Annotated in this window: 53 protein-coding genes (2 of these 53 cut by a window edge); 29 read left to right on the forward strand and 24 right to left on the reverse strand. The window is 68.3% G+C overall.

Annotated elements, in window-relative coordinates; genetic code table 11:
• The 6 genes from AC3FMM_RS03800 to AC3FMM_RS03825 form a co-directional block, all read right to left on the reverse strand.
• Window positions 1-2,574, reverse strand: partial view of a hybrid sensor histidine kinase/response regulator gene (locus AC3FMM_RS03800; RefSeq protein ID WP_488686127.1) — the start only. The gene continues 3,345 nt to the left of window position 1, outside the view; 2,574 of the gene's 5,919 nt are visible here — the first part of the coding sequence; its start codon is at window positions 2,572-2,574; the stop codon falls past the left edge of the window.
• A 127-nt stretch (window positions 2,575-2,701) separates the two neighbouring features.
• Entirely contained in the window at window positions 2,702-4,924 is a 2,223-nt protein-coding gene (locus AC3FMM_RS03805; protein WP_488686128.1) for a methyl-accepting chemotaxis protein, read from the reverse strand.
• Between the two features lie 111 nt (window positions 4,925-5,035).
• Window positions 5,036-5,599 carry a chemotaxis protein CheW gene (locus AC3FMM_RS03810; RefSeq protein ID WP_115706250.1) on the reverse strand — a complete coding sequence of 188 codons (564 nt, stop codon included), beginning with the start codon at window positions 5,597-5,599 and terminating at the stop codon, window positions 5,036-5,038.
• A gap of 54 nt (window positions 5,600-5,653) precedes the next feature.
• Window positions 5,654-6,025: a response regulator gene (locus AC3FMM_RS03815; RefSeq protein ID WP_488686129.1), complete on the reverse strand. Its 372-nt coding sequence runs from the start codon at window positions 6,023-6,025 to the stop codon at window positions 5,654-5,656.
• A gap of 38 nt (window positions 6,026-6,063) precedes the next feature.
• Complete coding sequence (locus tag AC3FMM_RS03820) at window positions 6,064-6,591, reverse strand: response regulator (protein ID WP_115708519.1); 528 nt, start codon at window positions 6,589-6,591, stop codon at window positions 6,064-6,066.
• Between the two features lie 339 nt (window positions 6,592-6,930).
• Complete coding sequence (locus AC3FMM_RS03825) at window positions 6,931-7,101, reverse strand: rubredoxin (RefSeq protein WP_010813017.1); 171 nt, start codon at window positions 7,099-7,101, stop codon at window positions 6,931-6,933.
• A 242-nt stretch (window positions 7,102-7,343) separates the two neighbouring features.
• On the opposite strand from AC3FMM_RS03825, the gene hemL reads away from it, so the two are divergent.
• The 4 genes from hemL (at window position 7,344) to AC3FMM_RS03845 (ending at window position 10,768) form a co-directional block, all read left to right on the forward strand.
• Window positions 7,344-8,636, forward strand: a complete 1,293-nt coding sequence (gene hemL, locus AC3FMM_RS03830) for a glutamate-1-semialdehyde 2,1-aminomutase (protein ID WP_115679661.1) — start codon at window positions 7,344-7,346, stop codon at window positions 8,634-8,636.
• 101 nt (window positions 8,637-8,737) lie between these two features.
• On the forward strand, window positions 8,738-9,364 hold the full coding sequence (locus AC3FMM_RS03835) for a LemA family protein (RefSeq protein WP_025582727.1): 627 nt from the start codon (window positions 8,738-8,740) through the stop codon (window positions 9,362-9,364).
• A 13-nt stretch (window positions 9,365-9,377) separates the two neighbouring features.
• Window positions 9,378-10,244, forward strand: coding sequence for a TPM domain-containing protein (locus AC3FMM_RS03840; protein WP_116312251.1), 867 nt, complete (start codon window positions 9,378-9,380; stop codon window positions 10,242-10,244).
• Between the two features lie 20 nt (window positions 10,245-10,264).
• Window positions 10,265-10,768, forward strand: coding sequence for a TPM domain-containing protein (locus tag AC3FMM_RS03845; RefSeq protein WP_062797253.1), 504 nt, complete (start codon window positions 10,265-10,267; stop codon window positions 10,766-10,768).
• Window positions 10,769-10,792: 24 nt separating this feature from the next.
• Here AC3FMM_RS03845 and AC3FMM_RS03850 read toward each other — a convergent pair whose 3' ends face one another.
• A complete protein-coding gene (locus AC3FMM_RS03850; protein ID WP_488686130.1) occupies window positions 10,793-12,088 on the reverse strand; it encodes an MFS transporter in 1,296 nt (431 codons plus the stop codon).
• An 81-nt stretch (window positions 12,089-12,169) separates the two neighbouring features.
• Here AC3FMM_RS03850 and AC3FMM_RS03855 point away from each other — a divergent pair, with 81 nt between their 5' ends.
• The 4 genes from AC3FMM_RS03855 (at window position 12,170) to AC3FMM_RS03870 (ending at window position 16,816) form a co-directional block, all read left to right on the forward strand.
• Entirely contained in the window at window positions 12,170-13,156 is a 987-nt protein-coding gene (locus tag AC3FMM_RS03855; protein WP_488686132.1) for a LysR substrate-binding domain-containing protein, read from the forward strand.
• 1,130 nt (window positions 13,157-14,286) lie between these two features.
• On the forward strand, window positions 14,287-15,663 hold the full coding sequence (locus AC3FMM_RS03860) for a sigma-54 dependent transcriptional regulator (RefSeq protein ID WP_115708505.1): 1,377 nt from the start codon (window positions 14,287-14,289) through the stop codon (window positions 15,661-15,663).
• Between the two features lie 32 nt (window positions 15,664-15,695).
• Window positions 15,696-16,430 (forward strand): class I SAM-dependent methyltransferase, encoded by a 735-nt coding sequence (locus AC3FMM_RS03865; RefSeq protein ID WP_115708503.1) that lies wholly within the window; start codon window positions 15,696-15,698, stop codon window positions 16,428-16,430.
• A complete protein-coding gene (locus AC3FMM_RS03870) occupies window positions 16,427-16,816 on the forward strand; it encodes a GtrA family protein (protein WP_116312247.1) in 390 nt (129 codons plus the stop codon). The genes AC3FMM_RS03865 and AC3FMM_RS03870 overlap by 4 nt, the downstream gene beginning before the upstream one ends.
• 29 nt (window positions 16,817-16,845) lie before the next feature.
• Here AC3FMM_RS03870 and AC3FMM_RS03875 read toward each other — a convergent pair whose 3' ends face one another.
• Complete coding sequence (locus tag AC3FMM_RS03875) at window positions 16,846-17,868, reverse strand: glycosyltransferase family 2 protein (RefSeq protein ID WP_488686134.1); 1,023 nt, start codon at window positions 17,866-17,868, stop codon at window positions 16,846-16,848.
• Window positions 17,869-18,636: 768 nt separating this feature from the next.
• Here AC3FMM_RS03875 and AC3FMM_RS03880 point away from each other — a divergent pair.
• From AC3FMM_RS03880 to AC3FMM_RS03955, 16 genes are all read left to right on the forward strand, one after another.
• Window positions 18,637-20,106, forward strand: a complete 1,470-nt coding sequence (locus tag AC3FMM_RS03880; RefSeq protein ID WP_488686135.1) for a hypothetical protein — start codon at window positions 18,637-18,639, stop codon at window positions 20,104-20,106.
• A 1,387-nt stretch (window positions 20,107-21,493) separates the two neighbouring features.
• Window positions 21,494-21,685: a Flp family type IVb pilin gene (locus tag AC3FMM_RS03885; protein ID WP_488686136.1), complete on the forward strand. Its 192-nt coding sequence runs from the start codon at window positions 21,494-21,496 to the stop codon at window positions 21,683-21,685.
• Window positions 21,686-21,778: 93 nt separating this feature from the next.
• Window positions 21,779-21,952 carry a Flp family type IVb pilin gene (locus tag AC3FMM_RS03890; protein ID WP_111518798.1) on the forward strand — a complete coding sequence of 58 codons (174 nt, stop codon included), beginning with the start codon at window positions 21,779-21,781 and terminating at the stop codon, window positions 21,950-21,952.
• 56 nt (window positions 21,953-22,008) lie between these two features.
• Entirely contained in the window at window positions 22,009-22,542 is a 534-nt protein-coding gene (locus tag AC3FMM_RS03895) for an A24 family peptidase (protein WP_488686137.1), read from the forward strand.
• A 77-nt stretch (window positions 22,543-22,619) separates the two neighbouring features.
• Entirely contained in the window at window positions 22,620-24,041 is a 1,422-nt protein-coding gene (locus tag AC3FMM_RS03900) for a DUF8689 domain-containing protein (protein WP_488686138.1), read from the forward strand.
• 44 nt (window positions 24,042-24,085) lie between these two features.
• On the forward strand, window positions 24,086-24,925 hold the full coding sequence (cpaB, locus tag AC3FMM_RS03905; protein WP_488686139.1) for a Flp pilus assembly protein CpaB: 840 nt from the start codon (window positions 24,086-24,088) through the stop codon (window positions 24,923-24,925).
• Window positions 24,926-24,991: 66 nt separating this feature from the next.
• On the forward strand, window positions 24,992-26,875 hold the full coding sequence (locus AC3FMM_RS03910; protein WP_488686140.1) for a type II and III secretion system protein family protein: 1,884 nt from the start codon (window positions 24,992-24,994) through the stop codon (window positions 26,873-26,875).
• Window positions 26,876-26,909: 34 nt separating this feature from the next.
• A complete protein-coding gene (locus AC3FMM_RS03915) occupies window positions 26,910-27,248 on the forward strand; it encodes a hypothetical protein (RefSeq protein WP_488686141.1) in 339 nt (112 codons plus the stop codon).
• Between the two features lie 24 nt (window positions 27,249-27,272).
• Complete coding sequence (locus AC3FMM_RS03920) at window positions 27,273-28,529, forward strand: pilus assembly protein TadG-related protein (RefSeq protein WP_488686142.1); 1,257 nt, start codon at window positions 27,273-27,275, stop codon at window positions 28,527-28,529.
• Between the two features lie 9 nt (window positions 28,530-28,538).
• Window positions 28,539-29,048, forward strand: coding sequence for a TadE/TadG family type IV pilus assembly protein (locus AC3FMM_RS03925; protein WP_488686143.1), 510 nt, complete (start codon window positions 28,539-28,541; stop codon window positions 29,046-29,048).
• Window positions 29,045-29,503, forward strand: coding sequence for a TadE/TadG family type IV pilus assembly protein (locus tag AC3FMM_RS03930; protein WP_488686144.1), 459 nt, complete (start codon window positions 29,045-29,047; stop codon window positions 29,501-29,503). Before AC3FMM_RS03925 ends, AC3FMM_RS03930 begins: the two co-directional genes overlap by 4 nt.
• A 23-nt stretch (window positions 29,504-29,526) precedes the next feature.
• Window positions 29,527-30,720, forward strand: coding sequence for a CpaE/TadZ family protein (locus AC3FMM_RS03935; RefSeq protein ID WP_488686145.1), 1,194 nt, complete (start codon window positions 29,527-29,529; stop codon window positions 30,718-30,720).
• Between the two features lie 59 nt (window positions 30,721-30,779).
• Window positions 30,780-32,150 (forward strand): TadA family conjugal transfer-associated ATPase, encoded by a 1,371-nt coding sequence (locus AC3FMM_RS03940; RefSeq protein WP_062797211.1) that lies wholly within the window; start codon window positions 30,780-30,782, stop codon window positions 32,148-32,150.
• Window positions 32,151-32,193: 43 nt separating this feature from the next.
• Window positions 32,194-33,171, forward strand: a complete 978-nt coding sequence (locus AC3FMM_RS03945) for a type II secretion system F family protein (protein WP_488686146.1) — start codon at window positions 32,194-32,196, stop codon at window positions 33,169-33,171.
• A 75-nt stretch (window positions 33,172-33,246) separates the two neighbouring features.
• Complete coding sequence (locus AC3FMM_RS03950; protein ID WP_488686147.1) at window positions 33,247-34,221, forward strand: type II secretion system F family protein; 975 nt, start codon at window positions 33,247-33,249, stop codon at window positions 34,219-34,221.
• Window positions 34,222-34,432: 211 nt separating this feature from the next.
• Entirely contained in the window at window positions 34,433-35,206 is a 774-nt protein-coding gene (locus AC3FMM_RS03955) for a metallophosphoesterase (protein WP_115679641.1), read from the forward strand.
• A 117-nt stretch (window positions 35,207-35,323) separates the two neighbouring features.
• On the opposite strand, the gene groL is transcribed toward AC3FMM_RS03955, so the two are convergent.
• The 6 genes from groL to leuC all read right to left on the reverse strand — a co-directional run bounded on the left by groL (window position 35,324) and on the right by leuC (window position 41,627).
• Window positions 35,324-36,967: a chaperonin GroEL gene (gene groL / locus AC3FMM_RS03960; protein ID WP_115708473.1), complete on the reverse strand. Its 1,644-nt coding sequence runs from the start codon at window positions 36,965-36,967 to the stop codon at window positions 35,324-35,326.
• 47 nt (window positions 36,968-37,014) lie between these two features.
• Complete coding sequence (gene groES / locus AC3FMM_RS03965; protein ID WP_008644494.1) at window positions 37,015-37,305, reverse strand: co-chaperone GroES; 291 nt, start codon at window positions 37,303-37,305, stop codon at window positions 37,015-37,017.
• A 411-nt stretch (window positions 37,306-37,716) separates the two neighbouring features.
• Entirely contained in the window at window positions 37,717-38,343 is a 627-nt protein-coding gene (ycaC, locus tag AC3FMM_RS03970; RefSeq protein ID WP_115706148.1) for an isochorismate family cysteine hydrolase YcaC, read from the reverse strand.
• Between the two features lie 163 nt (window positions 38,344-38,506).
• The gene (locus AC3FMM_RS03975; protein ID WP_115708471.1) at window positions 38,507-39,502 is read right to left on the reverse strand and encodes a Bug family tripartite tricarboxylate transporter substrate binding protein; all 996 of its coding nucleotides are present in this window, start codon (window positions 39,500-39,502) and stop codon (window positions 38,507-38,509) included.
• A 51-nt stretch (window positions 39,503-39,553) separates the two neighbouring features.
• Window positions 39,554-40,192 (reverse strand): 3-isopropylmalate dehydratase small subunit, encoded by a 639-nt coding sequence (gene leuD / locus AC3FMM_RS03980; RefSeq protein ID WP_115708469.1) that lies wholly within the window; start codon window positions 40,190-40,192, stop codon window positions 39,554-39,556.
• A 19-nt stretch (window positions 40,193-40,211) separates the two neighbouring features.
• On the reverse strand, window positions 40,212-41,627 hold the full coding sequence (gene leuC / locus AC3FMM_RS03985; RefSeq protein WP_326347324.1) for a 3-isopropylmalate dehydratase large subunit: 1,416 nt from the start codon (window positions 41,625-41,627) through the stop codon (window positions 40,212-40,214).
• Window positions 41,628-41,715: 88 nt separating this feature from the next.
• Between leuC and AC3FMM_RS03990 the strand changes: the two genes are divergently transcribed.
• Window positions 41,716-42,570 carry an IclR family transcriptional regulator domain-containing protein gene (locus tag AC3FMM_RS03990; protein WP_115679584.1) on the forward strand — a complete coding sequence of 285 codons (855 nt, stop codon included), beginning with the start codon at window positions 41,716-41,718 and terminating at the stop codon, window positions 42,568-42,570.
• A 12-nt stretch (window positions 42,571-42,582) separates the two neighbouring features.
• Here AC3FMM_RS03990 and AC3FMM_RS03995 read toward each other — a convergent pair whose 3' ends face one another.
• From AC3FMM_RS03995 to AC3FMM_RS04010, 4 genes are all read right to left on the reverse strand, one after another.
• Window positions 42,583-43,431, reverse strand: a complete 849-nt coding sequence (locus AC3FMM_RS03995) for a dioxygenase family protein (RefSeq protein WP_116312240.1) — start codon at window positions 43,429-43,431, stop codon at window positions 42,583-42,585.
• A gap of 21 nt (window positions 43,432-43,452) precedes the next feature.
• On the reverse strand, window positions 43,453-45,099 hold the full coding sequence (locus tag AC3FMM_RS04000; RefSeq protein ID WP_473703879.1) for a class I adenylate-forming enzyme family protein: 1,647 nt from the start codon (window positions 45,097-45,099) through the stop codon (window positions 43,453-43,455).
• Window positions 45,096-45,893, reverse strand: a complete 798-nt coding sequence (locus AC3FMM_RS04005; protein ID WP_488686148.1) for a citryl-CoA lyase — start codon at window positions 45,891-45,893, stop codon at window positions 45,096-45,098. The genes AC3FMM_RS04000 and AC3FMM_RS04005 overlap by 4 nt, the downstream gene beginning before the upstream one ends.
• Before the next feature lie 151 nt (window positions 45,894-46,044).
• A complete protein-coding gene (locus AC3FMM_RS04010; protein ID WP_115708459.1) occupies window positions 46,045-46,350 on the reverse strand; it encodes a hypothetical protein in 306 nt (101 codons plus the stop codon).
• A gap of 234 nt (window positions 46,351-46,584) precedes the next feature.
• Between AC3FMM_RS04010 and AC3FMM_RS04015 the strand changes: the two genes are divergently transcribed.
• Window positions 46,585-47,304, forward strand: coding sequence for a TetR/AcrR family transcriptional regulator (locus AC3FMM_RS04015; RefSeq protein ID WP_414249717.1), 720 nt, complete (start codon window positions 46,585-46,587; stop codon window positions 47,302-47,304).
• On the opposite strand, the gene AC3FMM_RS04020 is transcribed toward AC3FMM_RS04015, so the two are convergent.
• Complete coding sequence (locus tag AC3FMM_RS04020; RefSeq protein ID WP_442784898.1) at window positions 47,301-48,260, reverse strand: hypothetical protein; 960 nt, start codon at window positions 48,258-48,260, stop codon at window positions 47,301-47,303. The genes AC3FMM_RS04015 and AC3FMM_RS04020 overlap by 4 nt on opposite strands.
• Before the next feature lie 396 nt (window positions 48,261-48,656).
• Here AC3FMM_RS04020 and AC3FMM_RS04025 point away from each other — a divergent pair, with 396 nt between their 5' ends.
• Entirely contained in the window at window positions 48,657-49,088 is a 432-nt protein-coding gene (locus AC3FMM_RS04025; protein WP_116312236.1) for a hypothetical protein, read from the forward strand.
• Window positions 49,089-49,154: 66 nt separating this feature from the next.
• Here the strand turns inward: AC3FMM_RS04025 and AC3FMM_RS04030 are convergent, their stop codons facing one another.
• From AC3FMM_RS04030 to AC3FMM_RS04040, 3 genes are all read right to left on the reverse strand, one after another.
• On the reverse strand, window positions 49,155-49,442 hold the full coding sequence (locus tag AC3FMM_RS04030; protein WP_115708453.1) for a helix-turn-helix domain-containing protein: 288 nt from the start codon (window positions 49,440-49,442) through the stop codon (window positions 49,155-49,157).
• Window positions 49,443-49,646: 204 nt separating this feature from the next.
• Window positions 49,647-51,905 (reverse strand): xanthine dehydrogenase family protein molybdopterin-binding subunit, encoded by a 2,259-nt coding sequence (locus AC3FMM_RS04035; protein WP_488686149.1) that lies wholly within the window; start codon window positions 51,903-51,905, stop codon window positions 49,647-49,649.
• A 15-nt stretch (window positions 51,906-51,920) separates the two neighbouring features.
• Window positions 51,921-52,385, reverse strand: a complete 465-nt coding sequence (locus AC3FMM_RS04040) for a (2Fe-2S)-binding protein (RefSeq protein WP_115679577.1) — start codon at window positions 52,383-52,385, stop codon at window positions 51,921-51,923.
• 320 nt (window positions 52,386-52,705) lie between these two features.
• Here AC3FMM_RS04040 and AC3FMM_RS04045 point away from each other — a divergent pair, with 320 nt between their 5' ends.
• Entirely contained in the window at window positions 52,706-53,809 is a 1,104-nt protein-coding gene (locus tag AC3FMM_RS04045) for an acyltransferase family protein (protein ID WP_488686150.1), read from the forward strand.
• On the opposite strand, the gene AC3FMM_RS04050 is transcribed toward AC3FMM_RS04045, so the two are convergent.
• A complete protein-coding gene (locus AC3FMM_RS04050; RefSeq protein WP_115679575.1) occupies window positions 53,806-54,693 on the reverse strand; it encodes a c-type cytochrome in 888 nt (295 codons plus the stop codon). The genes AC3FMM_RS04045 and AC3FMM_RS04050 overlap by 4 nt on opposite strands.
• A gap of 98 nt (window positions 54,694-54,791) precedes the next feature.
• Window positions 54,792-55,190, reverse strand: a complete 399-nt coding sequence (locus tag AC3FMM_RS04055; protein WP_115708445.1) for a nuclear transport factor 2 family protein — start codon at window positions 55,188-55,190, stop codon at window positions 54,792-54,794.
• 375 nt (window positions 55,191-55,565) lie between these two features.
• Here AC3FMM_RS04055 and AC3FMM_RS04060 point away from each other — a divergent pair, with 375 nt between their 5' ends.
• Window positions 55,566-55,992 carry the beginning of a diguanylate cyclase gene (locus AC3FMM_RS04060; RefSeq protein ID WP_116313235.1) on the forward strand. 2,957 nt of this gene lie beyond the right edge of the window, so the window shows 427 of its 3,384 coding nt (coding positions 1-427); the start codon lies at window positions 55,566-55,568; its stop codon lies beyond the right edge, outside the window.

Raw genomic sequence — 55,992 nt, forward strand, 5'->3', positions numbered from 1 at the left:
GATGTCGTGCCACGCCGCGGCGTCGCCGTGCAGCCGCGCCACCCACGCCGACAGCTCGGCATGCGCGCGACGCAGCAGTGCCAGCAGCGCCGGCGCTGGCTCGCGCGCCTCGGCCAGCCACAGGTTCATCACCTGTTCCACCGCCCATGCGGCCTCGCCGTAGCGATGCAGGCCGACCATGCGGCTGGAGCCCTTGAGCGTATGGAAGGCGCGCCGCAGCCGGCTGAGCATGTCGGCATCGCGCAGCGCCTCGACGCCGGCGCCAAGGTCGCCGGCGATGCCGCCCAGCACCTCGTCGGCCTCGTTCAGGAAGATGTCGAGCAGCTCGGCATCGATGGCGGCATGGTCGCCGGCCGCGGGCATGGACGGCGGGGACGGCATGGCCGAGCCGGCCGGCACCGGCGCGGGCTCCGCGGGGATCGCGGCGAGCGCCATCACCATGCGCGCGCCGGCGTCGTCGCTGCCGGCCAGCCAGGCGTTGCACTGCGTGACGGCATCGGCGGCCTGGCGGCGCAGCGCGGCGTCGTCGTCGATCGCGGCCTGGTCGGCCAGCGCCTGCAGCGCGGCCCGCAGCCGCTGCACCGCCGGCGCGTCGGAAACGGCGCCGGCACGCAGAGCCTCGTCGGCGGCGGCGCGCGCCGCCTCGAGCGGATCCTGCGGCGCGTGCGCATCACCCTCGGCAGCAACATCGGGCAAGGCCTCGGCGGGGCGGGCACGGCCGAATTCGAGCGCATCGGCGAACGCGTGGACCACGCCCAGTTCCGCCGCCACCGTGCGCAACAGCGCCGCGCGCGCGCTGGCGTCGGCAAGCTCGGCCTGATCGGCAAGGCGGGTCTTGACGGCCTCCACGGCCGCGCCGGCCTGCGCGGCCTCGCCGGCCAGCGCGCCCGGCAGCGCCGACGAAGCCCGCAGCTGCGCCAGCGTTCCCGCCAGCGCGGCAAAGGCCTGGCGTGCGTCGCGCAGGTGCGCGGCGCCGTCGGGGCGCGCCGCATTGCGGTCATAGCTGTCGAGCCAGGATTCACCGCTGTCGAGTTGCGCGCGCAGTTGCGCCACGGCTTCGCTGCGCTGCGCCTGGGCGCGCGCTTCGTCGACCATGCGCGCCAGCCAGGCCGGCGCGGCAGCGGCAGGGTCCGCCAGGCAGGCGGCCAGCGCGTCGCACTGCGCGGCAAAGTGCGCCGCGGCCGGATGGGCGGACTGTCCGTGCACGCGCCACGGCAGCGCCAGCGCGCGCGACAGGAACAGCGCGATGCCGGCGGGGCCGAGCGCATCGCCCGCATCGCGCTCGCGCCCCGGCATCGCGGCCTGCGCCAGGCAACGCTGCAGCGCCGGCTGCGCCAGCGGCTGCGCGGCCTCGGCCAGCGCGGCCAGCGCGATCTCCCACGCGGCCTGGTCGGCGGCGGCGGCGCGTTCCAGCCCGGTCGCGGCTTGCTGCAGGTTGCGCGTGTCGATCGGGTCAAGCCAGCCGTAGTAGCGCAGCCGGAAATCGGCATTTGCCTGCGCATGGGCGGCATCGAGACGGAACGCCGCCAGCGTGCGCGCGATGTCGGCGCGCAGCGCCGCCGCGTCGTCGTTGCCGCCGTTGCCGCGCTCGCCCGGCCCGGTGCAGACCAGCAGGAACATCGCGTCGTTCAGCAGCGCCTGCGGCACGCGCACATGGCCCTGCTGGTACTGGCGCAGCAGCAGGTTGGCGCGCCCGGCAAAGCGCTTGGCCAGCAGGTCCGACGGCAGCAGGCCCAGCGCCAGCGCACGGCACACCAGCCCGAGCACGTGCCAGACGCCGCGGTCGGGATGGTCGGCGGCGCGGCGCGCTTCCTGCTCGTTGGCACGCAGTTCATCCAGCGCCGCGTGCAGCGGCAGCCAGGCTTCGCGCAGCAGCGCCGCGTCGGCGCATGGCGTGGGCAGGCGCAGCGCCTTGAGCAGCGCCGATTCGAACTGCTGGCGCGCGCGCGTGACCGCGGCCGGCCCCTTCGGCGGCAGCAGCATGCCCGGCAGCATCTGCAGCTCGTCGAGCCACAGGTCGGCGGGATGCACGCGTTCCTCGCCCAGCCTGGCAAGCACGGCGGCATAGGGCTGGAACAGGCGCAGCGGGGCCTCGTCGTCGCCCGCCATCAGGTCGTCGACATATTCGGCCAGCGCCTGCACGCCGGCGCGGAATACCTCCAGCGCCTCCGGGCCGGCGGCAACGGTGCCGGCGTCGATGGCATCGAGCAGGCGGCGCAGCGCCTGGCAATACGGATCGGTCCCACGCAGCCCGACGATATGCACCGCGCCGGCGGCCTGGTGCAGATGCTGGCCGGCCAGCCGCAGCGAGGTGGTATCGCGCGCGCCCAGCGCCTCGGGCGCCTGGCGCACTTCGTCGACATAGTGGCCAAGCTCCGCGGCGGCGTCTTCGAGCGCGCTGCGCAGGCTGGGCGCCAGCCACGCCAGGCCGGACAGGTCGCGCGCGGCGCCGCCGGCGGGCAACGGTTGCGCGCCGGCCGGCAACGGTGCGGGTTCGGGTTCAGGCAGGGCGTCGGGGCCGGCCGGCATACCGGATGCGGCAGCGTCGCGCGGGATGGGGGAATTCAGGGACATGACGGCTTCCAGTGCGGCGCCGGCATGGCAGCCGCGGGCCGCCCGCCGCAACGGGCGGCGGGTGCGGAGTTGGCATAAGGCGCGGGGCCGCGGTGCGCGGAAGCGGTCGCAGGCGTCATCCGGCCACTCAGTCGATCTTGAAGCGCGACACCGAGTTGCGCAGCTCCTCGCTCAGCAGCGTCAGCTGGCGCACCGACTGCGCGGTCTGGCGCGTGCCGGTGGTGGTCTGCTCGGTGACCTGCAGGATGCGTTCGATATGCCGCGCCACGGTGGTGGCCAGGTCGGCCTCGTGCGAGGTGGATTGCGAGATCTGCTCGATCAGCTCCGCCAGCTGGCGCGACACGCGGCCGATCTCGACCAGCGCCGCGCCGGCGTGGTCCGACAGCCGCGCGCCTTCGACCACGCCCTGGGTGCTGCGCTCCATCGCGTGCACCGCGTCCTGGGTATCGGTCTGGATGGTGCGGATCAGCGCGCCGATCTGCTTGGTGGCCTCGCCGGAGCGCTCGGCCAGCCGCTGCACTTCTTCCGCCACCACCGAGAAGCCGCGCCCGGCCTCGCCCGCCGATGCCGCCTGGATGGCGGCGTTGAGCGCCAGCACGTTGGTCTGCTCGGTAATATCCGAGATCAGCTCGACGATTTCGCCGATCTCCTGCGACGACTCGCCCAGCCGCTTGATCCGCTTGGAGGTTTCCTGGATCTGCTCGCGGATGTCGTTCATGCCGGCAATCGCGTTCTGCACCGCCTGCTGGCCCTGTTCCGCGGCGGACAGCGAGGCGCGCGCCACGTTGGCGGATTCGGCCGCGCCGCGCGACACCTGCGTGATGCGGTCGGCCATCTCCACCACCGACTCGCCGGTCTGGCGGATCTGGCGCGACTGCTCTTCGGTGGTCGACACCAGCTGGGTCGAGGTGGCCTGCACCTGCCCCGAGGCCTGCGTCACCTCGCCCGCGGTCTGCTGCACCCGGCCGACCAGCTCGCGCAGTTCTTCCACGGTGTAGTTGACCGAGTCGGCGATGGCGCCGGTGATGTCCTCGGTCACGGTGGCCTGGCGCGTCAGGTCGCCGTCGGCGATATCCTGCAGCTCGTTCATCAGCTGCAGAATCGCCTTCTGGGTGTTGTCGTTGTTGCGCTTTTCGTCGAGCCGGCGGGCCTCGGCCTCGCGCTCGCGCGCCTCGGCTTCGAGCGCGCGCATGCGCGAATCGCGCAGGTACAGCGCGGCCAGGCCGACCAGGCACAGCAGCGTCAGCGCCGCCGACACCACGGTCGCGCCCAGCGTCACCGGGCGGCTGCGCGCCGACTCCGCATACGCGCGCTGCAGCGCCGACAGTTCCGCGCGCAGCGCCTCGTTGTCGTTGAAGATCTGCTGCTGCGCGCGCTTGGCGGCGATCAGCCCGGGCAGGTTCTGCAGGATGGTCTGGGTGGTCTTCTGCACCGCCTCGAAGCGCTGCGACAGCTGCTGCAGGTAGCCGCGCGTCTCCTCGTCGGTGGCGGCGGACAGCCGCAGCGCCTCGCTGCCGTTGAGCAGGCCGTCCAGGGTCTCGCGGAAGGTGTTGGTGTCCTTGCCCAGCAGGAACGCGGTCTCGGGGTTGACGCCTTCGCCGGCCAGGAACTCGTTCAGGTTCTTGCCCAGGCGCTGGGTCAGCATCACCAGCTGCGCCGAGGCCGCCACCTCGCGCGCATTGGCGCCGGACTGCAGCTTGATCGCCGCCACCTGTTCGGCCGCTTCGAGCAGTTCGGGGTTGGAGGCGTTGAAGATCTGCAGGGTCTGGCCGATGGTGGTCAGCACCGGCTGCTGCGCCAGCACGTCGGCGGCGCTTTTCTCGGAGCGCTGCCAGGACTGCATGGCAGCCTGCAGCAGCGGCTCGGCCGCTCCGGTGGTGGCGCGCACGCGCTTTTCGTCGCTGCCCTGCTGCAGCGCCTTCAGGTCGCCCGACAGCGCATCCCTGGACTGGCGCAGCTGAGTGAAGGCCTGCGCATTGCCCAGCAGCGCCACCGGCACCGCCTTGCCCAGGCGCTGCGAGTGCATCAGCATGTCGCCGGCCACTTCGATCTGCGCGGCGGCATTGTTGGCGATGCGGTTATCCAGATACACCGAGCCCAGCAGCGCCACCAGCGACACCACCACGCCCACGGTCAGCAGCCGCTGCTGCGAGGCGAACGGCATGCGCCCGAGCCAGCGGCCGAGGTGCTCCAGCGGGGTCGCGCCCAACCCCGCGGCGGCGGGCGGCACGGGCGCGGGTTCGGCCCCCCCCGCATAGGCCACGTCGGACCCGTCCGGAGCACCGGCGAGGCTGGTGGCAGCGTCGGCTGCCGGCGTGCGCCGGCCCAGGCTGAATTTCTTGAAACCCATGGCACCCTCTTCCGTTTTATCGTTGTCATCCCCGGCGGCTCGTGCCGGGTGCGGCAGGCGGTAGCCTGCGCGCCGTCATTGTCTGTGCCTGGCCAGACCGGCCCGCGCGCGTCAGGCGGCGACCTTGCCCACCTGCAGGAAGGCGGGCGCGTCCAGCAGCGCGCGCACGTCCAGCACCTGCCAGTCGCGCCCGTCGCGGTCGGCATAGCGCTGCCCTTCCCACGCCGGCGCCGGCTCGGGTCCGGCGGCTGCGGCGTCGCCGTGCGGCAAACCCAGGTCGGCGGCATGGCGCAGCCCGGCCACGCGCGTGGCCAGGATCGCGCAGGCGCGCTCGGCGTCGCGCGACAGCACCACGATCTTGCTGCCCGGCTGCAGCGGCGTCGGCGCGCCGCCGCAGAACAGGCTGAAGTCGATCACCCCCAGCAGGCTGCCGCGCGCGTTGACCAGGCCGCTGTACCACGGCTGCGTCAGCGGCACCGGGCTGGGCTGGCGCATATCCAGCACCTCGCCGGCATCGGCCAGCGGCAGCAGCCAGTGGCGCGCGCCCACCTGCAGCGCCAGGTAGCTGTCGGCGGCCGGCAGGCTGCGCGCCTCGCGCAGGCGCCGGGCCAGCATGGCCTGGTAGTCCTGCAGGCGGGTGTGGCGGGCGCGGAGGTCTTGGCGTGGCGCGTTCATGGCGGTCCCCGGAACAGGTGGCATTGGCTTGCCGTGCGGGCGGCGCGGGCGGGATTAGTGCGCCAGCGCGGCAATCTTGCCCAGCAGCTCTTCGCCGTCGACGGGCTTGACGATATAGTCCGACGCGCCCTGGCGCATGCCCCAGATGCGGTCGGTATCCAGGCCCTTGCTGGTGCACATGATCACGGGGATGTCCTTGAAGCGGTCGTCGCGCTTGATCGCGCGGGTGGCCTGGTAGCCGTTCTGGCCCGGCATCACCACGTCCATCAGGATCAGGTCGAAGGCTTCGGCCTGCAGGCGGGCGAAGGCCTGCTCGCTGTTGCTGGCGACCGCGACCTTGAAGCCGCGCTTGCCGAGCAGGTCGGACATGAACAGGGCTTCGGTCGGGGAGTCGTCGACGATCAGGATCTTGTGAATGGCGTTCATGAGGTTTTCCTTCGATTCGTACACGGCGCGCCTGCCGTTCAGGCCGGCAACGCCTCGCCCGCGGGCTGGCATGGCAGGCAGGCCTGCACGGCCTGCAGCAGCGCGTCGCGGGTAAATGGCTTGGCAAGGTGGTCATGCGCGCCGACCAGGCGGCCGCGCGAGCGGTCGAACACGCCGTCGCGCGAGGACAGCATGATCACGGGGATGGCGTGGAAACGCGGACTCTTCTTGATCAGCGAACAGGTCTGGTAGCCGTCCAGCCGGGGCATCAGGATGTCGCAGAAGACCAGGTCGGGGTGCAGCTCGCCCACCTTGGCCAGCGCCTCGAAGCCGTCCTCGGCCAGCATCACCTGGTAGCCGGCCTGCGCCAGGAAGATTTCCGCGGTACGGCGGATGGTGCTGGAATCGTCGATGACCAGCACCTTGCGGCGCGGCTGCGAAGCGATCGCGGACTTGAAGTCCTGCTTGATGTCCGGCGCGGCACCCGGAACAGGAACGCCAGGCGCCACACCGTGGGCGCCGGCGGTATTGACCCGCTGGTTTTCTTCTAAATGAGCGACCCGCATGTTGTTCCCGCGACCAGCGGCTCCTGGCGGAGCGCCGGCAAGCACCAGAGAACACCCGTGCGGAGCAGCGCGACCCATGCGCGCCCCGACGGACCCCCGAAATCTTTTTATTTCCCTTCCAAGGCCGGGCTGAGCCCGGCAGTGGCGATGCGTGATCCCCGCATCTGCCCGCCGTCCTCCCCGCCGCGCGGGCGGAGGGACAGCCAGTCATTTTTGCAACAGAGTGTGACAAGACGCCGGGGGGCCGTCAATCCGGTGCGGCCAGCCCCCGGCAGCGTTCTGTCGCATCGGCGCGACGGGCGCGCCCGCTGTATTGTTGTTCTTCTAAATAGTGGCCGCTCAGATCGCGACCATCTCGAAATCTTCCTTGCGCGCGCCGCATTCCGGGCAGGTCCAGTTGATCGGCACGTCTTCCCAGCGGGTGCCGGGGGCGATGCCGTCTTCCGGCGCGCCTGCGGCTTCGTCGTAGATCCAGCCGCAGATCAGGCACATCCAAGTCTTGTATTCCATAACAGGCTCTGGCCACTCTCCATTAAAATCCAGCGCAGATGGTACCGAAACCGTGCCGCCGGCGCCAGCCGCGCGAGGGCCGGAATCGGGCCAGTTCCGCCGTGTTCGCACCCGTTAGCGCCTTGTTAGCGCACGATTGGCGGGCAATTGCAGCGAACTTCCGCTGTTTTTGCCGCATGTCAACGCCAGGCCCGGAGGCTCGGCGAGCACGATCCCTGCAGTCCTGTCTTCACCTCAACGCCATGTCCCGTAATCAGCAGCTTTTCGACCGCGCCCAGCAGACCATTCCCGGGGGTGTCAATTCGCCCGTGCGCGCCTTCCGTTCGGTAGGCGGCACGCCGCGCTTCATCACGCGCGCCGAGGGCGCGTATATGTGGGACGCGGACGGCCAGCGCTATATCGACTACATCGGCTCGTGGGGCCCGATGATCGTCGGCCATGCCCATCCGGAGGTGGTGCGCGCGGTCCAGGAAACCGCCGCGCACAGCTTCTCGTTCGGCGCCCCGACCGAGGCCGAGATCACCATGGCCGAGGAAATCTGCAAGCTGGTGCCGTCGATCGAGCAGGTGCGCCTGGTCTCCTCCGGCACCGAAGCCACCATGAGCGCGCTGCGCCTGGCCCGCGGCTTTACCGGCCGCGACCTGATCATCAAGTTCGAAGGCTGCTACCACGGCCACGCCGACAGCCTGCTGGTCAAGGCCGGTTCCGGCCTGCTGACCTTTGCCGACACCACCCGCAACGCGCCGTCGTCGGCCGGCGTGCCGGCCGACGTGACGCGCCACACCATGGTGCTGGAGTACAACAACGTCGAGCAGCTGGAACAGGCCTTCGCCAAGCATGCCGGCGAGATCGCCGCGGTGATCGTCGAGCCGGTGGCCGGCAACATGAACCTGGTGCGCGCCAGCGATGCCTTCCTGCAGGCGATGCGCGAACTGTGCAGCCGCGATGGCGCGGTGCTGATCTTCGACGAAGTCATGACCGGCTTCCGCGTGGCGCTGGGCGGCGCGCAGGCGCACTACGGCATTCGCCCCGACATGACCTGCCTGGGCAAGGTCATCGGCGGCGGCATGCCGGCGGCGGCGTTCGGCGGACGGCGCGACATCATGGCCAGCCTGGCGCCGCTGGGCGGCGTATACCAGGCCGGCACGCTGTCGGGCAACCCGCTGGCGGTCGCGGCAGGCCTGGCCACGCTCAGGCTGATCCAGGCGCCCGGCTTCTATGACCGCCTGGCCACGCAAACGCGCAAGCTGGCCGATGGCCTGGCCGAAGCCGCCCGGGCGGCCGGCGTGCCGTTCGCCGCCGATGCCGTCGGCGGCATGTTCGGGCTCTATTTCCGGGACGGCGTGCCCGGCAGCTTCGCCGAAGTCACCCAGAGCGACACCGCCCGCTTCAACCGCTTCTTCCACGCCATGCTGGACCACGGCGTCTACCTGGCGCCCTCGGCATTCGAAGCCGGCTTTGTCTCGGCACAGCACGACGACGCCATCCTTGGCGCCACCTTCGAGGCCGCGCGCAAGGCCTTCGCGGCAGCCTGAGCGCACGCGTGCCGCCCGGCGCCGGGTTGCGCCGGCGGCCCACGCGTGACGACAAAGGCGGTGCGCTACACTTGGAGTTCGTCCAATCGCCGGAGCCTCCGATGCGCGCATCCTCGTCCCCTTCGCTGTCCACCCGCTCGCCGCTGTCCGTGCTGCGCTGGCTGGTGCTGGCGGTCATGGCCAGCCTGCTGTCGGCCTGCGGCTACAACGACTTCCAGGCCAAGGACGAGGCGGTCAAGGCGGCCTGGGGCGAAGTCATCAACCAGTACCAGCGCCGCGCCGACCTGATCCCCAACCTGGTCAACACCGTCAAGGGCTACGCCTCGCACGAGCGCGAGACGCTGGAAGCGGTGACCAAGGCGCGCGCCGCCGCCACCAGCATCCAGGTCTCGCCCGAGACCCTGAACGACCCGGAAGCCTTCAAGCGCTTCCAGCAGGCGCAGGGCGAACTGTCCGGCGCGCTCTCGCGCCTGCTGGCGGTTTCCGAGAACTACCCGCAGCTCAAGGCCGATGCCTCGTTCCGCGACCTGCAATCGCAGCTCGAGGGCACCGAGAACCGCATCACCGTGGCACGCCAGCGCTATATCGCCGCGGTGCAGCAGTACAACGTGCTGGCGCGCAGCTTCCCGACCAACCTGACGGCGATGATCTTCAAGTACCCGGTCAAGCCTTCGTTCACCGTGGAAAACGAGAAGGCCATCTCGACGCCGCCCGCGGTCAAGTTCTGACGGGATGGCAGCGATGCGCCACCCCCGGCGTTGGTTCCACCTGCACGGCTGGCTCGCCGCGGCCCTGCTGTGGCTGGCGGCCCTGCTGGGCGGTCCGGCACTGGCGGCCGACGGCTTCGTCGCGGTGCCGCCGCTGACCCAGCGCGTCACCGACCTGACCGGCACGCTGACGCCGCAGCAGCGTGGCGCGCTGGAAAACGTGCTGGCCGAATACGAGCAGCAGCGCGGCAGCCAGATCTTCGTGCTGATGGTGCCCACCACCGATCCGGAGCCGATCGACGCCTACAGCATCCGCGTGGCCGATGCCTGGCGCGCCGGGCGCCAGGGCATCGACGACGGCGTGATCGTGCTGATCGCCAAGGACAACCCGCCCGGCCTGCGCAAGATGCGGCTGGAGGTGGGCCGGGGCGTGCAGGGCTCGCTGACCGATGCCATGTCCAAGCGCATCCTGCAGGACGTGATGGCGCCCCACTTCCGCCAGAACGACTTCTACGGCGGGCTGGCCGCCGGCATCTCGGCAATCCAGGCCACCATCGACAAGGAAGGCCTGGCCGCGCCGCAGCGCAAGGCGCAGCAGGCCGCGGCACTGGACCAGTGGCTGCCGGCGCTGCTGCCGCTGGCGATCATCGTGTTCTTTTTCCTGAGCGCCATCCTGCGCCGGCGCGGGCCGCAGATCGTCACCACCCGGCGCGGCCGCGACGTGATCGCCGGCGGCCTCGGCGGCCTGGGCGGCTACACCATCGGACACGACTGGGGCCGGCGCAGCGGCGGCTGGGGCGGCGGTTTCGGCGGGGGCGGTGACAGCGGCGGGGGCTTTGGTGGCTTTGGCGGCGGCGGCGGTGGCGGCTTCGACGGCGGCGGCGCGTCCGGCAACTGGTGACAGCACGAGGAACGACAACCATGCCGCATCTCAAACGCGCCCTCCACCATATCGCCACCACCGCCGGCACCGCGCGCAGGCACTTTCCGCCGGAGGCGCAGCAGCAGCTGCACCACGCCGTGCACGCCGGCGAATCCAGCCACCGCGGCGAGATCCGCGTGGTGATCGAGGCCAGCCTGCCGGTCGGCGACGCCTGGGCCGGGGTCACGCCGCGCGAGCGCGCGCGCTTCCTGTTCGGCGCGCTCGAGGTCTGGAACACCGCGGACAAGACCGGCGTACTGCTCTACATCAACCTGGCCGACCACGCCGTCGAACTGCTGGCCGACCGCGGCATCGACGCCAGCGTGGGGCCCGCCACCTGGCGCGAACTGTGCGATGAACTGGCGCAGGGCCTCAGGCAGGACCTGTCGGTGCGGCCGGTGCTGGTCACAGTGGCGCGCATCCATGGCCTGCTGGCCACGCACTTCCCGTCGGACGGCGGGCATAACCCGAACGAGCTGGACGATCGGCCGGTGTTTCTGTAGCCGCCCTGCCGTCCCTGCCCCGGCTCAGCGGGCGGCAGCCGCCTCGCGGCGCGCGCGCCGCCCGCCCAGCGCATACCAAATCGCTGCCAGCGCCTGCAGCCCCACCAGCCCCGCCCACGCCGCCAGGTGCGCCGCCTTCGGGTGATGGCCACCGGTGGCCGGCCACAGGTCGAGCACGAAGCCGACGCCCACCTGGCAGGCAAAGGTCGACAGGAACACGGTCAGTGTCAGCGCCGTGGTGGCGCGGCCGATCAGTGCATCGGGAAAGCTGCGCGCCAGCACCGCATAGGTCAGGATGCCGCTGGAGCCGAACACGCCATAGGCGGCCCACAGCAGCATCGCAGGCAATGGCACCTGCGCCATCAGCAGCAGCTGGATCACGATAAAGCCCGTCATGCCGGCGCCGGCAAAGGCATAGAGACTCACGCCCAGGCGTTCCAGGTGGCGCGCGGCCCAGCCCGAGCCGACGCAGCCGGCCATCATGGCAAAGCCGATCACCGACACCAGCTGCGCGCTGGTGCCAGCGTCGTAGCCGGACACATCGCGCAGGAAAGCGCCTACCCACAGCGTCTGCACCGCCAGAAACACGCCCTGGTTGAGCAGCGTCAGCGGCACCACGCGCCAGAAGCGCTCGCTGCCCAGGATCTGGCGCGTGCCGCGCAGCTGCTCGCGCAGGCTTTCCTTGCCGACGCGGGGCTTGTCGGGCGCACTGAACCACAGCAGCGCCGCCATCGCCAGCGACACGCCGGCCAGGCCGAGGCTGATGTTGCGCCAGTCGGTCAGCGACAGCAGCCACGACAGCGGCGTGCCGACCAGCACCGCGCCCAGCCCGCCGATGGCCATCACCACGCCGTTGAGCAAGGGCATGCGCGACAGCGGGAACCACATCGACAGCGCCTGGATGGCGGCGCCCAGGCACACCGACACGCCCACGCCGATCAGCAGCCGGCCGGCGGCCAGACCGGCCATGCCGGGCGCGAGCGCGAACACCAGCGAGCCGGCCACCGCCACCAGCAGCATCGCCGCCTCGGTGCGGCGCGGGCCGTAGCGGTCCAGCAGGATGCCCGCCGGCAGCTGGGCGCAGGCAAAGCCAAGGAAATAGAAGCTGGTGAGCAGGCCCAGGTCGCCGGCATTGAGGCCGAGCTCGCGCGTCAGGTGCGGCGCGAAGCCCAGGTTGACGCCGCGGAATACATAGGACACCAGGAAGCCCAGCGAAAACACCACCAGCACGCGCCAGCGCTCGCTGGCCGCACCGGCGGCCGGTTGCGTGGGCGAGGACTGCGAAGGCACGGAAGACAAGTTGGAAGTCGAAGTCGTCATGATGGGATGCATTGTCTTCCCCATCCCGGTGCAAAGCCAACGAAAGATACCTGCGGCAATTGTGAGTAAAATTTGACGGCCATGGCCAAAGCCCCCGCCAGACCCGCCCAACGTCCCGCCCGACACCCCGTCCACCTGCCGCCGCTGCAAGCGCTGCGTGCACTGGAGGCCGCCGCGCGCCACCGCAGCTTCTCGCGCGCGGCCGAGGAGCTGGCCCTGACCCACAGCGCCATCAGCCATCACGTCCGCGCGCTCGAAACCAGCCTGGGCACCAAGCTGTTCCAGCGCAGCGGCAGCCAGATGGCGCCCACCAGCGTGGGCGCGCGGCTGGCCGAACAGGTGCGCGGCGCGCTCGACGACATCGAAAGCGCGCTGCGCGAGGCCGGCAACCGCGCCGGGCCGCCGGTGATCCGGCTGCAGGTCAGCGTGATGGCCGACCTGGCCAATGCCTGGCTGATCCGCCGGCTGCCCAGCCTGCATGCCCAGGTGCCTGCGCTGGACCTGCACCTGCGGCTGCATGCGGAGATCACGCCCCCGGACCCGTACAGCGTTGATGTCGGCATCTGGCACCAGCGCATCGACCTGCCTGGCTTCGAGTGCCACAACCTGATCGAAGACCACGTGATCGCGGTGGCCAGCCCCGCGCTGCTGGCGCGTTACCCCGGCTTTACGCTGGCCGACGTGCCGCGCCTGCCGATGCTGCGCTTTGCCCTGCGGCCCTGGCGCGACTGGCTCGAGGCCGCCGGCCTGCCTGGCGACGAACCCGAGCGCGGTCCGATCTTCCAGGACGCCGGCCTGATGCTGCAGTCGGCCGTGGCCGGGCTGGGCGTGGCGACGGCGCGCGCGCAACTGGCGCACGACTACCTGGCCAGCGGCGAGCTGGTGCAGATCGGCCCCACGCGGATTCCGTCGAGCCTGCACTACTGGGTGACCTGGCGCGAAGGCAACCCGCGCGAGAAGGCCATCCAGCAGTTTCATGCCTGGCTGCAGGAACAGGTGCGTCTGGAAGGCGAAGGCGCGCAGGCGACCGCGGTTGCCACCGGCAATGCCGGGCAGTTTCATCCGTGAAATTGTTTGGCGCCGCGATGTTGGCAATACGAATCATTTTCGTCTGGGCCCGCTAAATCAAAGACTTGGCGCCTGCCAGGCCCCACCCGCCACATACGCGCCAGGACCGAGCCGCATCGTCGGCACGGGCTCCGAGTTTCACGGATGCAACCATTTGGGTCCACGTGCCAGCCTGCGTGGAAATCTTGCCCTGCCCATCCAAACAGATGAGAAGCGGCTGAGTCGGCCGGCCGCGATTCGTCCGAAGGCCTGTCAACGCGTCGGTTTTCTCCATCCCGTGCGCGCTGCCGGCGAGTGCGCGACACCAAAAGGCTGAGGTCGGCGCGGCCGCCCCATGTCGGCGGAAGATGTATGCCCTTCAAATCCTTGTAACGGAAATGAAACTGTTTTGCGGGGAGGTAAGGTGCAGTATCGGAGCCCTCCGCCGCGCGTGTTTCAAATTTTGCACTCCCTCGTTTAGGTGGGCTATGCGAGCAAAAAATGCCTCCTTCTGCACCCTACCCCATGATTTCGTGCCCGATACGTTGCTTTGCCGCGAATGGATTTTTTGCGTTGCAGCATGAAATGGCCGCGCGGCGTAACAAGAGCGGAACGTTTTTGATCGCACCGTGCCGGCGATGCCTTCGGCAAATTAGCGCATTACCTTTCTTTTCAATGACTTAGCTAGCTCTGGCACATTCGTCGCAGATATGTCGCCGCGAACAGAAGCCCGGAACAAAGGGGAAGTCTGAAACGAAAGCGGCAAACACACTGGCACGCGTTCGCCGAGGATCAGTTTCAGGACGACCCCGCAACCCAGGGCGGGAATTGGACTGGCGCTGTAAGCGGGGGCCACGCGGCAGGAACTGGTCCGCATCGACACCCGCCATGACATGGGGTCGACAAGATAAAGCGGAGGTCATTCAGGCGCACGGGCCGCAAGCGCAAGCAAGGGGTCCGTGCCACCTGAATCCCGCGGCAAGCCGGCATGCCGGTGCGCCCGGACAAGAACGGGGTGGAACAACAGAAATTGGGGAGCGCGCCGCGCCGCATCGCCACGATGCGCCGGCGCAAGCCTTAGAGCCAACGGAGCGAGCGGCCGGCCTTGCCGGCCGCCAGTTCCGCAAATAACAAGAATCCGGGGAAATCTCATGAGCGCGTACGCCAACCGCCCGCTGCTGTACCTGTCGCAACACCATGACGCCACGCTGTGCCGGCTGTTTGCCCAGCGCGGCTGGAAAATCAGCTTTGCGTCGAACCTGCAGGACCTGCAGGCCCTGTCTCCGACCAGCCAGCCCCTTGCCGCGCTGCTGGACCTGCAAGGCGGTTTCGGCGATGCCGAACTGGAAACCTTCGAGCCCTGGCTGGCGCAGCGGCATATCGGCTGGATCGGCATCGTCGCCGGCCAGCACGCGTTGAGCGAAACCGCGCGCCGGTTGCTCGGCCTGTATTTCGTCGACTACCACACCGCGCCGCTCGAGCACCCGCGCCTGGCCGAGGCCCTGGGCCATGCGCTCGGCATGGCCCGGCTGCGGCCCGGCGCGCAGCATGAGACCCCGCGCACGGCCCGCCCCGACGGCATGATCGGCAGCTGCCCGGCCATGCAGTCACTGTTCCGCGGCATCGAGAAGGTCTCGCGCTGGGACACGCCGGTGCTGATCTCGGGCGAGTCCGGCACCGGCAAGGAACTTGCCGCGCAGGCCATCCACCGCGCCTCGGCGCGGGCCTCGCGCCCCTTCATCGCGGTCAACTGCGCGGCGATCCCGCCCACGCTGCTGATGTCCGAACTGTTCGGCTACGAGCGCGGCGCCTTCACCGGCGCCACCAAGCGCAAGCCGGGCCGCATCGAGATGGCCCAGGGCGGCACGCTGTTCCTCGATGAAATCGGCGACATGCCGATCGAAAGCCAGACCAGCCTGTTGCGCTTCCTCGAGACCGGGCGCATCGAGCGGCTGGGTGGCACCGAGTCGGTCGAGGTGGACGTGCGCATCATCTCCGCCACCCACGTCGACCTCGAGGCCGCGATCGCCGCCGAGCGCTTCCGCGGCGACCTGTACCACCGGCTGTGCGTGCTGCGCGTGCGCCAGCCCCCGCTGCGCGAGCGCGGCAGCGACATCCTGCTGATCGCCGAACACGTGCTCGACACCGTGCGCAAGCAGTCGCCGGCGCGCATCCGCGGCTTCTCGCCGCTGGCGCTGCGCGCAATCCAGCTGCACACCTGGCCCGGCAACGTGCGCGAGCTGATCAACCGGATCCGCCACGCCGCGGCCATGTGCGAAGACGGCGTGATCCAGCCCGCAGACCTGGAACTGGCCGCGCCCGCCGACGATCGCCCGCAAACGCTGGCCGCGATCCGGGAGGCCGCCGAGCAGAACGCCATTGTCGAAGCGCTGCAGCGGCACCATGAGCGGCTGATCGACGTGGCCGCCGAGCTCGGGATCTCGCGGGTGACGCTGTTCCGGCTGATGCGCGACTACAAGCTGCAGGTGAAGAAGGGAGACCTGGGGTTGATCTGCGTGCAGGGCTAGCACCTCAACGCTCCCATTGAAGGATCGGATCCATGTCCCCTGACGCGTACCTTGAAATGGCCGACACCGAAGCCAGCCATTGGTGGTTCCGTGGCCGGCGCGAGATCGTCGCCACCATCCTCTGCGGCCTGGCCTTGCCGCGCCGGGCGTCGATCCTGGAGATCGGCGCGGGCACCGGCGGCAACCTGGCGATGCTGTCGCAGTTCGGCCAGGTCAGCGCGGTGGAAATGGACGGCACCGCGCTGCGCCTTGCGCGCGAGAAGGCTGGCGACGCCTGTGACCTGCGCCACGGCAGGTGCCCCGACCAGATGCCGTTCGCCGGGCACAGCTTCGACCTGGTCTGCCTGCTCGACTGCCTCGAGCACATCGCCGACGATGCCGGCTCGCTGGATTGCGCCGCCAGGCTGCTGAAGGCGGGCGGTGCGGTCTTGGTCACCGTGCCCGCCTACCAGTGGCTATGGAGCGCGCACGACGTCTTTCTGCATCACCAGCGCCGCTACAGCAAGCGTTCGCTGCACGCGCTGGCCAGCCGCTGTGGCCTGCACGTGGAGCGGATGTCGTATTTCAACACGATGCTGTTCCCGCTGGCCGTCGCCGCGCGCATGGGCGACCGCCTGCGTGGCAGCCGCCACGCGACCGGCGCCGGCGTCCCGGCCGCGCCGGTCAACCACGTGCTGCACCGCGTGTTCCGCGCGGAGCGCCACTGGCTTGCGCGCGGCTCGCTGCCGTTCGGCATTTCGCTGATGGCCGTGCTGCGCGCATCGTGAACGCCAGCGGCACCGCGCCCGGGCTGCGCCAATTCACGCGTTTTCTATTCTCCGGCGCCACCTCGACCGGCGTGCATGTCGCCATCACGGCCACGCTGATCAACGCGCTCGATGCCTCGCCGGTGGCGGCCAACTGCGTAGCCTTCGTATGCGCGACAGCGTGCTCGTACCTGCTCAATACCCTGTGGAGCTTTTCCTCGCGCTTGCGCCACCGTACCCTGCGACGCTTTGCCAGCGTCTCGCTGCTGGGCCTGGCGCTGACCGTGGGTATCTCGTGGACCGCGCAACGGCTCGGCGCCAGCTATTGGGCCGGGCTGGCGGGTGTGGTGCTGACCGTGCCGGTGTTCACCTACCTGCTGCACCGGGCCTGGACTTACCGCGATTGATTCGCGGCAGGGCCCGGCGGCATTGAGCTTCAGCGGCCGTTGCTGACTTGCCCGCGATCGATGCGGATCACGCGCCGTCCCGACGCCATGTTCCGGCTTTGCCCCGTCTCCTGGTAGCGGCGCCGCACCAGGTAGATCGGCCGGCCCTTGGCCTCGTCGTAGATGCGGCCGACATACTCGCCCACCACGCCGAGGCCGATCAGCTGGATGCCGCCGAGAAACAGCAGCACCGACAGCAGCGACGCATAGCCCGGCACATCGATGCCCAGCACCAGCGTGCGCGCCACGATAAAGGCGCCGTAGCCAAACGCCCCCAGCGCGATCGCCACGCCGATGTAGGTCCAGCTGCGCAGCGGCATGGTGCTGAAGCTGGTGATGCCCTCGAGCGCGAAGTTCCACAGGCGCCAGCCCGAGAACTTGGAATGCCCGGCGCTGCGCGCCTCGCGCTCGTACGGCACGATCACGGTGCGGTAGCCAACCCAGGCGAACAGGCCTTTCATGAAGCGGCGCCGCTCCGGCATCTGCTTGAGGGCATTGACCACCACGCGGTCCATCAGGCGAAAGTCGCCCACATTGACCGGCAACTTCTGGTCGGACAGCTTGTTATGGACGCGGTAGTAGGCACCTGCCGTGACGCGCTTCAGCCAGGAATCACACGCTCGGCTGCTGCGCTGCGCCAGCACCACCTCTGCCCCCTCGCGCCAGCGCCTGACCAGTTCGGGGATCAGTGAGGGCGGATCCTGCAGATCGGCGTCGATGGGAATCACCGCATCGCCCAGGGCCTCGTCGAGGCCGGCGGTCAGAGCCGCTTCCTTGCCGAAGTTGCGTGTCAGGTCCAGCACGCGCACGCGCGGGTCGCGGTGCGAATAAGCGATCAGTTGGTCCAGCGTGTCGTCGGTGCTGCCGTCGTTCACCAGCACGATCTCGAAGCGGAGGGCGTCGATCGACTCGAGCACCGGAAGCACGCTGTCGAAGAACTTGCTGATGCTTTCTGCTTCGTTGTAGCAGGGCACCACCAGCGACAGCAGCCTGACTTCGTATGGACCTGACATGATGCGCTCCCCGGACGGCGTGGCGCAGGTGGCCGCCGTCGTGCTTGCGCGGTCCTGCGCATGGTCTTGTTATCGGCCCGGCTGGCAGACGGCATTGCGATTCGTGCGCTGCTGTCCTGCCCCGGCCTGCTGTCGGTTGCGTTGCTGCTGGAAATGCAGCGGCAACGCATCGACGCACTGGCTTCATTCTGGTCAGGCCACCTGCGATATACAAGCACCGCGGAGGTCCGTGGCCAAGCGCGCAAATCTGCCTCGCGCAAGCGTTTCCCGGTTGAATCACCACCCGCTTCGGCTGCGCGCCCGCCTGGCGTTTAGCTTCCCGTGGGTCGCGAGCGAAGCCTCCCATTGCATCGCCATTTGCCCGCGTTTCTCCACTGAAACGCCGTGCGCCCGCCGACCCGAGCCTGGCGAAGCCCGATGGGCCATGGCGAAGGCGCATCTTTTCGTGGCCGGATCCACCAAAGGCACGGTGTACGGCGCGCTCCGGCTCATCCTTACGGCGCAGAGCCGGCGCCACCTCACCGTCTCCGTTCACCGGCTGTTGCACAACAGGAAATTAAGCACGATTCGAAGCGGAAACGACGCCCCCGATCCATCGCCGTCAAGCTGGGCCGGCCCTGCACGCCAGGTCTGAAAAACCCTGGAAAACCAAGGCATCTCCGGCAATGGCGCATTCCTTGCAAGCAGGCCACGCGCCCGCGGGCCGCATTGGGGAAGTGCGCGCCGGACTGAGAGACCGGGCCATCATCGAAGCCATAGCGAGATGCCATGAAAACCAATACCACATGGGTCGGGGCAACCGGCACGGACAGCCTGCTCCAGCAGTGCGCCAGGCAGCGCTGGTTCTGGCCGGTGCTGTACGGAATCAGCGTGTTCTCGATCCTCTCGTTCGCCGGTGCGCGCCTGCTGGTGGATGCCGATACGTTCTGGCACATCGCCGCCGGTAAATGGATCCTTGCCAACCGGGCCGTGCCGGCCACCGATCCGTTCTCCTTCTCGTTCCACGGCGCCAAATGGGTGCCCCATGAATGGCTGGCCGAAGTCATCCTTGCCGCCTCCCATGCCTGGCTCGGCTGGGCCGGGCCGGTGCTGGTTACCGCGCTGGCGACTGCCATTACGCTGACCGTGCTGTTGCGGTTCCTGCTGCGCTATATCGAACCCCTGCACGCGTTCTGCGCCACCCTCCTTACGTTCCTGACGCTGGCGCAGCACCTGGTCGCCCGCCCCCATGTCATGGCCTGGCCGCTGATGGTGATCTGGACCGCGCAGCTGGTGCTGGCGCGCCAGCAAAACAAGCGGCCGAGCCTGTGGCTGCTGGTCGTCATGCTGGCCTGGGCCAACCTGCATGGCAGTTTCCTGCTCGGCATCGGGCTGGCGGCAGCGCTGGCCGCCGAGGCGGTCCTCACCGAAAAGCAGCCGGTCCGCAGCGCCAGGGCGTGGGCCCCCTTCCTCGCACTGACGGTCGTGGCGGGCCTGCTCACGCCGCACGGCGTGGATGGCCTGCTCTTTCCTTTCCACGTTTCCGGCATGAGCTATACGCTCAGCGTGATCGGCGAATGGAAGCCGCCAGATTTCCGCCTGGTCCAGCCGGTCGAGCTGTGGCTTGGCATGGTGCTCTTCGGCGCGCTCTACTTCGGCTTTCGCCTGCCGCCGATGCGGATCGTGCTGTGCTTCGGGCTGGTCCACCTTACCCTGACTGCGGCCCGCTATGCCGAATTGCTCGGTCTGCTGGCCCCGCTGTTGCTGATGCCAAGTGTCGGGCCCCAGCTGCGCGCGGCGATCCGTCCGGAGATCAAGCTGCAGCTGTCGCCACCGCTGCTTCGGACCCTGACCTCGTTGTGCCTGGCACTGTTCATGACCAGCATCCTCCTGCTTGCCAAAGGCATCCAGCACGACCATCGGCGCATACAGCCTCGCGAGGCTGTCAATGCGGCTATCGCGGCAGGCGGCGGCGGACCGGTCTTCAACAGCTACAACTTCGGCGGCTACCTGATCTTCTCCGGCATTGCACCGCTTATCGACGGCCGCGCCGACCTCTACGGCGACGAATTCGTGCGCCGGTATATGAAAGCCCGTTCCGGCGATGCCAGGGCGCTGCAGGACATGTTCGAGGAATACCGGATTCGCTGGGCGGTTCTGGAACCCGGCAGTCCTGCATTGAAGTGGATCGATGCCTTGCCGGGCTGGCGGAAAGTCCACCAGGATGATGTTGCCGTCGCCTATGTCCGCGAACGATAGCGCCGCCAGCACGCTCGAGCGCGTATCCGGCTAGCCGGATACGTGCGCCGCCCAATGCGGCACGGCCGGCGCCCGCGGTGCCCGCCGCGTTACGCCCCCCCCATGCCTCGCCGCGCACGACGAGCATCTCTGCCAGCAACACGCGCACGCATGTCAGGCCCCGTGCCATCCGCGGGGTACGTGCGCCGCCATCTGCATCCTGCAATCCCGACCGTCCTCCAGCGCACCAGCTGTGCGCCGCTGCCCGCGCGCCTCTCCGCGTTCCCCGTTTGCCCTTGTCGCGGACAACCATCGCGAAGCCTGGGAAAAACCCCCACTCCATTGGCTTCCGGCACGTCTCTCCAAGTCGCGAAGGCTGCATGAACGTGCGTCTTGCCGTGCTGCCTTTCCCCCTGCGTTTCCCGTGCGGATGATGGCGGCCGCGTGCGTGCAGGCTCGGCATTGCAGCACGGAAGCGCCGTCCCGCGCCCCGTGTTTCCAAGCTGAATCACGCGGCCTCGCAAGGCTTGAAGCCTTGCCACACAAGGGCTTCGAGGACATGCCCGGGAACTCCGCCAGCTCTCTCTCACCCCGGCTCCGATTCGCAACGTTTCTATCCGGAAACGCGGCCCCTTCAAGAGACGTCCTCATCCGTCAGTCTGGCCGGCACCGACGCATGGGACCAGGCCAGGCAGGAAGACTAAAACTTGTGACGCATGCCGCCCCCCGGCGCGATCGCCGCCTCATGCTTTTGGATGACGTTGCCGAGCCGCTCGCATTAGTCCGGCGCATGTGGACACGTTGCGCGATCTAGGGCGTTCGCAGCGCCCTAGGGAATGGCTTGCCAGCGCCGCGTTTCCACCCAGCAACGAAGCCCCGCCGGAATGCCGCCCGCACGCCTGCCAGGGCCGCGACGGCTGCGGGGCGCTACCCGCAAACCCTTGTGGCACAACGATTTGCGCATGCCTGGCCCGCCGCTTGCCTATGCCAGGCATGCGGCATAGCAGTCCTGATAGCCGCAATGCCGACGCAACGATCGCCGGCATCAAACCAGAACGATACGGGGAGCTTCACCATGCCTGTCGTGCGCCAACCTGCGATGTCACACCGGAATGCCGCCCACGCTGCTGCTGCCAGGGGCACCGGCAGCGCGCCGTTCCGTTGCATGGCGCGCTCGGGCCACGTACAGCGCGCCGCGCGTTGCACGCATGCGTCGGCACTACGCCGGCTGCAGGCACGCAACCCGCGCATCGAGCACGGCGGTCCCGGACGGTGGCCGTTCCATGCCTGCGCAATCTGCGCCCCGCCCTGCTGCCGGGTTTCCCGGCGCTGATATCCGGTGCCATCCCAAGCTGTATCGCAGTTCCGTAGTCCTGCAGTGCTTGTTTCCAACCCAAAGGAGTCTGTCATGCAAAACCTGACCACCATGCTGAAGCAATTCTTCCGTGACGAAGACGGCGTGACCGCCATCGAATACGGCCTGATTGCCGCGCTCATCGCCGTTGTCATCATCGTTTCGGTCCGCCTGATCGGCACGAACCTGAACGTCATCTTCCAGTTCATCGGCGACACGCTGACCAACGCCTTGCCGGGGGCCTGATAGCCGGCGAGCCCGCATGGCTGTCCGGCTTCGGGCGGCCATGCGGCACCCACTTCCAAAGCGAGCCAACAACACCGACACCGGAGACTCCAAATGTCGAAGCTTCTCGCCAGCTCAACCGGCTTTCTGCGCGACGACCGCGGTGTCACGTCCATCGAATACGCGTTGCTTGGCAGCCTGATCGCCATGGCAATCGTCGGCTCCGTGTCCGCGCTCGGCGAAACCGTGCAAGGCATGTACGAGCAGATTGCCGCCAGGATGCCGTGAGTAGCCGGATCCGATCCGTCCATACCCGAACACAACCAAGCTGCCCGCCCACCACCATGCAAGCCGCCACCGCCCTCGCGCCCTTCATCGGTCCCGTCACGATCGGCATCGTGCTCGCCGCCGCGGCGATCGACCTGAACCGGCGGCGCATTCCCAACTGGCTGACCTTCGGCGCGTGGATCGCCGCGCTGCCGGTGATGGCAGCCATGCAAGGCCTGGGTACCGGCGCGCTGGCGTGGCTGTCGGGCTGGATGGTCGGCCTGGTGCTGTTCCTGCCCTTCTACCTGCTGCGCGGCATGGCCGCCGGCGACGTCAAGCTGATGGCTGCCGTGGGCGCCTGGCTGGGCGCCGGCATGGCGCTGAAGATCGCGCTGGCCACCTTCGTGATCGGCGGGCTGTGGGCACTGATCCAGGTGTTTGCGACCGGACAGGGACGCGCCACCCTCGGCCGCGTGGGACACATGCTCAAAGCCGCCGTGGCGCCTGGTTCCGGGTCCGCACCGCCCCAGGCCACGGGGTCCGCCGGCTCCATGCCCTACGGCGTGGCGATTGCCGCGGGAACGCTGACCGTGCTCTTTGCCGGTACATGACGCCAGCGACGCGGCGCACCGCCAGCAACGGGAGCCTTCGGGATTGAGAACACACTGACCAGGGAACGGGGGACGCAATGAACGAGCATCACGACACAGGTCACGTACCACGGCTCCTCGAACCCGTGGCGACCGGCAGGAAGGTCCATGCCGAGCATGGCACGCCGCCGCTGCCGCCGTGGCACGTGCTGCCGCGCACGATCGCCGATACCGGGCTGGACCTCGCGCAATTGCTCGGACTGCTGATGAAGGCCGCCTACCAGCACCGCACCGTCACGCTGGCGGTGCTGACCGACACGCTCAAGCTGCCGGCACTGGTGGTCAATGAAATCGCGGCCGTCGCCGTGCGCGAGCGCCTGCTGGAGATCGCGCATCGCGGCGCCAGCGACCTCGATGTGCGTTTCCGCCTGACCGATGCCGGTTATGCCCGCGCGGCCGAAGCCGCGGCGCGCTGCAGCTATGTCGGCACCGCGCCGGTCACGCTGGACGCCTACCTCGATGCCGTCAAGCACCACTCAGTGAGCCACGCCAGCGTGACCAAGGCGGACGTCACCGCGGCCTTCCACGACCTGGTGATCCCGGTTCACTTGCTGGATTCGATCGGCATGGCGCTGAACACCTGCCGCGCGCTGATGATCTACGGCCCCGCCGGCAGCGGCAAGACCTACCTGGCGCAACGGCTGGGCACGCTGCTGCCCGGCGCGGTGCCGGTGCCGCACGCCATTACCGTGGCCGGCGAGATCATCCAGGTGTTCGACCCGCTGGTCCATGTGCCCTGCAACGAGGGCGAGGCCTCGCTGGCGCACCGCTCGCTGGACCGCCGCTGGACGCTGTGCCACCGCCCGGTCGTGCTGTCCGGCGGCGAGCTGACGCTGTCGATGCTGGACCTGCGCTATGACCGCACCTCCGGCTTCTACCAGGCGCCCCCCCACATGAAGGCCAACAACGGCATCTACATCATCGATGACCTGGGCCGGCAACTGGTGGGGGTCGCCGACCTGCTCAACCGGTGGATCGTGCCGCTGGACCGGTCCGTCGACATGTTCTCGCTGCACAACGGCGTGCGCTTCTCGGTGCCGTTCGATGTCTGGCCGGTGTTCTCGAGCAATCTCGAGCCGGCGGCACTGGGCGACGATGCCTTCCTGCGCCGGCTTGGCAGCAAGCTCTATGTGGGCCCGCTGTCGGTGGACGACTACCGCGAGGTGTATCACCGCACCGCCGCCGATTTCGGACTGACCAGCACTGACGCGGTCTTCGACTTCCTGGTGGGCAGCCTGCACTACGCCAGCGATACGCCGCTGCTGGCCTGCATCCCGCGGGACCTGCTGCGCCTGGTGGATTCCGGCGTGCGTTACCACGGGCATGCCACGCACGTGACCGAGGCCGGCCTGCTGTCCGCCTGGCAGAACTACTACGGGCTGCGCACCTCGGCCGACCCGACGCCGCACGCGGGCGCCGCAAGCCATCGATGGGCGGACGACCATCGCGCCGCCAGCTGAACTGCACCACCGAGGATTCGGGACAACTGTAGGGGAGAGTCATCATGAAGAACACACGTGCAATCCTGATGCTGCTGATCGCCCTCGTCGCGGGAGCGGCGGCGGTGGTGTCGGCGTCGCGATGGCTGGTCCAGCAGTCGTCAGGCTCCGTCAAGCAGGTCGTGGTCGCGGCCAATGACCTCAATCTGGGCCAGCCGCTCAACGGCGGCCAGCTGCGCATGGTCAGCTGGCCGGCGGGCAGCGTGCCGCCCGGCGCATTTACTGACCTGAAGGCACTGGAAGGACGCGTGGTCCGCACCAGCCTGCAGCGCGGCGAGCCCATCCTCGACGCCAAGCTGGCACCGATCGGCACCAAGGGCGGCCTGTCGGCGGTGATCAACGACGGCAAGCGCGCCATCACGGTCCGCGTCAACGACGTGGTCGGCGTGGCCGGCTTCGCGCTGCCGGGCAACTACGTCGACGTGATCGTCAACACCAATGAAGAGGCGAAGACCAACCAGAACAGCAGCATCTCGAAGATCGTGCTGGAGAAGATCCTGGTGCTGGCGGTCGCGCAACAGGTCAGCCGCGACGAAACCCAGCCCAAGGTGGTCAACGCCGTGACGCTCGAAGTCACGCCCGACCAGGCCGAGAAGCTCGACGTCGCGCGCAGCGTGGGCACGCTCTCGCTGGTGCTGCGCAACCAGATGGACGTAGCCGACATCAGCACCGGCGGCGCCACCAAGGGCACGCTGCTGGGCAAGGCACCGGAGGCACCGCCCAAGGTCGTGACCAAGACCGAGACCCGCACCGTGGTCAAGACGCGCACGGTGGCTGCGACTCCGGCACGCGGCAACTGCATCGGCGTGCTGTCAGGCATGCAGGGCGGCGTCGAGTGCTTCTGAGCACCGGCACCGTCGCATCCAACGAATCCTGAGCTGCAACACAGCCTCTCCGGGGGGAGATTCAAAATGAACCAGACACGATCCGACGCCGCCGGCCGCACCCGCATCCTGGTGCTGGCCGCCTTCCTCTGCACGCCTCTGGCCGCCGCGGCGCAGGCCGCCGTCGAGGCAGGCAACGTGACCCGGGCCACCGCGCCGGCCGCCGCCAAGGCGCCGCAGGGCCCGATGCAGATGACCATCAGCATGACGCCCGGCGCTGCCGCGCCGGCCGCGCAGGCGCCGGCCGCGACTTCGGCGGAGGCGCGCGGCCCCAACTGCACCGGCGCCATCCGCAGTGAATCCAGCGTGGTCGTGGCGGTCGGCAAGTCGCAGCTGATCACGCTGCAGGAGCCGGTACGCAACCGCACCCTGGGCAACCCGGGCGTGGTGCAGGCCACCATGGTGTCGCCGCAGACGCTCTATGTGCTGGGCCGTACGGTGGGAACCACCAATATGATCGTGCAGGGCCGCAGCGGCAGCTGCAGCATCATCAACGTGGTGGTCAACGCCGATGCCGGCGGGCTGCAGACCTCGCTCGGCCAGTTGCTGCCCGGCGAGCCGGGCATCCGCGTGACCACCGCCGCGGACAACCTGGTGCTGACCGGCAGTGTCACCAACGCGCAGGCCGCACAGCAGGCGATGGAAATTGCCCAGGCTTACGCCAACGCTGCGCACAATGGCGATGGCAACGGCAACGGCGGCAACCGGAAGGGCAATGTGCTGAACATGTTGTCGGTCGATACCCCGCAGCAGGTGATGCTGGAAGTGAAGGTGGCCGAGGTCTCCAAGACGCTGCTGAACCAGCTCGGTTCCGCAGTGAACCTGCAGGGCGGCTTCGGCTCCTGGACCGGTGGCCTGGTGACGTCGCTGCTGACCGGCGCGTCGGCGGCCTTTTTCGGCAGCAAGGCCAACAACCTGCCGTTCGAGTTCGCCATCGATGCACAGAAGAACGACAGCCTGGTCAAAATCCTGGCCGAGCCGAACCTGGTCACCATCAGCGGGCAGGAAGCCAGCTTCCTGGCGGGCGGCAAGATCTATATCCCGGTGGCGCAGGCCAACGTGCTGAACGGGGCCGGCACCGTCACGCTGCAGGAAGAAGAGTTCGGCGTGGGCCTGAAGTTCACGCCCACGGTGCTGGCCAATGGCCGCATCCACCTGAAGGTCGCGCCGGAAGTATCCGAGCTGTCGCCGACCGGCGCCACCATCCGTGGCGGCACCCTGACCGGCCAGACCGTGCTGCCGGTGATCACCACCCGCCGAGCCTCTACCACGGTGCAGATGCGTGACGGCGAGAGCTTCGCCATCGGCGGCCTGCTGACCGACAGCGCGCGCGGCTCGCTCAAGGCGCTGCCGGGTGCCGGCGAAGTGCCGGTGCTGGGCACGCTGTTCCGCAGCACGCAATACCAGCAGGACCTGTCCGAACTGGTGTTCATCATCACGCCGCGCCTGGTCAAGCCGATGCAGACCAGCAACTACCCGCTGCCGACCGACAGCTTCTCCACGCCCAACCCGCTGTCGCTGTACTTCATGGGCAATATGGAAGGCGACGGCAAGCGTCCGACTCAACCCGCCCCGGCACCGTCGCAGCCCGCCGCGCCGGCCGCAGTGCCCGCCGCACCGCCAGCGGCGCCGCGCAGCGAAGGCGCACCGGCCACCGCGGTCTCGGCCATGCCGACCGGCAGGCCGCTGGACGAGCCGGCGCCGGCCGCGCCGCAAGCATTGGCCGCAGCCAGCCTGCGCCCGCCCCTGCCCGCGCCGGCAGCCCCTGCGCGCAGCAGCGCGGTGGCGCCGGCACCCGCCGAAGACACCGCCGCGCGCATTGCCCGCATCGAGGCGACCGCCGCCCGGCTGGCGCAAGCCAGGGCCGCGGCCGCGGCCACCACCGGCCGCACGTCATCGGGCGGCAACTGACCCGCCGCGCCAACCGCAGAACCGGAGAACGACCATGAACAAGACCCTGAAGCTTTCGCGCGGCGCCACCGTGGTGGTGCTGGGCGGCCTGGCCTGCCTCGGCCTGTCGGCGTGCATGACCTCCACGCCGGTATGGGACGGCCAGCGCGGCGTGGCACTGGCCACCGTCACGCAGATGCAGATCATCAATCCCGACGCACCGGCCGGCCTGCCTACCGTCACCGGCACCGACGGCAAGACCGCCGTGGCGGCGATGAAGAACTTCGACCGTTCGCTGTCGAAGGGCCAGCAAGGCGGGGCGCCTTCCATGACCATCGATTTCGGCGCCGGCGGCTATGGCGGCGTGGGCATGGGTGGCGGCGGCAGCCGCTGAGCACCGGACCCCGGGGAGGCGATCATGTCTACATCGCGCTTCGCACGACCCACGCTGACGCGACGCAAGCGCCAGCGTGGCGCAGTGGCCATCATCGTCGGGCTGTCCCTGGCCGTGCTGATCGGCTTTGTCGGTCTGGCGCTCGACCTCGGCAAGCTCTATGTGACCAAGAGCGAGCTGCAGAACAGCGTCGATGCCTGCGCGCTGGCGGCCGCCCGCGACGTCACGGGGGCCACCCCGCTGCTGGTGTCCGAGGCGGCCGGCCTCGCCACCGGCACGAGCAACGCTGCCTTGTTCCAGGGCAAGGCCGTGGAAATGTTCGAGAACCTCAACGTCTCGTACAGCGATAGTCCTGACAACACCTTCTATACCAAGGACAAGGTTCCCTACGCGCTCGACAAGATCAAGTACGTCAAATGCACGGCCGAGCGCACAGGAATTGCCCACTGGTTCATCCAGGTTCTCAATGCGTTGCCGGGGATGAATATCCAGCCCAGTACTGTCAATGCCATGGCGGTCGCCACCACCACCAGTGCGCAGACCGCCTGCGCCATCCCGGTCTATATCTGCACGCCGCAAACGGCGAATCCGGTCAGGACCGCGTACAACCGCGGCGACTGGATCAGATCGAAGGACGAGAAGGATCCATACGGCCCTGGCAGCTTTGGCTGGGCTGACCTGTCGCCCCCGGGAGGCGGTGCCTCAGAGCTGGCGGATCTCCTTGCCGGCTCCGGACAGTGCGACATGTCGGTGGTGGGGTCAAAGGTCGGCCAGCCGGGCAGCATCTCCGCACTGATACCCGCATGGAATACCCGCTTTGGGCTCTATACCGGCTCTTACAAGGGACCGGAGCATGGTGCGCCCGACTTTGCCGGCTATGCCTACAGCGTCAAGTCATGGAACCCGCCGAACGGCGGCAACGCCTACGCCGACTTCATACAGAAGCGCGCCGCCAACGAGCCTTACCAGACCGATGCCAACGCCGGACTGGTCACCAAGGGCACGCCGTCGACCAGGCAGGTCCACCAGGCTGGCGCCGACCGCAGGCTGGTACAGGTGCCGGTGGTGGACTGCAATGAGCTGGCCTCGTCCAAGCAAGCGACGGTGGCCTCCTGGGCCTGCATGCTGATGGTGCAGCCGATGCAGGAACCCAGCGCAAAGGACGTGACCTACATCGAGTACCTCGGCGATTCGAAGGACCCGACCAGCCCCTGCGCGACCCAGGGCGTGCCCGGTTCCAGCACGGGCAATGGCCCGCGCGTGCCGGTGCTGGTGCAATAGGAGCCGATCATGAAGCGATGCTCGCAACGCAGGTGCAAGCGACGCGGCGCGGTCGCCGTGGAGTTCGCGCTGGTCCTGGTGCCCTTGCTGATGCTGGTGACCGGCGTGGCGGAGTTCGGGCGCGCCATCTACCAGTACAACGCGCTGGCCAAAGCCACGCGCGACGCGGCGCGCTTCCTGTCGCAATACGCGCCCAGCGAGCCGAATTACCCGGTGGAGCAGGCGAAATGCGTCGCCGTGTATGGCAAGACCACTTGCGGCGGCACGGTACTGGTGAAAGGCCTCAGCACGTCCATGGTGGTGGTCTGCGACCGCGTCGACTCAACCGGCTGCGACGGCAAGCAATTTGCCAACGTTGCCATCTACGAAGGCGGGGGCAGTTCCGGCACGCCGGCGGGGACCATCAACCTGGTGGAAGTGAAGATCTCGGGCTTCACCTACTCGCCCATGCAGAGCTACCTCAACGTGGGAGCGCTGGCGTTCTCCGATATCGCAACGGTAATGAGGCAGGTGCTATGAATCCGATCCGCCCCCCCCGCTTGCGTTCGCGCCAGAGCGGCGCAGCCGCGATCGAGTTCGCCCTGGTCGCCAGCATCTTCTTCATGCTGCTGATCGGCATTGCCGAGTTTTCGCGCGTGTTGTTCTACTGGAACACCGCCGGCGAAGCCACCCGGCTGGGTGCCCGCATCGCGGTGGTGTGCGACGTCACCGACACCGCCATCAAGGACCGGATGACGCATCTGATGCCCTTGCTGAAGGCCAGCAACATCCAGGTCGCCTTCGAGCCCAGCGGTTGCGACGCCGACGACGACTCGGCGCGCAGTTCTTGCCGCTCTGTCACCGTCAGCGTAGCCGACGTCACAGTCAAGACCTTTATTCCGGTGGTGCCGATCACGGTGTCGCTGCCCCCGTTCACGACCACGCTACCGCGGGAGAGCCTCGACTCCTCCACCGGCGGCAAGATCTGCAACTAGCGCGCATGAACCAGGAGCACACCATGCTCAGAATCCTGATCGTTTCCGAAGACGCCGACCGGCTGGCCGAGATCCACCGGGTCAGCGCCGCGGTGGGTAACTTCCAGGCCATGACGCTGCAGGAAGGCCTGGGGCGTTTCCCCTCGCATGCCAGCCGGCTGCGCATGGCGGACCTGCTTATCCTGGAGCTGCCCGCCATCAGCACGCAGCAGATGCAGGCGATCGAGATGCTGCGCCAGCAGCATCCCGAGCTGCCATGCATCCTGGTCACGCCGGCGCCAAGCCCGGAGGTGCTGATCAAGGCGATGCGCGCCGGCATCCGCGACGTCCTGCCATGGCCGCTGGACAAGGCGCAGCTGGCCGAGGCACTCAGGCGCGTGGAAGCCACCCACGTGCCGCGCGCGCAGGACAACGGGCAGGTGATTTCCGTGATCTCCTGCAAGGGCGGTGCCGGGACCAGCTTCATCGCGGCCAACCTGGGCGACGCGCTGGCGCGGCACCTGGGCAAGCGCGTGCTGGTGGTCGACCTGAACCGGCACTTCGGCGACCTGACCTATATCGTCAGCGACAAGCTCCCGCCGTCGACGCTGCCCGAGATCTGCAGCCAGATCGACCGCATGGACAGCGCCTTCCTCGAGGCCTGCCTGGTGCACGTCGACAACGGCTTCGACATGCTGGCCGGCGCGGCAGACCCGGTCAAGGCCAGCCAGATCCAGAAGGACAAGCTGGAGTGGATCCTCTCGGTGGTGCAGCCGGCCTACGACTTCGTGATCTTCGACCTGGGCCAGAGCATCGATCCGCTGTCGATCGGCGTGCTGGACCACAGCGACCGCATCTGCGTGGTGGCCGAACCCGCGATCTCCTTCGGCCGTCCGGGACGCAGGCTGCTCGATATCCTGAGCGCTCTGCACTACCCCGCCGACAAGGTCCGCCTGGTGCTAAACCGCACCGGCCGCAAGCACGAGATGCCGCGCGCGACCATGGAAGAGATCTTCGGCATGAAGGCCGCGTTCACGCTGCCCGACGACCCGGCCGCGGTGGATGAGGCCATCAGCCACGGCGAGCCGGTGGCCAAGCTGAGCCGGCGCAGCGCCATGACGCGCGCGCTGCAGGCGATGGCCACGCAGCTCTGCACCCCGGCCGAGGCCGAGCGGCGCAGCCGCACCGAAACCGCATCGCCGCTGCGCCGCCTGATGCTGCGCGCGAAGAGCACCTGATTTCACCGCTTGCAGCCGACCGGCCACGGTCATCCGCACCCGCTAACGAGGAGTCCATCATGTCGATCCGAGAACAACTGGCCAATGCCGAGCCTGCTTTCACCGTCAACGGTCACGCTGCGATCCAGTTCGCGACCTCGGCAGCGTCCGTATCGGGCGGCTACCATCAGCTCAAGCGCGACGTGCACGAAACGGTGCTCGACCGCGTCGAGCTGGAGCGACTGGCACGCTATCCGCAGGAACAGGTGCGCCAGGAGATCACCGCGCTGGTCAACCTGATCGTCGATGAACAGAAGGTGCTGCTCAACGACAACGAGCGCCGCCAGCTGACCGTCGAGATCTACGACGAGATGTTCGGCTTCGGCCCGCTCGAGCCGCTGCTGAAGGATCCGACGGTGTCGGACATCCTGGTCAACACCGCGCGCCAGACCTACGTCGAACGACGCGGCAAGCTGGAACTGACCGACGTCCTGTTCTACGACGACGCGCATCTGATGAAGGTGATCGAGAAGATCGTGTCGCGCGTCGGGCGCCGCATCGATGAAACCAGCCCGATGGTCGACGCGCGCCTGCCGGACGGCTCGCGCGTCAACGCCATCATTCCGCCCTCGGCCATCGACGGGCCACTGCTGTCGATCCGCCGCTTTGCCGTGAATCCGCTGCAGGTGGCCGACCTGGTCAACCTGCGCAGCCTGACGCCGCCGATGGCGCAGCTGCTGCAGGCGCTGTCGCAGGCCAAGGTCAACGTGCTGGTTTCCGGCGGCACCGGCAGCGGCAAGACCACGCTGCTGAATATCCTGTCCGGCTTTATTCCGGAAGACGAGCGCGTAGTCACGATCGAAGACGCCGCGGAACTGCAGCTGCGCCAGCCCCACGTGCTGCGGCTGGAAACGCGCCCGCCCAATATCGAAGGCAAGGGCGAGATCACGCAGCGCGCGCTGGTGCGCAACGCGCTGCGCATGCGCCCGGACCGCATCATCCTGGGCGAAGTGCGCGGCGGCGAGGCGCTGGACATGCTCAACGCGATGAACACCGGCCATGAAGGCTCGCTGACCACCATCCACGCCAACACCCCGCGCGATGCGCTGACACGGCTGGAAAACATGGTCAGCATGGCCGGCCTGACCATGCCGGCCAAGGCCATGCGGCAGCAGATCGCCTCGGCCATCACGGTGATCGTGCAGGCCGCGCGCATGACCGATGGCCGCCGCAAGATCATCAGCATCCAGGAAATCACCGGCATGGAGGGCGACATCATCAACATGCAGGAGATCTTCACGTTCCAGCGTACCGGGGTGGACAAGGACGGGACCGTGCGCGGCAACTTCCGCGCCACCGGGGTGTATCCCAAGTTTGCCGAGCGGCTGCGCGTGTTCGGCGTGGGGCTGCCTGACGATACCTACGACCCGGCCAAGCGCTACGAAGTCTGATTAGCCAGGACATACCAATACGATCCTTCCGGGGGGACTACACATGAGCACGATCTTCTACGCCTTCGGCATCCTGGTGTTCGTCGCCGTGGTGCTTTGCGTCGAGGGCATCTACCTGTGGTGGAACAATGCCCATGGCCCCGCGGCCAAGCGGATCGAAGCACGGCTGCGGGCGCTGTCGGCCGGCGGACATGTCAGCGCCGAACACTTGTCGATCCTGAAGAAGCGCATGCTGGCCGACTCGCCGCGCATGCAGCAGTGGCTGATGCGCGTGCCGCGCATCGGCGCGCTCGACCGCTGGCTCGAGCAGTCGGGCAGCAGCTGGTCGGTGGCACAGTTGCTCGGATACTGCGCCATGGTGGTGCTGTGCACGGTTGCACTGATTCCACTCTTGCCCGTGCCGGCTTCACTGGTTCTGCTTGGCGCGGTGCTGGCAGCGATGCTGCCGGTGCTGCATGTGGTGCGCCTGCGCGCCAAGCGACTCAAGCAGCTCGAGGCGCAACTGCCCGATGCGGTCGACATGATCAGCCGCGCCCTGCGCGCCGGGCACTCGTTCAGCGGAGCGCTCAGCATGGTCGGGCAGGAGATGAAGGCGCCGATCGGGCCGGAGTTCCGCACCACCTTCGAAGAAATCAACTACGGCGTGGCGCTGGACGAAGCCATGACCAACCTGGCCATGCGCGTGCCGGTGGCCGACCTGCGCTACTTTGTCATCGCGGTACTGATCCAGCGCGAAAGCGGCGGCAACCTTGCCGAGATCCTCGACACCATCGGCACCATGGTGCGCGAACGCCTGAAGCTGTTCGACAAGATCCGCGTGCTGTCGGCCGAAGGCAAGATGTCGGCATGGGTACTGGGGCTGCTGCCGTTCTGCACGGCCGGCCTGATCCTGGTGGTCAACCCCGGCTTCATGAACGTGCTGTGGGAAGACCCGCTGGGCCTGCGCATGATCGGCGGGGCGCTGGTGTCGATGAGCTTCGGCGTGCTGTGGATGCGCAAGATCATCCGCATCCGGGTCTGAGGCGCCGGCTGCGGTTGCTCGGGGCAGTAGCAGAAGAAGCAGGGCTTGGACAGCCATACTGACGGGGAGTCCATCATGCAAGAGATTTTCCAGGGGTTCCAGGGCGACCAGATGATCGTGCTCGCGCTGATCTTCGTGGCCGCGTTCGGCACGGTGTTCGGCGTGCTCCATGTGTTCTCGCCCCACCGGCTCCGCGGCCGGGCCGAACAGATCGCCGGCCAGGCGGGGACATTCCAGCCGGACCAGGGTCGTCAACAGGCGCTGATCGAAAAACTGGTGAAGTGGGCGCAGCCGGTATCGCGTCTGTCGCTGCCCAAGGAGGGCTGGGAGAACTCACAGCTGCGCGTGCGTTTCATGAATGCCGGCTGGCGCAATGCCAACGCCGCGCCGCTGTACTTCGGCGCCAAGACGGTACTGGCGGTCGGCCTGCCGATGCTCGGACTGCTGGCTGTCAGCAGCCAGCCCGGCCAGCAAAGCCAGCAGCTGATGTTCGTGCTGCTGGCGGTGCTCGGCGCGATTGGCTATTACCTGCCGAATCTTGTCCTCGCCCGCAAAGTCTCCCAACGCCAGCGCACCGTCTTCGAAGAATTCCCCGACGTGATCGACCTGCTGACCGTCTGCGTCGAAGCCGGCCTCGGCCTGGATGCGGCGCTGATGCGCGTGGCCGACGAGCTGGCGCTGCGCTGCCCGGTGCTGGCCGATGAACTGCAGCTGATGCTGCTGGAACTGCGCTCGGGCTTCTCCAAGGAAAAGGCCTTGACCAACCTGGCGCTGCGCACCGGCGTCGAAGACGTCGACAAGTTCGCCTCGATGCTGGTCCAGGCCGACCGCTTCGGCACCAGCCTGGGCGAGTCGCTGCGCGTGCTGTCCGACATGCTGCGCACCAAGCGCCGCATGCGCGCCGAGGAGCAGGCCGCCAAGATTGCGCTGAAGCTGCTGTTCCCGCTGATCTTCACCATCTTCCCGTCCTTGCTGCTGGTGTTGCTGGGGCCGGCCTTCATCCAGATCTATCGCGTGCTGCTGCCAACCATGGCGGGACAAGGAGGTTAAGCCCTCCGGGAAACCGCGACAGTTTCCCCCGGCTGTCTCCCGGTGCAATGCCGGCAAGACAGTCACTTGCCCGGAACCCAGGTTCCGGGCTTTTTTGCTTTGCCGGGCGAGTCCCGGGGCTTGACCGGACGGTCTGGCTTCTGAAGAATGCAGGCAATCCCCCTGCGGCGCCGAGGCCACGCAGCGCGCGCCCTACCCGCCTGGAGTCCCGATGAAGCTACGCATCCTGAGCGACCTCCACATCGAACACAACCTGCCGCAGTCCGTACCGGCATGCGACGCCGACCTCGTGATACTGGCCGGCGACATCGCCAACGGCCGCGACGGCATCGACTGGGCCATCGGCACGTTCAGCCAGCCGGTGGTCTATGTGCCGGGCAACCACGAGTACTACGAGAGCAATTTCGACACCGTCGACCAGCAGATGGCCGAGGCCGCGGCCGCGCATCCGCAGGTGCGCCTGCTCAATGGCGACGTCGCGGAATTCGACGGCGTGCGCGTCATCGGCACGACGTGGTGGACGGACTACACGCTGTTCGGCACCGACCGGCGCGACGAGGCGATGCAGGCCTGCGCGAAGGCGATGTACGACCACCGGCTGATCGAGATCCGCGGCGACGATGGCCACATGCGCCAGTTCACGCCGCAGGACGCGCTGGCACGCCACCTGGCCGCGTCCGACTGGCTGTCGGCGCAGCTGGCGCTGCCCTACGCCGGCAAGACGGTGGTGGTCACGCACCACGGCCCGGACCTCGGCAGCCTGGATCCGCGCTTCTCGCACGACCTGGTCTCCGGCGGCTTCCTGTCACGCCGGCCTGACCTGGTGGCGCAGGCAGACCTGTGGATCCACGGCCATACCCACACCAGCTTCGACTACTGCGTCGACAACTCGCGCGTGGTGTGCAACCCGCGCGGCTATGTCAGCCGTCGTACCGGCGAGCTGGAGAACAAGTCCTTCGACTGGTGCTGCGTGGTCGAAGTCTGACGCAAGCCGGCCCGCGCACTTCCGCGCCGCCCATCCAAACAAAAACCCCCGCGGACTCGCGTCCGCGGGGGTTTTTTCATCGCAGCCTGCCCTCACGGGCAGTTGGCCGGGGATGGATTACATCATGCCTTCCATGCCGCCCATGCCGCCCATGCCGCCCGGCATTGCCGGAGCCGACTCTTCCTTCGGCGTTTCGGCCACGGCGCAGTCGGTGGTCAGCATCAGCGAAGCCACCGAAGCGGCGTTCTGCAGTGCGGTGCGGGTGACCTTGGTCGGGTCCAGCACGCCCATTTCGACCAGGTCGCCGTACTCGCCCGAGGCGGCGTTGTAGCCGTAGTTGCCCTTGCCTTCGATCACCTTGGCAACGACCACCGAAGCTTCTTCACCGGCGTTCAGCACGATCTGGCGCAGCGGCTCTTCCATCGCGCGCAGCACGATCTTGATACCGGCGTTCTGGTCGGCGTTTTCGCCGGTCAGTGCCGAGATCGCAGCGCGGGCGCGCAGCAGGGCCACACCACCGCCGGGGACGATGCCTTCTTCCACCGCAGCGCGGGTGGCGTGCAGGGCGTCTTCCACGCGGGCCTTCTTTTCCTTCATTTCGACTTCGGTGGCAGCGCCAACCTTGATCACGGCAACACCGCCGGCCAGCTTGGCCACGCGCTCTTGCAGCTTTTCACGGTCGTAGTCCGAGGTCGCTTCTTCGATCTGGGCGCGGATCTGCTTCACGCGGCCTTCGATCGCAGCGGCGTCGCCGGCGCCATCGATGATGATGGTGTTTTCCTTGCCGATCTCGATGCGCTTGGCCTGGCCCAGGTCGTTCAGGGTCGCCTTTTCCAGCGTCAGGCCGATCTCTTCAGCGATCACGGTGCCGCCGGTCAGGATGGCGATGTCTTCCAGCATGGCCTTGCGGCGGTCGCCGAAGCCCGGAGCCTTGACGGCGGCGGTCTTCAGGATGCCACGGATGTTGTTGACCACCAGGGTCGCCAGGGCTTCGCCCTCGACGTCTTCAGCGATGATCAGCAGCGGGCGGCCGGCCTTGGCCACTTGCTCCAGCACCGGCAGCAGGTCGCGGATGTTCGAAACCTTCTTGTCGAACAGCAGCACGAACGGGCTGTCCAGCTGGACAACCTGCTTTTCCGGGTTGTTGATGAAGTACGGCGACAGGTAGCCGCGGTCGAACTGCATGCCTTCCACGACTTCCAGCTCGTCGGCCAGCGACTTGCCGTCTTCGACGGTGATCACGCCTTCCTTGCCGACCTTGTCCATGGCTTCGGCGATGCGCTCACCGATGGAGGTGTCGCTGTTGGCCGAGATCGCGCCAACCTGGGCGATTTCCTTGCTGGTGGTGGTGGGCTTGCTGACCTTCTTCAGCTCTTCCACGGCGGCGGCGACAGCCTTGTCGATGCCGCGCTTCAGGTCCATCGGGTTCATGCCGGCGGCCACGAACTTCATGCCTTCGCGCACGATCGACTGGGCCAGCACGGTAGCGGTGGTGGTACCGTCACCGGCGTTGTCGCTGGTCTTGGAAGCCACTTCCTTGACCATCTGGGCGCCCATGTTCTGCAGCTTGTCCTTCAGCTCGATTTCCTTGGCCACGGACACGCCGTCCTTGGTCACGGTCGGGCCGCCGAAGCTGCGCTCCAGCACCACGTTGCGGCCCTTCGGGCCCAGGGTCACCTTGACTGCGTTGGCGAGGATGTTCACGCCTTCGACCATCTTGGCACGGGCGGCGTCGCCAAACACTACGTCTTTTGCTGCCATGTTCTGAATCTCCTGAAATCTGTACGGGTGGGGCTACAAGTAACGGATTACTTGTTGACCACGGCCATGATGTCTTCTTCGCGCATGACCAGCAGTTCCTGGCCATCCACCTTCACGCCCTGGCCGGCATACTTGCCGAACAGCACGCGATCGCCGACCTTGACGTCCAGGGCGATGTTGTTGCCCTTGTCATCCTTCTTGCCGGGACCGATTGCCAGCACTTCGCCTTGATCGGGCTTCTCGGCAGCGTTGTCGGGAATCACGATACCGGACGCGGTCTTGGTTTCGTTGTCCAGACGCTTCACGATCACGCGGTCGTGCAGAGGACGCAGATTCATACGGACTCCTAGATACAAAGTGAGTTTTTGATCACAAATCGGCCGGCTACCGAGGCGACGGCCGTCAGAAATGTTCAGGTGTCGCAGAGGGCTGTTAGCACTCACCCCTGACGAGTGCTAATTATAGGGACGGGGTAGGGGCATTTCAAGACAGGCGCTGGATGCGGGTTTTCCCGGAGGACGGGCGCAGCGCACTTGGAGATCTGGGGCGGAAGATGGCGCCCCGGGCGATGCTGTCGCTCATCGCGATATGTCGACGATGCGGCACGAAACGGACTCGCGCCGCATCGCCAGCAGAATAATGCCTTACTGCCTGGCCATCGGCCAGCGCTGCGCCGGAGCTTCGCGCGCCAGCTTGCTGGTCTGCCCGGCACCGCCTTTCGCGTGATTTAGCCGATGGCTGGCGTGATGTTATTTGCCGCCCTTCACGGTGGTGTACGCCGTAATCAGGTTCCGATAGTCGGGAATATGGTTGGAGAACAAGGTCCCCAGCCCCTCGATGTCGTTGCGCCAGTCGCGATGAAGCTCGCAGGCAACGCCGAACCACGTCATCAGCTGGGCGCCGGCCTCGGCCATGCGGTGCCACGCCGATTCGCGCGTCACCTCATTGAAGGTCCCGGATGCATCGGTCACGACGAACACATCGTAGCCTTCTTCGATCGCCGACAATGCCGGAAACGCCACGCAGACTTCAGTCACCACCCCGGCAATCAGCAGTTGCTTCTTGCCGGTCGCCTTCACCGCCTTGACGAAGTCTTCGTTGTCCCACGCGTTGATCTGCCCCGGGCGCGGAATAAACGGCGCATCGGGGAACATCGCCTTGAGCTCCGGTACCAGCGGCCCGTTGGGTCCGTCCTCGAAGCTGGTGGTCAGGATCGTCGGCAGCTTGAAATATTTGGCCAGATCCGCCATGGCGAGAACGTTGTTCTTGAACTTGTCCGGCTCGATGTCGCGCACCAGCGACAGCAGGCCGGCCTGATGATCCACCATCAGTACCGCTGCCTGGCTCTTGTCCAAACGCTTGTAGGTCTTGCTCATCTTCCGCTCCTGTGAATGCGTGTCCGGTTCCGTTGGACACGCGGGGTGAAAATCTTGCGCAACCGGCGTTGCCATCCATGCCGCCGTTGCCCCATCCCTCTCGCGCGAGCGGAAAAGAGCGAACCGGCATGGACAGTCGCGGGGCCATGCGGCGCAGCCTCGCCTACTCGATCCTGATCCCCGACAACGCCACCACCTTGCGCGTCTGCTGCGTCTGCGTCTCGATATAGCGGGCAAACTGTTCCGGGGTCAGCTTCATCGGCACCATCCCCTGCGCCGCAAAGTGCTTCTCCACGAAATCCTGTTCGTCGAGGATTTCGCGGATGGTGGCATTGAGCTTGTCGACCACCGCGCGCGGCACCTTGGCCGGCGCCAGCACGCCGTAGACCGCGGAGATATTCATCTCCTTGTAGCCGGCCTCTTCGAAGGTGGGGACCTGCGGCAATGCGCGCGTGCGCTTGTCGCCGCTGACCGCCAGCACCTTGAGCTTCTTCGCCGCGACGAAGCTCTGGATCGTCGGCAGCGCCGGGAACGTCATCAGGATCTGTCCGCCGACGACATCGGCGACCGCGGGCGCCGAGCCCTTGTACGGCACGTGCACGAGGTCCGTGCCGGCCAGCTTGTTGAATAGCGCGCCCATCAGGTGCGGCTGGCTGCCGGCACCGAACGAGCCGTAGCTGAGCGCCTGCGGGCGGGCCTTGGCATAGGCCGCCAGCTCCTTCACGCTGTCCACCGGCAGGCTGCCCGATACCGCCATCACCAGCGGCACATAGCCGATCGCCGCCACCGGCGCGAAATCGCGCGCGACGTTGTAGGACACCGATGGCAGCACCACCGGATTGAGCACGAAGGTGGCGTCGTTGGTCAGCAGCAGCGTGTAGCCGTCTGGCTGCGCCTTGGCGACCGCGTCGGCGCCGATCACGGTGTTGGCGCCGCTCTTGTTCTCCACCACCACCGGCTGGCGCAGCTTCTCGGACATGCGCTGGGCCAGTTGCCTGGCGATGATGTCGGTCGTACCGCCGGGCGCGTAGGGCACCACCATGCGGATCGGCTGTGCGGGATAGGCCTGTGCCAGGGCGGCGCCTGCGCCGGCGCAGCAGGCCAGGCCGAGCATGGCGGCGCACAGCGCGCGAGGGATGTGGGTGTTCCGGTCCATCATGTCTCCATCTGTCGTTGTGAGGCGTTCCGGCTCGTGCGGCCGGATCTCCGTTCAGTTGAACAACCAGGGTTCACGCTGCCGCCGCGCTTGTTCGTACGCGTCGATCTGCGCGGCATGGCGCAGCGCGAGGGCGATATCGTCCAGCCCGTTGAGCAGGCAATGCTGCTTGAACGGGTCGAGCATGAAAGGGATCACGTCACCGGCCGGCGTGATGACTTGCTGCGTGGCCAGGTCTACCTTCAGCCGGTAGCCCGGCGTGGCAGCCACTTCGGCAAACAGGCGGTCGACCACCTCTGGCGCCGCCACGATCGGCAGCAGGCCGTTCTTCAGGCAGTTGTTGTAGAAGATGTCGGCAAAGCTTGGCGCGATCAGCGCGCGCAGGCCGAAGTCTTCCAGCGCCCACGGCGCATGCTCGCGCGAGGAGCCGCACCCAAAGTTCTCGCGCGCCAGCAGGATCGACGCACCGCGATAGCGCGGCTGGTTCAGCACGAAATCCGGGTTCAGCGGCCGCGCGCTGCAGTCCTGCCCGGGCTCGCCGTGGTCGAGGTAGCGCCATTCGTCGAACAGGTAGGGCCCAAAGCCGCTGCGCCGGATGGATTTCAGGAACTGCTTGGGCAGGATGGCATCGGTATCGACATTGGCGCGGTCCAGCGGCGCGACCAGGCCATCGAGGGTGGTAAAGGCTTTCATTGCTCGGCTTCCTCTGCTGTTACAACGTGCGGACATCGACGAAGTGGCCCGCGACGGCGGCTGCGGCCGCCATCTGTGGGCTCACCAGGTGGGTGCGTCCGCCCGGTCCCTGCCTGCCTTCGAAATTGCGGTTCGACGTCGATGCGCAGCGTTCGCCCGCGGCAAGGCGGTCGTCGTTCATGCCCAGGCACATCGAGCAGCCCGGCTCGCGCCATTCAAAGCCCGCCGCGACAAAGACCTGATCGAGCCCTTCGGCCTCGGCCTGGGACTTGACCAGCCCCGAGCCCGGCACCACCAGCGCCTGCCGGATGCGCGGCGACACATGCCGGCCGCGCACGACTTCCGCCGCGGCGCGCAGGTCTTCTATGCGCGCGTTGGTGCACGACCCGATAAAGACCTTGTCGACCGCGACCGCTTCGATCGGCGTATTCGGCAGCAGGCCCATGTAGCGCAGCGCCGCCTCGATGCCCTTGCGCCGCACCGGGTCGCGCTCGTCGCGCGGATCGGGAATGCGGGCGCCGACGGGCACCACCATTTCCGGCGACGTCCCCCAGGTCACATGCGGGCGGATGGTGGCGGCGTCGAGCTCCACCACGGCATCGAAGGTCGCACCGGGGTCGCTGCGCAGCGTGCGCCAGTATTCGACGGCCGCATCCCACAGCCGGCCCTGCGGTGCCTGCGGGCGTCCGCGCAGGTAGTCCAGCGTGGTCTCGTCCACGGCTACCATGCCGGTGCGCGCGCCGGCCTCGATCGCCATGTTGCACACCGTCATGCGCGCTTCCATGCTCAGGCCGCGGATGGTGCTGCCGGCGAATTCGATCACATGGCCGGTCGCGCCGGCCGTGCCGATGCGACCGATCAGCGCGAGCGCGATGTCCTTGGGGGCAACACCCTTGCCCAGCTCGCCCTCGACGCGCACCAGCATCGACTTCGGCTTCTTCATCCACAGGCACTGCGCCGCCAGCACCTGCTCCACTTCCGAGGTGCCGATGCCGAACGCGAACGCCGCGAACGCGCCGTGGGTGGAGGTATGCGAATCGCCGCAGGCGATGGTCATGCCGGGCAAGGTCGCGCCCCGCTCCGGCCCCACCACATGCAGGATGCCCTGGCGCGGATCGTCCATGCCGAAGTTGACGATGCCGTTCTCCTCGCAGTTGCGGTCGAGCGCATCAACCTGCGCGCGGCTCACCGGATCGGCGATGCCCTGGCTGCGCGCGGTGGTGGGCACGTTGTGGTCGGCGGTGGCCAGCACCGAGGCGGCGCGCCATACCTTGCGCCCGTTCAGCCGCAGCCCTTCGAAGGCCTGCGGGCTCGTCACCTCGTTGACGAGGTGGCGGTCGATATAGACCAGCGCGGGGCCGCCGGCTTCCTGGTGGATCACGTGGCTGGCCCAGAGCTTGTCGAGCAGGCTCGCGGGGCGGTTGGGTTCGGTCATGATGTCTCCTTGCTTGTCCTCAATTCAGTGCTGCGGCACGCCGGCCCGCCTTTTGTTCAGGCCTGGACGTTGCGGATAGAATGCGTGCATGACGTCCGCCGCCAAACCCACCGCCCCCGCCGACCAGGACACCCCGCGCAAGCTCGAAGAAGGCCACCGCGACTACGTCGCGGCGCTGGCGCGCGGCCTGGCGGTGATCCAGGCATTTACCGACACCACGCCGGAAATGACACTGAGCGAAGTCGCCCAGGCCACCGGCATGACGCCCGCCAGCGCGCGCCGTGCCTTGCTGACGCTGCAGGCACTGGGCTACATCGGCGCCAACGGGCGGCGCTTCGTGCTGCTGCCCAAGGTGCTGTCGCTGGGCGCCGCCTTCCTCAGCTCGATGAACCTGCGCGACATCGTCCAGCCCTTCCTGCAGGAAGTGGCCGAGCGCTTCCGCGACTCGGTCTCGCTCGCCATCCTCGACGGCGACAGCGTGGTCTACCTGGCGCATGTGCCCAGCCAGCGCCGCATCGCGTTCCGCGCCTCGGTCGGCTACCGGCTGCCGGTGCATTGCACCTCGCTCGGCCTTGCCTTGCTGGCCCATGCCCCCAAGGCCCAGCAGAACAAGGTCCTGGACCAGGCACCGTTCCAGAAATTCACGCCGAAGACGCTCAGCGATGCGGATGCGCTGCGCGCGGCGCTGGCACGCACGCTTGAACAGGGCTATGCGGTCCAGGAAGGCCAGCTCGAACTCAACGTCCTGTCGATCGCCGTGCCCGTGCGCGACCCCCAGCAGCGCGTGATCGCCGCCATCAACTGCTCCACCGAGACCGAGCGCACCAGCCCCGACGAGCTGGTCGCGACACGGCTGCCGGCACTGCGCGAGGCGGCCGCGATGATCGAGGCCGCCATCCGCCGCGCGCCCACGCTGGCGCATTCGATCCTGGCGGCCTCCTGAGCTGCGCACGGCTCAGACCGCCACTGGCGCGATCCCGGGCTCGATCAACACCTCCAGCATCACCAGCTGGTAGCCGTCTCGCTCCGGATGGGGCCCGACCTCGACGATGTGGTCGTCGATGGTCGAGAAGATGCAGTCGACCGGGTTGGCGGGGTCGCCCTTGAAATAGATCTGCGAGGTCAGCGTGCGGTATCCCGGCTGCACCACCCGGTAGTGGATATGCGGCGCGCGCTGGCGGTTGCGACCCAGGCGCCGCATCAGCACGCCGACCTCGGTGTCCTCGCGCCCGATGATGTAGCCGCCCGGCCGCACCGTGAAGATCCGGAAGCCGCCTTCCGCATCGCAACGCAGCTTGCCGCGCAGGTTGTCTTCGGACTGGGAGTCGTCTTCGTTTTCGTAGCGCCCAAACTGGTTGGGCTGCCACACGATCAGCGTCGCGCCCGGCACCGGCTGGCCCGTGCGCGCATCCAGCACGCGGCCGCGCACCTCGAGCCGCTGCCCGGGCTCCTCCGCCGTCGCCAGGTGGCAGGGGTTGCTGCCTTCGGCAACCTGGTCCTTGGGGAACGGGCCGGTCACGTTCTGCGGCGTGGCTTGCGCGCCGGTGCGCGCCAGGTCCAGCGCGCGCATGGTCAGGCCCATCATGTCGCACAGCATGATCAGCTCATCCTGCGCGGCCACCCGGCCCAGCCAGGCGGCAATGCGGTAGAGCTGTGCATCGGTCAGCTGCAGCTCGTCGAGCATGGCGTGGAAATGCCGCAGCGCCACGCCGAATTGCGCCTGCAGGGCAGCGTCCGAGCCTGGCGCGCCGGTGCACATGGCGGCCAGCGCGCGCTGCAGGGTGTAGTTGTCCTGGGTGCTCATGGTTGTCTCCTTGGTTCGCGCCTATTGGCCCGTGGCTGACAGATCCACCGCGCGCGCCAGCAGTGTCCGGTCGGCCTTCAGCTTGTGCTTGGCGGGCTTGTGCGTCGGTGTGTGCGGGATCGCCTCGACGGTGGCGATATAACGCGGCAGCTTGTGCACGGCCAGGCGGCCGCGCGCCCAGTCGAGCAGTTCGGCCGCATCGGCCGACTGGCCCGGGCGGAACTGCACCGCCAGCAGGATCTCTTCCTCGCCAAGGTCCGCCGGCACGCCGATGGCCGCCGCCTCTTCCACCGCGGGGTGTTCGCCGAAAATGCGGTCGAGCTCGGCACCCGACACGTTCTCGCCCTTGCGCCGGATCACATCCTTCTTGCGCGCGACAAAGACGTAGTAGCCATCCTCGTCCTGGCGCACCAGGTCGCCGGTGGCGAACCAGCCGTCGCGGAACGCCGCCTCGGTCTGCGCCGGGTCGCGGTAGTAGCCTTGCATCAGCGTGGGCGTTCGGATCAGCAATTCGCCCTCGCCGCCGGGAGCCACCTCGCCGCCCTCGTCGTCGACGATGCGGGCCTGCGGCAGCGGCACCGCCGGATCCGGATGCGGCGAGATCAGGCCCATGGTGCCGAGCTTGTGCGGGCCGTCGAACGGATTGGCGATCACCCCCGGGATCTCGGTCATGCCGTAGCATTCGATCAGGCGCGGCACGTGGAACTCCTGCTTCATCACGCGCACCATTTCCTCGGTCTGCGGCGCGATGAACATCTTGGTGATGCGGTGAGCGGGCACGAACTCGGTTCGCGGGCGCCGGGCCAGGATGCTGCCGGCCGCCGCCACCAGGTTCACCTCCGTCGCGCCGGTCTCGGCGGCAAAGCGCCAGAACGACGACGCCGAGAACCTGCGCATCAGCACCAGGCAGCCACCGCATGCCAGCGCCCCGCCCACCGAGTACATCAGCGCATTGATATGGAACAGCGGCATCACGCACATCACGCGCTCGTCGGGCTGCAGCTGCAGCCGGCCGACGAAGGCTTCGGCGGTCAGCACATAGCCGCGGTGGCTGTGCATCGCACCCTTGGGAAAGCCCGTGGTGCCGGAGGTATAGATGATCAGCGCGGTGTCCCGCTCGCTGCCGTGGTCGGCAAGTTCGTCGGCAAACTCACCGGTGTCCGCCGCCATCGACTGCGCCAGCGTCGGCACGCCATGGTCCCCGGGCTCGTTGGCGCACAGCCAGACTTCGCCGCCGAGCGCGCGGGCAATGGCCGCGCCGGTTGCCAGCGTGGCCGGCGCGCACACCAGCCCGCACACCTGCGCATGCCCGAACACGTACAGCGCCTCGTCCAGGCGGTATTCCGGGTTGGCCGGCACCATGGTCGCGCCCAGGCGCGCCAGCGCGAACATCAGCACGACCGTGGACGGATGGTTGGCGGACAGCACGCCGACGCGGTCGCCGCGGCGCACATGCATGGCGTGCGCCAGCCATTGCGCGGCCCCTGCGATCCGCGCATCGAGCTCGCGATAGCTCCAGGCCTGGCCCTCGAACAGCAACGCCGGCTTGTCCGGATGCGCCGCCACGCGGGCCGCGAGGAAACCGGTCAGCGTGAAGTCGTGCGCCGGGTACTGCCGGAGCACGTCGAGCGGCGCCATCGTGCCGATGTGGCTGGCGGGCGCGTTCATGATGCTTGCGCCGGCACGGCGCTGTAGGCAATGGCGTGTTCGGCGGCCTCGGCGAGGATGAAGCCGATGGGCTGGCGGCGCTCCTCCTGCAGGTGGGCGATCAGGCTGGCCACGCGCGCCAGCAGCGGCACGCCCTTGAGCGCGGTGGCGGGATAGCCGGCGTCCAGCAGGACCGCGGGGATCGCGCCCGAAACATTGAGCGGGAGGGGCTTGCTGTAGTGCTCGGGCACGGCGGCGGCTACCGCTTCCAGCGCGGCCACGTGGTCGCCCGCGATGCCCCGCTCACGCGCGATGGCCAGCAGCCGGTGCGCGCGCGGATCCCCTAGCTTGTGCGTCGGATGGCCAAAGCCAGGCAGCGGCTTGCGCGCCTGGCGCACGGCCCGGACCACGGAGTTGGCGCTTTCGGCCAGCGTGCCGTGTTCCCTGCCGCCAAGCACTTCCGCGAGCAACTGGCCCGCGCTTTCCGATGCGCCAAGGATCACCGAGCCGCAACCCAGCACGCCAGCCGCCACTGCGCCCTGCAACGCATCCGGCGCCGCGGCCAGCGTCATGCGCGCGGCCTGCACCGAGGGGACCAGGCCATGCTCGGCGATCGCGACGAGGCAGGCATCGGTGATCGCGACCAGCTTTGCGTCGGGCTCGCGGCCGGTGAGCAGGAACAGGAAGTAGGCAGTGAAGCCGGTCTTGCCGATCAGGGCCTCGCTCAGGTCTTTGCCATGTACCGACACGCCGTGGATATCCACCTGCGCGATGCTGGTCTGCCCGGCTGCCCGGGGGTGTTTCGTCTCCGCCACGTCGTCTCCATTTTTGCGCTCTGCGCAATGTAATGCGATATGCGAATTATTTTAGGTGGAGGTGCGGGGCTCCGCAAGAACGGTAAACCCGCACCAACCATCGTCCGCGTGCGGCCGGCACTGCCCTTCGGCGTGCAGGACCGCTTGCCAGTCAGGCGCCATCCGTGAACGGGTCTGTGTTGCCGATGCTTGCGAGGGCGCCGTCGGTGAACAAATCCACCTGGCGCACTGCGCCGTCGGTGAACGGATCCATTTGGCGCGCGCCATCCGTGAACGGATCCGCCTTGCGTACGGCGATCCGGCGAAACTGCTCGTCAGCCAGGCGGCCCGACTGCGAACGCTGCAATGCCTGAGCGACATGCCCACCGTTCGTGTAGACCTCGGGGGCACGCACCGCGGCTTGCGCTCCGGCCGCCATCACTACCAGCAGGGCTGCGCCAATCGATGCTTTTTTCATCACATACTCCTTTTCCATTTGAGAAGAACTTGTGTCAGGCGGGGCACTTGCCACGCGCCTCTCACGGTCCAAATATAGTAAAACCGTACCGTACGGTACTACATTAATCAGAAGGTATCAATCAAAATTTTTGAAGAACGGAGCGACGGCCTGGCGGCCGCTGGCATCGCGCAGGCATTTGGTAGACTGCGCGAGGCGCCAGAGCGCCCGTCCCTTGTCACTCCCGGCTACCCGATGGCATCACCCGCAAGCGTTACCGACAACTCTGCGCACCGCCCGCCCCAGCGCATGACGCGCCGTGGCGAAGAGAAGCGCGCGCTGATCCTGAGCACCGCCGCCGACATGTTTCTCGAGCACGGCTACGACGGCGTCAGCCTGGACGACATCGTCAAGGCGTGCGGGGGCTCCAAGACCAACGTCTACAGCTTTTTCGGCGGCAAGGACGGTTTGTTCGTGGCGGTGGTGGAGCGGCTGTGCGACCGCTTCCTTGAAAAGACCGAGAAGAGCGTGGATGTGTCGCACTGCGAGGCGGCGGAGGGGCTCGACAAGATCGCCCACAGCTTCCTGCAGTCGTTGCTGGAGGAACGCCACCTGGCCTTCCTGCGGTTGATCTTTGCCGAATCGCGGCGTTTTCCGGCCTTGGGTAACGCCTGGTATACGCGCGGCCCGGCGGCGACCTGCGCCTATGTGGCGGCCTTCCTTGACAGCCAGCAGGCCACAGGCACGCGGCTTTCGGCCAGCCCGGAGGTCAGCGCCCGGCTGTTCCATGGCATGGTGCTGGCCAGCGTGCTGCACCGTACGCTGGCCACCGGCATCCGTCCGGACGACACAGAGATCGATGCGCTGGTGCGTGACGCCATTGCGGTGATCGTGCCGGCCGTCGATGCCGGCGCGCCGTCGGCTGTGCCCGGAAGCGGTAGCCCCGGCGCTGCGGGGACACGCGCGCAGGGCTAGAAGCTCGCGGCAAGCCCGAACGACACCCCCGAGACGTTGTTCCCGAAGACATAGCGCACCACCGCGCGGATCCGGGTCACGAACACTTCGTGGGCGCTGGTGTCGAGTTCCAGGCCGGTGCCCAGCGTGGTGAGGTAGTTGAACCCTAGCGCACCCGCCTGGTTGCCGAGGTAATGCGAGTGCGACAGCTCCAGCACGTAGCGCACCGGCCGGTCGAGCGCGCGCAACCCGGTTGGCGCGCGCCAGCGCGCGTACAGGCTGGCGGTCTGCGCGACGGACGAGGCCTCCAGGCCGGACGAGTCGCCGAAGCTGCGCAGGTAGATGTTGGTATAGCGCAGTTCCACGTCGATATCGCGGTTGTCGCGGTGGCTTTCCCAGTCGAGCATCACCGATCCGCCCAGGCCATAGGCATTCATGACGCCGTCGTCGAGGAAGGCGATGTCGCGCCCGGTCTTGTGCTCGACCGCGAACTGGGCGATGGACAGGTCGCTGGCGACGCGGCCCAGCGAAGCGTTGAAGATGGGGCGGAACACCAGCTCCTTGCTTGGGATCAGCGGAAAATCCCAGCCGACGCCAACGGTGCCGGCGAAGGTGTTCCACTTGGCCGGCAGCGTGCGGGATTCCAGCCCGTTGGAGGCAACAAAGGCGGGGTCGTAGCGATTGTAGGCGATCGACCCTTCCAGATAGAGCGGAAACGACTGGCTCAGCGTAAAGCCCCCGCCGAGCTGCCACAGGGTCAGGTCAGGGTTGTCGGTGCTGGCACTGCTGATGGAAAGCGAGCTGGACGCCAGGTCCGGTACGACCGCAAACGACATCAGCGTCAGCACCGCACTGGCGTGCTTCTGCACATTGGTGCCGACCACGCGAAACGCCGGCTCGGTCTGCGCCAGCGCGGGCACCGGCGCGGCCGCAAGGCCGGCCAGCAACGTCAACACCAGGGGGCCTTGCGCTCGCATCGATTCCCTCATCCGGTCCTGGGCCATTGCACGCTACATCACACGCCACATCAGCATCGTGACAACAGCGTCATCGGCAGCGGGTCCAGGCTGGCGGACCGCGCGTCACGCTTTCTGGGGGCCATGGTGGCGGAATTGCCGCGTCGGCAGAAGTGAATCTTCTTGCCGCGGAATTAAAGGAAATGAAAGACGCCTGAAACCGGTGTGCGCGGCCGCGACGGTGCGCTTGTAGGAGCAATTCCGGCGTCTCATCGGCGCCTGCCCGACAGCGCCAAGCCTGGCCGCTGCCTAGACTGGCCTTGTCGCCGCAAGCCCGCCCAGGCCGGCATGTGCGGCATACGTCGCGCTGGGCCCTGACCGGGCCGGCGCTTCCGACCCTAACCCTGGAGGTATTCCATGGATCCGAAACAACCCGCTCGCCATACCCGAATCGCCAGCGTGATTGCGGCAGGCCTGGCAGGCCTCAGCTGCGCCGCGGCCATCGCACAGACCGCCACGCCCGCCACCCCGGCCACGCCGGCAACCCCCGCCGCGCAGGGCATGCCGGCAGCGCCTGCAACCCCGGCAACGCCTGCCGTGCCGGCCACCGCGGCCAGCCCCGCGGGCCAGGGCACCGCCCCCGGCGTGACCCAGATCCAGCCGCCGAAGGACCCGCTGGTCGAGCGCCGCGAGGCACGCCGCGAGGCTGCCGCCGAATACAAGGCGAAGAAAAAGGCCGCCAAGGGCGAATACAAGGACGAAGTCGGCGCGGCCAAGCAGGAGAAAAAGGTCGAGAACAAGGCTGCGGACGCTGCCGCCCGCCAGGAAATGACCGCGCCCAAGCAGTGACGCAGCGGTCGCGGCGCACACCGCCGCCCCAATGCAAACGGGCCCCGCGGGGCCCGTTTTGCCGTGTCAGTCGGCCAGTCCGCTGGCGTCGATATAGCCCAGCGCTTCGGTAACGGCGCGCCGCGCCTTCAGCACGTAGCAGACCCGCCGCTCCTGGATCGACAGCGCCAGCACGTCGGCCTGCACCAGCTCCGAGAACACATGCCCGGCGCGCCCCAGGCTCAGTCGCGCCACCTGCGCCAGCTCGGAGGCCGGCAGCCCGGCCTCGCCGGCGTCGAGCAGCGCGCGGCAGATGCGGATGCGCGCTGGTTCGGTCATCAGCGCCAGCGTCAGGGTACTTTCCTGGGTCTCCATGATCACACCTCGGTCCGGGCACGGCACCCCGGCCGGGCGATACGCGGCGGCGGGGGCGATGCGGGGGTCACTCTTGCCCGCGCTGCCTGGCGCGCGCGGTTTTCCCCGTTCTACGCGGCTCGCCCCGCAAAGGCAATAGGTGCTGCCACGGCCGGGCGGACACTGGCGCGATTACAACAGCGCCAGTGCACCGCCTGGCCGCGCTCAGGCCATCACGAACGGCAATTGCCGCTGGCGCTTGCCGGTCAGCGTGAACAGCGCATTGGCCACCGCCGGCGCGATCGGCGGCACGCCGGGTTCGCCCAGCCCGGTGGGGTTGTCCTGCGACGGCACGAAGAACACGTCCACCACCGGCGCGTCGGTGATGCGCGGCGGCGGATAGTCGGGGAAGTTGCTGTTCTTCACCGTGCCGTTCTCGATCTCGATGGCAAACCCGGGCCGGGTCATGGCCAGCCCGAACACGCAGGCACCCTGGATCTGGGCTTCCGCCGACAACGGATTGACCACGCGGTTGGCATGCACGCCGGCGGTGACGCGATGCACGCGCGGCTCGCCCTTCACCACCGAGACGTCGACCACATACGCCACCACGGTGCTGAACGACTCATGCACCGCCACGCCCCAGGCATGTCCCTTGGGCAGCTTGCGCTTGCCGTAGCCGGACTTGTCCACCGCCAGTTGCAACGCGGCGCGATGGCGCGCGTGCTTCTTTTCGTCGAGCCGCGCCAGGCGGAATGCCACCGGGTCTTGCTTGGCGGCGGCGGCCATCTCGTCGGCCAGCGTTTCCTTGACGAAGGCGGTATGCGTATTGCCGACCGAGCGCCACCACAGCACCGGCACGTCCACCTGCGGGTGGTGCACCGACATCTGCAGCGGCAGGTCGTAGTCGTTCTCGACTATGCCCTCGGTCATGGTGGCATCGACGCCGTTCTTGACCATGAACGGCTCGAACGGCGTGCCCTTCAGGATCGACTGGCCGACGATGGTGTGCTGCCAGCCCATCACCTTGCCCTGCGCGTCCAGGCCGATGCGGGCGCGGTGCAGATGCAGCGGGCGGTAGTAGCCGCCGCGGATATCGTCCTCGCGGCTCCACACCACCTTGAGCGGCTCGGTGTGTCCCGCGGCGACCCAGGCCTTGAGCACGTTGGCCGCCTCGACGATGTAGTCGGAGGTCGGCACCGCGCGCCGGCCGAAGCCGCCGCCGGCCATCATGGTGTTGAGCACCACCTTGTCCGGCGCCAGCCCGAGCGTGCGCGCCACCGCGGCCTGGTCGACGGTCTGGAACTGCGAGCCCACCCAGACCTTGACCGACTGCACCTTGCCGCCGGCCACCTCCGGCTGCAGCGTGCAGTTCAGCGGCTCCATCGGCGCGTGCGCCAGGTACGGGAAGCGGAAGTCGGCCTCGATCTTGCGCGGCGCACGCTGGATCGCCGCGGCAATATCGCCCTCACCCGCGCGCGCGGCCGTGCCAGGCTGGCCGGCCAGCTTCGCATATTCATCGAACAAGGCCTGCGACGATACTTTGGAGCCGGCGTCCTCCCACTGGACCTCGAGCGCATCGCGGCCCATCTTGGCGGGCCAGTAGCCGCTGGCGATCACGGCCACGCCGCTGCCGCCGCGGTCGACCGGAACCTGCAGCACGCCGCGCACGCCCTGCACCGCACGGGCCTTGTCGGCGCTGAAGCTCTTTACCTTGCCGCCGAAGCGCGGCGGCCGCGCCACCACCGCCACCACCATGCCCTTGAGCTGCGTGTCGATGCCGAACGGCGTGGTCGCTTCCATCTTGCCGCGCGCATCCAGCCGCGGCGTGGGCTTGCCGACGATGCGGAACTGCGCCGGATCCTTCAGCGTGACCTGCTGCGGCACCGGCAGCGCCATCGCCGCCGGCGCCAGTTCGCCAAAGGTGGCGCGCTGGCTGCCGGACGTGATCACGCCCTGCTCGACCTTGCAGCTGGCCGGGTCGACCTTCCAGCGCTGCGCCGCGGCCGCGACCAGCATCGCGCGGGCACGCGCGCCGAGTTCGCGGTACTGCTGGAACGAGTGGTTCAGCGCGGTGGAACCGCCGGTCATCTGCATGCCGAAGCCGGGGTCCTTGTACGGATCGCCCGCCGGGGCCAGTGCCGCGCGCACGTTGCGCCAGTCGGCATCCAGCTCTTCGGCCAGCGCCATCGGCAGCGCGGTATGCACGCCCTGGCCGAATTCGAGCCGGTTCACCGCCACCGTCACGGTGTTGTCGGGTGCGATGATCAGGAACGCCTGCGGCGCTCCCGGCGGCGCCTTGGGCTTGGCGCCCTCCTGGGCCTGCGCCAGCGGTGCCACGCCCAGCGCCAGCCCGCCGCCGGCCAGGCCGGTCAGCTTCAAGAAACTGCGGCGATCCAGCGTCGCCACGCCGGCGTCGGCACGCGCTTCGCCGCTGTTGCCTGCCTGGCCGCCAGCCAGGGCTTCGATGCCTCGGATACGCATATCGGTTCCTCCCGCTCAGGCCAGCGCACGGGCGGCGTCTTTGATCGCCGCGCGGATGCGCTGGTACGTGCCGCAGCGGCACAGGTTGCCGGCCATGGCCTGGTCGATGTCGGCGTCGGTGGGCCGCGGCTTGCTGCGCAGCAGGCCGACGGCGCTCATCACCTGGCCGTTCTGGCAGTAGCCGCACTGCGCGACATCGTGCTTGAGCCAGGCGTCGATCACGGCGCGCCCGACGCGGTCGGCGCCGATGCCTTCGATGGTGGTGATGCGTGCCCCGGCGACCGCCGAGGCCGGCGTCACGCAGCTGCGCGTGGCCTGGCCGTTGACGTGCACGGTGCAGGCACCGCATGCGGCCATGCCGCAGCCGAACTTGGTGCCGGTCATTTCGAGGTTGTCGCGCAGCGCCCACAGCAGCGGCGTGGACGGGTCCACGTCGACTTCACGGGTCTTGCCGTTGACGTTGATGGAGAGGGTGGTCATTTGGGGGACACTCCTTGGGTACGTTGCCCGCTGGTCATTGCCTGTGCGCCGCAGCCTGGCGCAACGGACAAGTGAGGATAGTGCAATTTGCGGCACCTTGCCGGACGCTTTGCGCACTAACGTGCCCGTCATCGCCGGTTGCACGAACTTTGTGCAACGAACGGCTGTCCCTCATGGATTGCCTTGCCATCCCGACGGGATTCCGGTGTGATCGGATTCCCGCCGCTGAAACAGTGCCATCGACTATTCCAGAAAATTCGTTTCCCGCAGCCGGCACGGCCTCGGCTCCGAACACCGCTGCCGCGCCCGGCACGACCGCCTTGCCAGCGGCCCGCACTCGCACCGCATCGTCACCTTCGATAGCGCGGCTCGACAGCATCCAGGCCCTGCGCGGACTGGCCGCCGCCATGGTGGTGCTCTACCACTCCGGGCTCACGCTGGGCGGTGCCAACGCGCCGGTGCTGAACTGGCTGACCCACAACGTGATCAAGCGCGGCCATGTCGGCGTCGATGTGTTCTTCGTCATCAGCGGCTTCATCATCGCCTGGGTCGCGGTGCTGGCGCGGCCCAGGCCGGAGCGTCCGCTCAGCTTCATGGTCCGGCGCCTGTGCCGGCTGGCGCCGCCGTACTGGACCATGTCGGCCATCCATGCGCTGCTGCTCAACCCGGTCACGCCGGCGCTGTTCGCCGCGTCGCTGGCGTTCCTGCCGACATCCACCAGCCATGCGCCCTACTACGGCTATCCGGCGCTGTACGTGGGCTGGTCGCTCAACTACGAACTGGCGTTCTACGCGGTGTTTGCGCTCGGGCTGCTGCTGGCCGGGCGGCGCGCGCTGCTGGTGGTGCTGGGGGTGTTCGCGCTGTTCACGCTGGTGCTGCCGTGGTGGCGCTTCGGCACGCTGGTGGCCGATCCCGCCCAGGGCTATGCGTTCGCTTCACCGTGGCTGGCCATGGTCAGCAATCCGCTGGTGCTCGAATTCCTGCTGGGCTGCGGGCTGGCATGGGCCTACGCGCGCTGGCGCCACTTGCTGACGCCGGCGTCCGCGCTGGCAATGCTGGCAATCGGCAGCGCGGCGTTCGCGCTGTCGCTGCCGCTGGTGGGACCGGATTTCAGCCTGGCGGGACGCGGCTTGACGGCGGCGCTGCTGGTGGCCGGGGTGGTCGCCGCCGAGCACACCGGCATGCTGCGCGTGCCGCGCGCGTTGATCTGGCTGGGCGAGCTGTCCTACGCCCTCTACCTGACCCATCCCACCGTGATCGAAGCGGTCAAGCGCCTGATGCCCGAGCTGGGCGCGGACCAGACCGCCATGCAGTTGCTGCGCTTTGCCATCGACGCCGGCCTGGCGCTGGCGCTGGCCTGGCTGCTGCACCGCTGGGTCGAGCTGCCCGGCATCGCGGCCGGGCGCCGGCTGGCACGCGGCTAGCGTTGCGGCAGACCGGCCAGGAACAGGTACAAGGCGGTCAGTTCGGTATCGTTCATGCGCCCGAAGGAATCGAACGGCATCACCCGGCTGAGCGCGGTGCCGTCGGGCCGCTTGCCGCTGCGCATCATCTCGATGAACGCCGCAGGCTCGCGGTAGCGCGCCATGGCGCCGCCGGGCACCGGGCGCAGGTCGGCGGCCGCGGGCCAGTCGGGCGGCGCCCCAGGGATCTTGCCGCCCCGGAACGCCGGCCCGTGGCAGCCCAGGCAGACATTGGCCACATAGGCGCCATAGCGCGGCGTCGGCTCGGGCGCCATCGCTGCCTGCGCCGGCAGGCTGTGGTCGATCTTCGAAGCCGCGTCCTGCACCACCCCCACGCCATACAGCGCGCGCACCAGCCATGGCATGGTGATCTCGGCGGGCGCGCCCATCGCCGCGGGCAGGCTGCGCAGGTAGCCGATCAGCGCGCCGAGGTCCTCGTCGCTGAGGCGGTTGTAGTCTTCGCTGGGCATGACCTGCAGCGGGCGCAGCGAGGGCGCCACGCCATGGCGGATGCTGCGCACCCAGTCCACCGGCTGGTAGGCGGCGATGGCCGGGTTGGCGCGGGTCAGGTCCGGCGCGCGCACACGCAGGCCGCCGGGGTCGTCGATCACCTGCTTGCCGCCCCCGCCGGCGCCATGGCATTCCATGCAGCCGCGCGATTCATACAGGTACTTGCCGTGGGCGATCGCGGCGGGATCCTCGCGGATGGCAACGGGGGCGACCGGGACTTCCACCACGCGCTGTGCCTTGCGCTCCCCGACCCATGCCGCGCCGTACGCCGCCGCGGCCACCACGACGGCCGTGCCGGCAAGCCCCCATGCCGCCATCCGCAGAACCCGCGCCATTTGCCTTCCCCTGTCCGCCGCACTGGATGCCGCAGCTTGCGGCCAGTGCCCCGGGGGCTGTCGGTGGGAAAGGCAACATAGCGCAGCGCCGGCGGCTTTCAGGCCAGCCCGGCCGGGGCGCGGTCGATGAAGCCGGTCATGCGCGCCAGCCGGCCGTCGGCCGACACCGTGGCAAAGTCGGTGCCGACCACCAGCGCCGCTTCGCCGGCGGGGCCCAGCTCCCAGGTAAAGCGCAGGTGCTCCCCGTGCGCATCGACCGGGCTCACCCGGGTAAAGCGGAAACCGGGAAACTTTGCCTGCACCGCGGCGATCATCGCATCGATGCCGGCATGGCCGTCGCCCCGCATCAGCGGATCGACATAGCACGCCGTTTCCGTCCACGCCGCCGCGATCAGCTCGCGCCGGCGCGCGGCATCGGTCTCGTTCCAGGCGGCGAGGTAGCGGTCGGCAAGGGTGGCGGCGTGTTCAGCCTGGTGGGACTGGGTGGCAGCGGACATGGCATTCTCCTTGGGGGTTGGTGGTCAGGCTCTCGGGGCCTGGCGTCAGGCCATGGCTGCATGATCGGCGCGGGGGCGCGGCGGCGCGATTACCGGGGAGGTTATCGGAAGGCAGATCGGCGAGGCATGCGGCAGCCCGGACCGGCCGGCTCGCGCCGGAATTGCATCCCCTACCAAAAAATCGCCCCCAACACCAGAGGCAAGTAACCCCCAACCTGCCCCCTGTCCTGCCGATGGCCACGCGCTTATCCTCGCTACATTGCCCCTACGCTGGGCGGCAGTCTGTCCGGGCGTTCCGGGGGCATGCCGCCGGGCCGTGCCGGGCATGCCGCCTCCCTCCCACCGCATCGCACCGCCTTTGCCTCGATCTCGTCCATGACGCCCGATACGGCCCCGCCGAGCCACCCGGCCGCTCCAGCCCCTTCCGCCGCGCCGCGCCGATGGCTGCCCTTGCTGCTGGCCGGCGCCTGCTATTTCGTGCTGGCGGCGGCGGCGCTTTGGCTGGCGCGGCTGCCCGGTACCGTGGCCTCGGTGTGGCTGCCCAACGCGTTCGGGCTGGGCCTGCTGCTGCAGCGGCCGCGCGCGGAGGCGCCGTGGCTGCTGGCCGGCATGCTGGTGGCCAGCGTGCTGGCCAACCACGGCGCCGGCGACAGCGTCGGCACGGCGCTGCTGCTGACCGGGGCCAACCTGGCGGAGATACTGTCCGCGCTGCTGCTGTTGCGCCTGCTGGACCGGCATGGCGTGACCGGACGCCACGGCCCGCTGGCCGCGTTCGCGGTGATGCTGGCGGTCGGCGGCATCC

It is taken from the genome of Cupriavidus sp. 207A1, from assembly GCF_057798955.1.

Excerpts from the sequence above, each read along its gene's own strand:
- AC3FMM_RS03865 (WP_115708503.1), top strand. The coding sequence starts at position 15,696 with ATGTCCCCTGACGCGTACCTTGAAATGGCCGACACCGAAGCCAGCCAT.
- ycaC (WP_115706148.1), bottom strand. The coding sequence starts at position 38,343 with ATGAGCAAGACCTACAAGCGTTTGGACAAGAGCCAGGCAGCGGTACTG.
- AC3FMM_RS04020 (WP_442784898.1), bottom strand. The coding sequence starts at position 48,260 with ATGCGAGCGCAAGGCCCCCTGGTGTTGACGTTGCTGGCCGGCCTTGCG.
- AC3FMM_RS03840 (WP_116312251.1), top strand. The coding sequence starts at position 9,378 with ATGCGCCACCCCCGGCGTTGGTTCCACCTGCACGGCTGGCTCGCCGCG.
- AC3FMM_RS04035 (WP_488686149.1), bottom strand. The coding sequence starts at position 51,905 with ATGCGTATCCGAGGCATCGAAGCCCTGGCTGGCGGCCAGGCAGGCAAC.
- AC3FMM_RS03875 (WP_488686134.1), bottom strand. The coding sequence starts at position 17,868 with ATGTCAGGTCCATACGAAGTCAGGCTGCTGTCGCTGGTGGTGCCCTGC.
- AC3FMM_RS03945 (WP_488686146.1), top strand. The coding sequence starts at position 32,194 with ATGAGCACGATCTTCTACGCCTTCGGCATCCTGGTGTTCGTCGCCGTG.
- cpaB (WP_488686139.1), top strand. The coding sequence starts at position 24,086 with ATGAAGAACACACGTGCAATCCTGATGCTGCTGATCGCCCTCGTCGCG.
- AC3FMM_RS03995 (WP_116312240.1), bottom strand. The coding sequence starts at position 43,431 with ATGAGCACCCAGGACAACTACACCCTGCAGCGCGCGCTGGCCGCCATG.
- AC3FMM_RS03835 (WP_025582727.1), top strand. The coding sequence starts at position 8,738 with ATGCGCGCATCCTCGTCCCCTTCGCTGTCCACCCGCTCGCCGCTGTCC.
- AC3FMM_RS03860 (WP_115708505.1), top strand. The coding sequence starts at position 14,287 with ATGAGCGCGTACGCCAACCGCCCGCTGCTGTACCTGTCGCAACACCAT.
- AC3FMM_RS03915 (WP_488686141.1), top strand. The coding sequence starts at position 26,910 with ATGAACAAGACCCTGAAGCTTTCGCGCGGCGCCACCGTGGTGGTGCTG.
- AC3FMM_RS03880 (WP_488686135.1), top strand. The coding sequence starts at position 18,637 with ATGAAAACCAATACCACATGGGTCGGGGCAACCGGCACGGACAGCCTG.
- AC3FMM_RS03825 (WP_010813017.1), bottom strand. The coding sequence starts at position 7,101 with ATGGAATACAAGACTTGGATGTGCCTGATCTGCGGCTGGATCTACGAC.
- AC3FMM_RS03890 (WP_111518798.1), top strand. The coding sequence starts at position 21,779 with ATGTCGAAGCTTCTCGCCAGCTCAACCGGCTTTCTGCGCGACGACCGC.
- hemL (WP_115679661.1), top strand. The coding sequence starts at position 7,344 with ATGTCCCGTAATCAGCAGCTTTTCGACCGCGCCCAGCAGACCATTCCC.
- AC3FMM_RS04055 (WP_115708445.1), bottom strand. The coding sequence starts at position 55,190 with ATGTCCGCTGCCACCCAGTCCCACCAGGCTGAACACGCCGCCACCCTT.
- AC3FMM_RS04015 (WP_414249717.1), top strand. The coding sequence starts at position 46,585 with ATGGCATCACCCGCAAGCGTTACCGACAACTCTGCGCACCGCCCGCCC.
- AC3FMM_RS03805 (WP_488686128.1), bottom strand. The coding sequence starts at position 4,924 with ATGGGTTTCAAGAAATTCAGCCTGGGCCGGCGCACGCCGGCAGCCGAC.
- AC3FMM_RS03950 (WP_488686147.1), top strand. The coding sequence starts at position 33,247 with ATGCAAGAGATTTTCCAGGGGTTCCAGGGCGACCAGATGATCGTGCTC.
- AC3FMM_RS03955 (WP_115679641.1), top strand. The coding sequence starts at position 34,433 with ATGAAGCTACGCATCCTGAGCGACCTCCACATCGAACACAACCTGCCG.
- leuC (WP_326347324.1), bottom strand. The coding sequence starts at position 41,627 with ATGACCGAACCCAACCGCCCCGCGAGCCTGCTCGACAAGCTCTGGGCC.
- AC3FMM_RS04000 (WP_473703879.1), bottom strand. The coding sequence starts at position 45,099 with ATGAACGCGCCCGCCAGCCACATCGGCACGATGGCGCCGCTCGACGTG.
- AC3FMM_RS04025 (WP_116312236.1), top strand. The coding sequence starts at position 48,657 with ATGGATCCGAAACAACCCGCTCGCCATACCCGAATCGCCAGCGTGATT.
- AC3FMM_RS03885 (WP_488686136.1), top strand. The coding sequence starts at position 21,494 with ATGCAAAACCTGACCACCATGCTGAAGCAATTCTTCCGTGACGAAGAC.
- AC3FMM_RS03820 (WP_115708519.1), bottom strand. The coding sequence starts at position 6,591 with ATGCGGGTCGCTCATTTAGAAGAAAACCAGCGGGTCAATACCGCCGGC.
- leuD (WP_115708469.1), bottom strand. The coding sequence starts at position 40,192 with ATGAAAGCCTTTACCACCCTCGATGGCCTGGTCGCGCCGCTGGACCGC.
- AC3FMM_RS04050 (WP_115679575.1), bottom strand. The coding sequence starts at position 54,693 with ATGGCGCGGGTTCTGCGGATGGCGGCATGGGGGCTTGCCGGCACGGCC.
- AC3FMM_RS03845 (WP_062797253.1), top strand. The coding sequence starts at position 10,265 with ATGCCGCATCTCAAACGCGCCCTCCACCATATCGCCACCACCGCCGGC.
- AC3FMM_RS04010 (WP_115708459.1), bottom strand. The coding sequence starts at position 46,350 with ATGAAAAAAGCATCGATTGGCGCAGCCCTGCTGGTAGTGATGGCGGCC.
- AC3FMM_RS03925 (WP_488686143.1), top strand. The coding sequence starts at position 28,539 with ATGAAGCGATGCTCGCAACGCAGGTGCAAGCGACGCGGCGCGGTCGCC.
- groL (WP_115708473.1), bottom strand. The coding sequence starts at position 36,967 with ATGGCAGCAAAAGACGTAGTGTTTGGCGACGCCGCCCGTGCCAAGATG.
- AC3FMM_RS03935 (WP_488686145.1), top strand. The coding sequence starts at position 29,527 with ATGCTCAGAATCCTGATCGTTTCCGAAGACGCCGACCGGCTGGCCGAG.
- AC3FMM_RS03910 (WP_488686140.1), top strand. The coding sequence starts at position 24,992 with ATGAACCAGACACGATCCGACGCCGCCGGCCGCACCCGCATCCTGGTG.
- AC3FMM_RS03895 (WP_488686137.1), top strand. The coding sequence starts at position 22,009 with ATGCAAGCCGCCACCGCCCTCGCGCCCTTCATCGGTCCCGTCACGATC.
- AC3FMM_RS03920 (WP_488686142.1), top strand. The coding sequence starts at position 27,273 with ATGTCTACATCGCGCTTCGCACGACCCACGCTGACGCGACGCAAGCGC.
- AC3FMM_RS03900 (WP_488686138.1), top strand. The coding sequence starts at position 22,620 with ATGAACGAGCATCACGACACAGGTCACGTACCACGGCTCCTCGAACCC.
- AC3FMM_RS04040 (WP_115679577.1), bottom strand. The coding sequence starts at position 52,385 with ATGACCACCCTCTCCATCAACGTCAACGGCAAGACCCGTGAAGTCGAC.
- AC3FMM_RS03940 (WP_062797211.1), top strand. The coding sequence starts at position 30,780 with ATGTCGATCCGAGAACAACTGGCCAATGCCGAGCCTGCTTTCACCGTC.
- AC3FMM_RS03850 (WP_488686130.1), bottom strand. The coding sequence starts at position 12,088 with ATGACGACTTCGACTTCCAACTTGTCTTCCGTGCCTTCGCAGTCCTCG.
- AC3FMM_RS03930 (WP_488686144.1), top strand. The coding sequence starts at position 29,045 with ATGAATCCGATCCGCCCCCCCCGCTTGCGTTCGCGCCAGAGCGGCGCA.
- AC3FMM_RS03855 (WP_488686132.1), top strand. The coding sequence starts at position 12,170 with ATGGCCAAAGCCCCCGCCAGACCCGCCCAACGTCCCGCCCGACACCCC.
- AC3FMM_RS03810 (WP_115706250.1), bottom strand. The coding sequence starts at position 5,599 with ATGAACGCGCCACGCCAAGACCTCCGCGCCCGCCACACCCGCCTGCAG.
- AC3FMM_RS03975 (WP_115708471.1), bottom strand. The coding sequence starts at position 39,502 with ATGATGGACCGGAACACCCACATCCCTCGCGCGCTGTGCGCCGCCATG.
- AC3FMM_RS03990 (WP_115679584.1), top strand. The coding sequence starts at position 41,716 with ATGACGTCCGCCGCCAAACCCACCGCCCCCGCCGACCAGGACACCCCG.
- AC3FMM_RS04030 (WP_115708453.1), bottom strand. The coding sequence starts at position 49,442 with ATGGAGACCCAGGAAAGTACCCTGACGCTGGCGCTGATGACCGAACCA.
- AC3FMM_RS03815 (WP_488686129.1), bottom strand. The coding sequence starts at position 6,025 with ATGAACGCCATTCACAAGATCCTGATCGTCGACGACTCCCCGACCGAA.
- groES (WP_008644494.1), bottom strand. The coding sequence starts at position 37,305 with ATGAATCTGCGTCCTCTGCACGACCGCGTGATCGTGAAGCGTCTGGAC.